54 protein-coding genes (1 of these 54 only partly in view) are annotated in these 57,671 nt (G+C 40.8%); 18 read left to right on the forward strand and 36 right to left on the reverse strand.

The window, feature by feature from the left end; genetic code table 11:
- Both NE848_RS16120 and NE848_RS16125 read left to right on the forward strand, forming a co-directional pair.
- Window positions 1-378 carry the 3' portion of a M16 family metallopeptidase gene (locus tag NE848_RS16120; RefSeq protein ID WP_252115628.1) on the forward strand. The gene continues 948 nt to the left of window position 1, outside the view, so 378 of the gene's 1,326 nt are visible here — the last part of the coding sequence; its start codon lies beyond the left edge, outside the window; the stop codon is at window positions 376-378.
- 19 nt (window positions 379-397) lie between these two features.
- Window positions 398-2,467 (forward strand): M16 family metallopeptidase, encoded by a 2,070-nt coding sequence (locus NE848_RS16125; protein ID WP_252115629.1) that lies wholly within the window; start codon window positions 398-400, stop codon window positions 2,465-2,467.
- Window positions 2,468-2,517: 50 nt separating this feature from the next.
- On the opposite strand, the gene NE848_RS16130 is transcribed toward NE848_RS16125, so the two are convergent.
- The 5 genes from NE848_RS16130 to mutY all read right to left on the reverse strand — a co-directional run bounded on the left by NE848_RS16130 (window position 2,518) and on the right by mutY (window position 7,015).
- A complete protein-coding gene (locus NE848_RS16130) occupies window positions 2,518-3,423 on the reverse strand; it encodes a DMT family transporter (RefSeq protein WP_252115630.1) in 906 nt (301 codons plus the stop codon).
- A gap of 54 nt (window positions 3,424-3,477) precedes the next feature.
- Entirely contained in the window at window positions 3,478-4,053 is a 576-nt protein-coding gene (gene gldD, locus NE848_RS16135; RefSeq protein ID WP_252115631.1) for a gliding motility lipoprotein GldD, read from the reverse strand.
- Window positions 4,050-5,372, reverse strand: a complete 1,323-nt coding sequence (locus NE848_RS16140) for a gliding motility-associated protein GldE (protein WP_252115632.1) — start codon at window positions 5,370-5,372, stop codon at window positions 4,050-4,052. The genes gldD and NE848_RS16140 overlap by 4 nt, the downstream gene beginning before the upstream one ends.
- Window positions 5,373-5,393: 21 nt before the next feature.
- Window positions 5,394-5,864: a single-stranded DNA-binding protein gene (locus NE848_RS16145; protein ID WP_252115633.1), complete on the reverse strand. Its 471-nt coding sequence runs from the start codon at window positions 5,862-5,864 to the stop codon at window positions 5,394-5,396.
- A gap of 98 nt (window positions 5,865-5,962) precedes the next feature.
- On the reverse strand, window positions 5,963-7,015 hold the full coding sequence (gene mutY / locus NE848_RS16150; protein WP_252115634.1) for an A/G-specific adenine glycosylase: 1,053 nt from the start codon (window positions 7,013-7,015) through the stop codon (window positions 5,963-5,965).
- 142 nt (window positions 7,016-7,157) lie between these two features.
- Here mutY and NE848_RS16155 point away from each other — a divergent pair, with 142 nt between their 5' ends.
- From NE848_RS16155 to NE848_RS16165, 3 genes are all read left to right on the forward strand, one after another.
- Window positions 7,158-7,448 (forward strand): HU family DNA-binding protein, encoded by a 291-nt coding sequence (locus NE848_RS16155; RefSeq protein ID WP_131393714.1) that lies wholly within the window; start codon window positions 7,158-7,160, stop codon window positions 7,446-7,448.
- Window positions 7,449-7,774: 326 nt separating this feature from the next.
- Complete coding sequence (locus NE848_RS16160) at window positions 7,775-9,316, forward strand: Rne/Rng family ribonuclease (protein ID WP_252115635.1); 1,542 nt, start codon at window positions 7,775-7,777, stop codon at window positions 9,314-9,316.
- A 298-nt stretch (window positions 9,317-9,614) separates the two neighbouring features.
- Window positions 9,615-10,091: a regulatory protein RecX gene (locus NE848_RS16165; RefSeq protein WP_252115636.1), complete on the forward strand. Its 477-nt coding sequence runs from the start codon at window positions 9,615-9,617 to the stop codon at window positions 10,089-10,091.
- On the opposite strand, the gene NE848_RS16170 is transcribed toward NE848_RS16165, so the two are convergent.
- From NE848_RS16170 to NE848_RS16205, 8 genes are all read right to left on the reverse strand, one after another.
- The gene (locus tag NE848_RS16170; RefSeq protein ID WP_252115637.1) at window positions 10,081-10,962 is read right to left on the reverse strand and encodes a cupin-like domain-containing protein; all 882 of its coding nucleotides are present in this window, start codon (window positions 10,960-10,962) and stop codon (window positions 10,081-10,083) included. The two genes, NE848_RS16165 and NE848_RS16170, sit on opposite strands and share 11 nt — an antisense overlap.
- Window positions 10,959-11,831, reverse strand: coding sequence for a cupin-like domain-containing protein (locus tag NE848_RS16175; protein WP_252115638.1), 873 nt, complete (start codon window positions 11,829-11,831; stop codon window positions 10,959-10,961). Before NE848_RS16175 ends, NE848_RS16170 begins: the two co-directional genes overlap by 4 nt.
- 17 nt (window positions 11,832-11,848) lie before the next feature.
- The gene (gene bioB, locus NE848_RS16180; protein ID WP_252115639.1) at window positions 11,849-12,940 is read right to left on the reverse strand and encodes a biotin synthase BioB; all 1,092 of its coding nucleotides are present in this window, start codon (window positions 12,938-12,940) and stop codon (window positions 11,849-11,851) included.
- 78 nt (window positions 12,941-13,018) lie between these two features.
- Window positions 13,019-14,173, reverse strand: coding sequence for a beta-ketoacyl synthase N-terminal-like domain-containing protein (locus NE848_RS16185; RefSeq protein ID WP_252115640.1), 1,155 nt, complete (start codon window positions 14,171-14,173; stop codon window positions 13,019-13,021).
- A 58-nt stretch (window positions 14,174-14,231) separates the two neighbouring features.
- Window positions 14,232-14,831, reverse strand: coding sequence for an SET domain-containing protein (locus NE848_RS16190; RefSeq protein WP_252115642.1), 600 nt, complete (start codon window positions 14,829-14,831; stop codon window positions 14,232-14,234).
- 76 nt (window positions 14,832-14,907) lie between these two features.
- A complete protein-coding gene (gene bioA / locus NE848_RS16195) occupies window positions 14,908-16,197 on the reverse strand; it encodes an adenosylmethionine--8-amino-7-oxononanoate transaminase (RefSeq protein ID WP_252115644.1) in 1,290 nt (429 codons plus the stop codon).
- Complete coding sequence (gene bioD, locus NE848_RS16200) at window positions 16,185-16,808, reverse strand: dethiobiotin synthase (RefSeq protein ID WP_252115646.1); 624 nt, start codon at window positions 16,806-16,808, stop codon at window positions 16,185-16,187. Before bioD ends, bioA begins: the two co-directional genes overlap by 13 nt.
- A 2-nt stretch (window positions 16,809-16,810) precedes the next feature.
- Window positions 16,811-17,962, reverse strand: a complete 1,152-nt coding sequence (locus NE848_RS16205; protein WP_252115648.1) for an aminotransferase class I/II-fold pyridoxal phosphate-dependent enzyme — start codon at window positions 17,960-17,962, stop codon at window positions 16,811-16,813.
- Window positions 17,963-17,994: 32 nt separating this feature from the next.
- On the opposite strand from NE848_RS16205, the gene NE848_RS16210 reads away from it, so the two are divergent.
- Window positions 17,995-18,435, forward strand: a complete 441-nt coding sequence (locus tag NE848_RS16210; RefSeq protein WP_252115649.1) for an MgtC/SapB family protein — start codon at window positions 17,995-17,997, stop codon at window positions 18,433-18,435.
- Here the strand turns inward: NE848_RS16210 and mnhG are convergent.
- From mnhG to NE848_RS16245, 7 genes are read right to left on the reverse strand one after another with little or no spacing between them, the layout of a single operon-like run.
- Window positions 18,432-18,854, reverse strand: coding sequence for a monovalent cation/H(+) antiporter subunit G (gene mnhG / locus NE848_RS16215; RefSeq protein ID WP_279344234.1), 423 nt, complete (start codon window positions 18,852-18,854; stop codon window positions 18,432-18,434). The two genes, NE848_RS16210 and mnhG, sit on opposite strands and share 4 nt — an antisense overlap.
- Window positions 18,851-19,123: a cation:proton antiporter gene (locus NE848_RS16220; protein ID WP_252115650.1), complete on the reverse strand. Its 273-nt coding sequence runs from the start codon at window positions 19,121-19,123 to the stop codon at window positions 18,851-18,853. Before NE848_RS16220 ends, mnhG begins: the two co-directional genes overlap by 4 nt.
- Window positions 19,120-19,596 carry a Na+/H+ antiporter subunit E gene (locus NE848_RS16225; RefSeq protein WP_252115651.1) on the reverse strand — a complete coding sequence of 159 codons (477 nt, stop codon included), beginning with the start codon at window positions 19,594-19,596 and terminating at the stop codon, window positions 19,120-19,122. Before NE848_RS16225 ends, NE848_RS16220 begins: the two co-directional genes overlap by 4 nt.
- 6 nt (window positions 19,597-19,602) lie before the next feature.
- Complete coding sequence (locus NE848_RS16230; RefSeq protein WP_252115652.1) at window positions 19,603-21,117, reverse strand: proton-conducting transporter transmembrane domain-containing protein; 1,515 nt, start codon at window positions 21,115-21,117, stop codon at window positions 19,603-19,605.
- Entirely contained in the window at window positions 21,114-21,467 is a 354-nt protein-coding gene (locus tag NE848_RS16235; RefSeq protein ID WP_252115653.1) for a Na+/H+ antiporter subunit C, read from the reverse strand. The genes NE848_RS16230 and NE848_RS16235 overlap by 4 nt, the downstream gene beginning before the upstream one ends.
- Before the next feature lies 1 nt (window position 21,468).
- Window positions 21,469-21,885 (reverse strand): Na+/H+ antiporter subunit B, encoded by a 417-nt coding sequence (locus NE848_RS16240; protein WP_252115654.1) that lies wholly within the window; start codon window positions 21,883-21,885, stop codon window positions 21,469-21,471.
- Between the two features lie 15 nt (window positions 21,886-21,900).
- Window positions 21,901-24,222 (reverse strand): putative monovalent cation/H+ antiporter subunit A, encoded by a 2,322-nt coding sequence (locus NE848_RS16245; protein WP_252115655.1) that lies wholly within the window; start codon window positions 24,220-24,222, stop codon window positions 21,901-21,903.
- Window positions 24,223-24,515: 293 nt separating this feature from the next.
- Between NE848_RS16245 and NE848_RS16250 the strand changes: the two genes are divergently transcribed.
- The 3 genes from NE848_RS16250 to NE848_RS16260 all read left to right on the forward strand — a co-directional run bounded on the left by NE848_RS16250 (window position 24,516) and on the right by NE848_RS16260 (window position 27,076).
- On the forward strand, window positions 24,516-25,031 hold the full coding sequence (locus NE848_RS16250; protein WP_252115656.1) for a DUF2975 domain-containing protein: 516 nt from the start codon (window positions 24,516-24,518) through the stop codon (window positions 25,029-25,031).
- A gap of 7 nt (window positions 25,032-25,038) precedes the next feature.
- On the forward strand, window positions 25,039-25,242 hold the full coding sequence (locus tag NE848_RS16255) for a helix-turn-helix domain-containing protein (protein WP_252115657.1): 204 nt from the start codon (window positions 25,039-25,041) through the stop codon (window positions 25,240-25,242).
- Window positions 25,243-25,303: 61 nt separating this feature from the next.
- Complete coding sequence (locus NE848_RS16260) at window positions 25,304-27,076, forward strand: M61 family metallopeptidase (protein WP_252115658.1); 1,773 nt, start codon at window positions 25,304-25,306, stop codon at window positions 27,074-27,076.
- A gap of 98 nt (window positions 27,077-27,174) precedes the next feature.
- Here the strand turns inward: NE848_RS16260 and NE848_RS16265 are convergent, their stop codons facing one another.
- The 5 genes from NE848_RS16265 to NE848_RS16285 all read right to left on the reverse strand — a co-directional run bounded on the left by NE848_RS16265 (window position 27,175) and on the right by NE848_RS16285 (window position 33,478).
- On the reverse strand, window positions 27,175-27,465 hold the full coding sequence (locus tag NE848_RS16265; RefSeq protein ID WP_252115659.1) for a F0F1 ATP synthase subunit delta/epsilon: 291 nt from the start codon (window positions 27,463-27,465) through the stop codon (window positions 27,175-27,177).
- Window positions 27,466-27,475: 10 nt separating this feature from the next.
- Window positions 27,476-28,987, reverse strand: a complete 1,512-nt coding sequence (atpD, locus tag NE848_RS16270) for a F0F1 ATP synthase subunit beta (protein ID WP_252115660.1) — start codon at window positions 28,985-28,987, stop codon at window positions 27,476-27,478.
- Between the two features lie 266 nt (window positions 28,988-29,253).
- The gene (gene glmS, locus NE848_RS16275; protein ID WP_252115661.1) at window positions 29,254-31,101 is read right to left on the reverse strand and encodes a glutamine--fructose-6-phosphate transaminase (isomerizing); all 1,848 of its coding nucleotides are present in this window, start codon (window positions 31,099-31,101) and stop codon (window positions 29,254-29,256) included.
- Window positions 31,102-31,113: 12 nt separating this feature from the next.
- Window positions 31,114-32,649, reverse strand: coding sequence for a BamH family beta-barrel-assembly machinery protein (gene bamH / locus NE848_RS16280; RefSeq protein ID WP_252115662.1), 1,536 nt, complete (start codon window positions 32,647-32,649; stop codon window positions 31,114-31,116).
- A 16-nt stretch (window positions 32,650-32,665) separates the two neighbouring features.
- The gene (locus tag NE848_RS16285; RefSeq protein ID WP_252115663.1) at window positions 32,666-33,478 is read right to left on the reverse strand and encodes a glycogen/starch synthase; all 813 of its coding nucleotides are present in this window, start codon (window positions 33,476-33,478) and stop codon (window positions 32,666-32,668) included.
- Between the two features lie 110 nt (window positions 33,479-33,588).
- Between NE848_RS16285 and panC the strand changes: the two genes are divergently transcribed.
- Genes panC through NE848_RS16315 form a run of 6 tightly spaced genes read left to right on the forward strand, consistent with a single transcriptional unit; the run spans window position 33,589 to window position 39,518 of the window.
- The gene (panC, locus tag NE848_RS16290; RefSeq protein ID WP_252115664.1) at window positions 33,589-34,440 is read left to right on the forward strand and encodes a pantoate--beta-alanine ligase; all 852 of its coding nucleotides are present in this window, start codon (window positions 33,589-33,591) and stop codon (window positions 34,438-34,440) included.
- A gap of 8 nt (window positions 34,441-34,448) precedes the next feature.
- Window positions 34,449-34,799 (forward strand): aspartate 1-decarboxylase, encoded by a 351-nt coding sequence (gene panD, locus NE848_RS16295; protein ID WP_252115665.1) that lies wholly within the window; start codon window positions 34,449-34,451, stop codon window positions 34,797-34,799.
- 9 nt (window positions 34,800-34,808) lie between these two features.
- Window positions 34,809-35,774, forward strand: a complete 966-nt coding sequence (locus tag NE848_RS16300; RefSeq protein WP_252115666.1) for a lysylphosphatidylglycerol synthase transmembrane domain-containing protein — start codon at window positions 34,809-34,811, stop codon at window positions 35,772-35,774.
- Between the two features lie 34 nt (window positions 35,775-35,808).
- Window positions 35,809-36,954 carry an alpha/beta hydrolase gene (locus NE848_RS16305; protein WP_252115667.1) on the forward strand — a complete coding sequence of 382 codons (1,146 nt, stop codon included), beginning with the start codon at window positions 35,809-35,811 and terminating at the stop codon, window positions 36,952-36,954.
- 20 nt (window positions 36,955-36,974) lie between these two features.
- Complete coding sequence (radA, locus tag NE848_RS16310; RefSeq protein WP_252115668.1) at window positions 36,975-38,339, forward strand: DNA repair protein RadA; 1,365 nt, start codon at window positions 36,975-36,977, stop codon at window positions 38,337-38,339.
- A gap of 45 nt (window positions 38,340-38,384) precedes the next feature.
- A complete protein-coding gene (locus NE848_RS16315) occupies window positions 38,385-39,518 on the forward strand; it encodes a M23 family metallopeptidase (RefSeq protein ID WP_252115669.1) in 1,134 nt (377 codons plus the stop codon).
- Here NE848_RS16315 and NE848_RS16320 read toward each other — a convergent pair.
- The 6 genes from NE848_RS16320 to NE848_RS16345 form a co-directional block, all read right to left on the reverse strand.
- The gene (locus NE848_RS16320; RefSeq protein ID WP_252115670.1) at window positions 39,515-40,549 is read right to left on the reverse strand and encodes an NADP(H)-dependent aldo-keto reductase; all 1,035 of its coding nucleotides are present in this window, start codon (window positions 40,547-40,549) and stop codon (window positions 39,515-39,517) included. The two genes, NE848_RS16315 and NE848_RS16320, sit on opposite strands and share 4 nt — an antisense overlap.
- Before the next feature lie 3 nt (window positions 40,550-40,552).
- Window positions 40,553-41,515, reverse strand: coding sequence for an OmpA/MotB family protein (locus tag NE848_RS16325; RefSeq protein ID WP_252115671.1), 963 nt, complete (start codon window positions 41,513-41,515; stop codon window positions 40,553-40,555).
- A gap of 8 nt (window positions 41,516-41,523) precedes the next feature.
- The gene (locus tag NE848_RS16330) at window positions 41,524-42,285 is read right to left on the reverse strand and encodes an exodeoxyribonuclease III (RefSeq protein ID WP_252115672.1); all 762 of its coding nucleotides are present in this window, start codon (window positions 42,283-42,285) and stop codon (window positions 41,524-41,526) included.
- Between the two features lie 99 nt (window positions 42,286-42,384).
- Window positions 42,385-45,348: a GEVED domain-containing protein gene (locus NE848_RS16335; RefSeq protein ID WP_252115673.1), complete on the reverse strand. Its 2,964-nt coding sequence runs from the start codon at window positions 45,346-45,348 to the stop codon at window positions 42,385-42,387.
- Window positions 45,349-45,473: 125 nt separating this feature from the next.
- Window positions 45,474-47,021 carry a glycine--tRNA ligase gene (locus NE848_RS16340; RefSeq protein WP_252115674.1) on the reverse strand — a complete coding sequence of 516 codons (1,548 nt, stop codon included), beginning with the start codon at window positions 47,019-47,021 and terminating at the stop codon, window positions 45,474-45,476.
- Between the two features lie 64 nt (window positions 47,022-47,085).
- On the reverse strand, window positions 47,086-47,970 hold the full coding sequence (locus NE848_RS16345) for a hypothetical protein (RefSeq protein ID WP_252115675.1): 885 nt from the start codon (window positions 47,968-47,970) through the stop codon (window positions 47,086-47,088).
- Between the two features lie 69 nt (window positions 47,971-48,039).
- On the opposite strand from NE848_RS16345, the gene NE848_RS16350 reads away from it, so the two are divergent.
- Window positions 48,040-48,720 (forward strand): ComF family protein, encoded by a 681-nt coding sequence (locus NE848_RS16350; RefSeq protein WP_252115676.1) that lies wholly within the window; start codon window positions 48,040-48,042, stop codon window positions 48,718-48,720.
- Window positions 48,721-48,778: 58 nt separating this feature from the next.
- Window positions 48,779-50,383 (forward strand): Ig-like domain-containing domain, encoded by a 1,605-nt coding sequence (locus tag NE848_RS16355; RefSeq protein WP_252115677.1) that lies wholly within the window; start codon window positions 48,779-48,781, stop codon window positions 50,381-50,383.
- On the opposite strand, the gene NE848_RS16360 is transcribed toward NE848_RS16355, so the two are convergent.
- Window positions 50,367-51,149 carry an amidohydrolase gene (locus tag NE848_RS16360; RefSeq protein ID WP_252115678.1) on the reverse strand — a complete coding sequence of 261 codons (783 nt, stop codon included), beginning with the start codon at window positions 51,147-51,149 and terminating at the stop codon, window positions 50,367-50,369. The two genes, NE848_RS16355 and NE848_RS16360, sit on opposite strands and share 17 nt — an antisense overlap.
- A gap of 91 nt (window positions 51,150-51,240) precedes the next feature.
- Between NE848_RS16360 and NE848_RS16365 the strand changes: the two genes are divergently transcribed.
- Entirely contained in the window at window positions 51,241-51,756 is a 516-nt protein-coding gene (locus tag NE848_RS16365) for a DUF1440 domain-containing protein (protein ID WP_341482793.1), read from the forward strand.
- Between the two features lie 3 nt (window positions 51,757-51,759).
- On the opposite strand, the gene NE848_RS16370 is transcribed toward NE848_RS16365, so the two are convergent.
- The 4 genes from NE848_RS16370 to NE848_RS16385 all read right to left on the reverse strand — a co-directional run bounded on the left by NE848_RS16370 (window position 51,760) and on the right by NE848_RS16385 (window position 57,598).
- A complete protein-coding gene (locus tag NE848_RS16370; RefSeq protein WP_252115679.1) occupies window positions 51,760-54,228 on the reverse strand; it encodes a ligase-associated DNA damage response DEXH box helicase in 2,469 nt (822 codons plus the stop codon).
- Window positions 54,229-54,312: 84 nt separating this feature from the next.
- Window positions 54,313-54,834: a hypothetical protein gene (locus NE848_RS16375; protein WP_252115680.1), complete on the reverse strand. Its 522-nt coding sequence runs from the start codon at window positions 54,832-54,834 to the stop codon at window positions 54,313-54,315.
- 152 nt (window positions 54,835-54,986) lie between these two features.
- Window positions 54,987-56,579: an ATP-dependent DNA ligase gene (locus tag NE848_RS16380; RefSeq protein WP_252115681.1), complete on the reverse strand. Its 1,593-nt coding sequence runs from the start codon at window positions 56,577-56,579 to the stop codon at window positions 54,987-54,989.
- Entirely contained in the window at window positions 56,576-57,598 is a 1,023-nt protein-coding gene (locus tag NE848_RS16385) for a ligase-associated DNA damage response exonuclease (RefSeq protein WP_252115682.1), read from the reverse strand. Before NE848_RS16385 ends, NE848_RS16380 begins: the two co-directional genes overlap by 4 nt.
- Between the last annotated feature and the right edge of the window lie 73 nt (window positions 57,599-57,671).

Genomic DNA, 57,671 nt, shown 5'->3' on the forward strand with positions numbered 1-57,671 from the left:
TTTCCAAGAACCATGGAAGATTATGGCCTCTATCTAATGGGTGCCCTTGCAATGGGAGATACTCCTTTAGATACACTTGCTTCTTCGATGGATGAGGAGATAAAAAAGCTCCAGAATGAACTCATCTCAGAAGAAGAATTTCAAAAACTACAGAACAAATTTGAGAATAGGTTTGTGAACTCTAATAGCAGTGTTCAGGGAATAGCTTCTTCTCTTGCCACTTATTATATGCTTTATGGCGATACCGACCTTATAAACGAAGAGATAGATATCTATAGAGATATCACCAGAGAAGAAATAAAGGAAGTAGCGAATAAATATCTTAAAGAAAACCAGAGACTGGAACTGGAATACTTACCTCAAACAGACACTCAATAATCCAATAAAATACTAAGAAATGAAAATCAAATTTATTTCAATATTCATATTATTCCTGGTTTGCATTAGTACGCAAGCCCAGATAGATAGATCCAAACAACCAGAACCGGGTCCCGCACCAACTATAAACCTGGGAAAACCAGATTCGTTCACGCTTGACAATGGCTTAAAGGTAATGGTGGTTGAGAACCACAAGCTGCCCCGTGTTAGGGCTAGTCTTTTAATAGACAACGAACCGCATGCGCAGGGAACCAAACAAGGTGTAAAAGCCCTTTACAGTGCAATGATGGGTACCGGCACAAAGTCTATGAGCAAAGATGAGTTCAACAAAAGAGTTGACTTTCTAGGTGCCAATGTAGGTTTTGGATCGGAGAGTGCCTATGCGAGTTCTCTTTCCAAATTCTTTCCTGAAGTAATGCAGTTAATGGCAGACGGGTTCCTAAACCCGAAATTTGAAGAGCAGGAGTTCAAGGACCAGAAAGACAAACTTCTTGAGAGCCTGAAATTCGGTGAAAAAAGTGCCAGCTATATCGCCAGCAATATAAGCAGCGCTCTTGCTTACGGAAAAGATCATCCTTACGGAGAATTTGAAACTGAAGAATCGGTGAATAGCGTGAGCCTGGAAGACATACGGAATTACTATAACACCTACATCTCTCCCGCTAATGCATATCTTGTAGTAGTAGGGGATGTAACCGCATCTGAAGTAAAGAAACTCGCGAAAGAACATTTTGGAGACTGGAAAAAACCCGCTCCCAAGGCTTCCAATCTTCCCGAAGTAAAGAATGTGGCAACTACCGAGATCAACTTTATCGATGTTCCAAACGCGGTGCAAAGCGAACTTAGGGTTCAGAATACGATCGATCTGAAGATCTCAGATGATGACTACTTCCCTGTCGTGGTGGCCAATCAGATCCTTGGAGGTAGTTTTGGAAGCTACCTCAACATGAATCTTCGTGAAGAGCATGGCTACACTTATGGAGCAAGATCTTCTACCGGAGCCGATAAATATGCAAGCCGTTTTGTTGCCAGTACCAGTGTAAGAAATGCTGTTACCGATAGCGCGGTAGTTGAAATATTAAAGGAGATCAACAGGATAAAAACCGAAAAAGTTTCTCAGGAAGACCTGGAAAAGGCCAAAGCAAAATTTGCCGGGAATTTTGTGCTTAACCTGGAAGATCCTTCCACAATTGCAGATTACGCCCTGAATATTGAGACAAATGACCTGCCGCAAGATTTCTACGAGAATTATCTTAAAAGGATCAATGCTGTAACTCCGGAAGATATTCAAAGGGTTGCCAATAAATACTATAAGACCGATAAGCTTAGAATAGTGATTGCTGGTAAAGGCAGCGAGGTTCTTGAAGGAGTGGAGAACATCACATATAAAGGCCAGAAATTACCGGTAAAATATTATGATAAATATGGTAATAAGGTAGATAAACCCGAATTCAACAAGGAGGTTGATCCCTCGGTAACGGTAGAAAAAGTTTTTGGCGATTATATCAAAGCCATTGGCGGCAAGGAAGCAGTAAAAGATATTGAAAGCGTTTTGATAAAGGCTAACGCCACCATCCAGGGCATGAATTTAGAGCTTGAAATAAAACGTACCAGTGAAGGTAAGCTTGCGCAATCAGTTGCCATGAACGGAAATGTAATGAGCAAACAGGTATTTAATGGGGAATCAGGCTATGCTATGGTCCAGGGACAGAAAATGCCCTATACTGAAGAACAGATCAAAATGGCCCAGGCCGATGCCCAGGCTTTTCCAGAATTGAATACTGAAGGCTCCAAAGTTGAAGGAGTGGAGCAGGTTAATGGAAAGGATACATATGTAGTTTCGATGAACGAAAATACGAAAGCTTACTACGACATGGAAAGCGGACTAAAAGTACAGTCGGTTAAGACCATGTCCCAGGCCGGACAAACAATGACTATCCCTACCATGTACAGTGATTATAGAGAAGTAGAAGGAGTAAAATTCCCATTTATGATCGCCCAGTCCATGGGACCACAAACCTTTGAATTTGAAGTTTCGGAGGTTCTGGTAAACGAAGGAGTTTCTGAAGAGGATTTCGTTGTGGAATAGTTTTCCAGCAAAATTTTATAAGAAGCCCGGAAGTGATGTTCCGGGCTTTTTTATGTGGCCTGCTTTCTGAATCGGGAAATGATATCCTTTGAACGATTAACAATAAAGACTCCTACCAAAATTACGAGAGCCGAGATAAGTTGCCAGAAACTGAACACTTCGCCATCAAGAATACCCCAGCCCAAAGCCACTACCGGAATAGTATAGGTTACAGATGTGGTAAATACAGGATCTGAAATCTGTACCAGTTTATTAAAGATGATCATGGCTATTCCGGTTCCTATTATTCCCAAAATAGCTACAAAAAATACCGACCATTCTATTTCTGAAGAGTATTCCGAAAGCTCAAAAAATCCGGTGAAATAAAGAATTATTAATGCCGGGATTAGCAAAGCTGAAAAGTTCCCGACGGCAATTCCCAAAGGGGAAATATCACTCATTCTGGTCTTGAGTATATTCACGTTCATTGCATAGCAGCCTGCGGCCATTACTACAAGCAGCGAATAAAGGTAATTCTGATCGGGATTGATTGTGGCGCCGCTTAAAATAAGCCCGGCTGTGCCCAGCAAGCCTATCACCACTCCTAAGATTTTATTCTGATTAAAGACCGAATTGAAAAATATGGCACCAAAAATAAGAGTGAGCAAGGGCGTGGTTGCATTGAGGATCGAAGCAACGGCACTGTCTATTTCAGTCTCAGCAAAAGAAAAAAGATAGACTGGAAAGAAAGAACCCAGAAATCCGGAAATAACGATCCACTTCCATTGCCTTTTGGTTAGACGCCTAATACTTTTAAAACCTACCAGAACAAGAAAAACTGCTGCAAATATGATGCGAAATGAACCCACCTGCAAAGCTGTTAGACCTACCAGGGCTTTTTTAATAAGGATAAATGAACTCCCCCATACCAGGGAAAGAATAATAAGATAGATCCACTTAAGGTTACCAGATACCATATTCCACTATTGAGATGTCAAAAGTCGGCATTCTCAACAGAAGAAAAAGAAAATTCAATTCCTATTTTGCCATTTTAAGCTTTCCATCAGATGTCTGATATCTTTTTTCAGATAATCTGCAGCAGGAACAATAGAATCAAAATTTGGGAGCGAGTTAAAGTAGACCGAACCCGTAAGAAAATGATCGGTACTATCAGTAAGGTAGAACTGCGCCTGAGAAGCCGCGTTTCCATCTACCTCGTAGAACATGCCATAGGTATCATTAAACTCATTGGTATAAATATCTCCTTCTATTACATCAGCTTTTATGGTATGCTGTAAAGGAAGCTTTTGTGCATCTCGCAGCAAAGAATCGAGATTATTATTAACCGGTTGATAAGTAATAAAAATGGTGCCGTTCATAGACTTATATTCCAGATCTATCCAGCAGGGAATCCGGTTCCTGGAAGGGACTATTTCGGCCAGATCATTCTTCTCAAAAGTATAGGGACAACCAATATCAACTCTTCTATATTTAGCTTCAGGATACTCAAGAGCTAAAAAACCTTTTGGTTTGGGTTTGGGATCTTCTTTACAGGCTGAAAGCACCAGAATTAAAGTTCCCAAAAATGCCAGAATCAGTCGTCTCATACCGGAGCTATACTAAGTTTAATTTGTTTGATACGTTTATCGTCTATCACCTCGATTGTGAAAGCATAATTAAGAAAGGTAATCACATCGTTCTTTTTTGGAAAACCTCCTGAAATCTCAAGAAGAAAACCGGCGAGTGTGTCGGCCTCACCCTTCTGATCTTCAAAAACAGATGGGTCTTCAATTTTCACAATCTTATAAAAATCCTTTAAAGGCGTTTTACCTTCAAAAACAAAGTTATTCTCATCCAGTTTTGAATAAATAAGATCTTCATCATCAAATTCATCACTAATATCGCCAACTATTTCTTCAATTATATCCTCCAGGGAGATAAGCCCGCTGGTGCCTCCATACTCATCTACAACGATGGCAAGGTGATTTTTCTTATTCTTAAATTCATTCAGCAGATCATCCAGTTTCTTGTTCTCAGGAACAAAATATGGCTCCCTAATCAAACTGGTCCAGTCAAAATTCTTCTTATTCAGATATGGCAACAGGTCTTTGATGTAAAGAATACCTATCACATTATCTATATTCTCGCGGTAAACAGGAATCCGTGAATAGCCATTCTCTATGATTTCGGGGATGATATCACTAAAAGAACTTTCCTCGTTAAGGGCAAAAATATCCATTCTTGGTCTCATCACCTGCTTGGTGTCAGTATTTCCAAAGCTCACGATACCCTGAAGTATCTTTTGCTCTTCCCTTGTAGTATCCTCTTCACTGGTAAGTTCCAGCGCCTGGGAAAGATGATCTATACTTATAAAAGAGCGTTGTTTCCCCAGTTTTTCGTGAAAATATAGAGTTACAGCCCTCATTGGGGTACTTAGAGGAGAAAAAAAGCTGTCCAGAAAATTAATAGGATAAGCCATAAAATTAGAGAATTGCACTTTATTCCTGCTCGCGTAAACCTTAGGTAGAATCTCCCCGAAAAGGAGAATAAGAAAGGTAACAAGACCAACTTCAAAAAGAAAACGCAAATCTATCCCATAAACTTCGGTATTTACCCCCGCAAAAAGATCGTCAGCCAGATTATCAAAAAGAAGAACGATTGCGATATTAATAAAATTATTAGCCACTAGAATGGTAGCCAGCAACTTCTTTGGCTTTTCAAGCAGATTGATAACTATATTCTGGGTTTTTGTCCTTTTCCCGTCTTCGGTTATAAAGTTGGCCGGCGTTAAGGAAAAGAATGCTACCTCAGCTCCTGATATCAAAGCAGAACATAGCAATAGCACGAATAAAAATATCAAGCTGATAAGCTGGGTGAATCCCATTGTGGCCCAAAACAAAAGCAAACTGGGAGGTTCCGAATCCAAAGGCAAAAATTTTAATTAAACTTAGAATGGCAAATCGTCTTCCTCTTCATCCTGGGAATATGCCTCATTACGATTAGAATAGTTTTCGTTCTTAGGCTTAGCCGCTCTATCCCCTGAAGCCTGGGAATTTCCAGATGGCTCGGCGCCCGATTCATTCTTAGGCGTCAAAAAGGTAAATTCGGTACAATGGATTTCTGTCTGATACCTCTCATTTCCCTGGTCATCCTGCCATTTACGGGTTTTAATACGCCCTTCTACATAGACTTTATCCCCCTTTTTCAGATATTTTTCACATATCTCGGCAGCCTTGTTACGTACTACTACGTTGTGCCATTCTGTACTGGTCACACGTTCTCCTGTAGTCCTATTGGTGTAACTCTCATTTGTAGCCAGAGGGAACCTCCCAATGGAGCCACCGCCTTCAAAATAATGCATTTTCACATCATCGCCTGTGTGTCCTATTAACATTACTTTGTTCAATGTACCTGTCATTTCTCGATTTTTTGATTAGCGTTAAAAGCTTATTAGAACTAAAATACTAAAAAATTCTACCTAAATCTGCAAAAACAGCCAAAGATATAAACAAGGATTTATTTATACTCTTCTGGAAGATATTCATTTAAAAAATTTTCAATAAGTACCGGTACGGGATAATCGAGCACCTCTTCCAACTTAATCGCTTCTTTTGAAATGCCTGAAGAATTAACCAGCCAGAAACATGTATATAAATGCTGATGTGACAATTTATGCACCACCGGTTCTCTATTGAAAAGCTCAACAGAAAAGTCCTCCTTTCCCAACTCTTTTTTGAATGCATCCAATGACCTTAGCTCATCTTCTCCTATAGGTCTTTCCGATTCAACTAATGGAAACTGGTATAAACCATTCCAGATGCCTTTTCCCTTACGCTGTTCAAGAACAGTTTTGTTATTCTCAAGATCGAAGACCAGGTAATTGAAATATCTTTTTTTCACTTTTGCCTTTTTAAGCTTAACAGGCAATTCTTTCACCTTATGCTCTTTCAAAGCAATGCACTTATCATTAAATGGACATACCTCACATGCAGGGTTTTGAGGTTTACAGTGTAAGGCTCCAAACTCCATTAAGGCCTGATTAAAAGTTGCGGGATCTTCCCTGTCAAGCAATTCCATTGCCAGAGCTTTAAACTCCTTAATCCCTTTAGTACTATTAATAGGAGTATCAATTCCAAAAATTCTTGAAAGAACACGATAAACATTTCCGTCAACAACAGCCACAGGCTCATTGTAACATATAGATGCAATTGCACTGGCCGTATAATCCCCCACTCCTTTCAATTTTATAAGGCCTTTATAACTTTCGGGAAACTTACCATCTAACTCATTGGCAACATATTTGGCCGTTTCATGCAGATTCCTGGCCCGGGAATAGTACCCAAGGCCCTGCCAGAGCTTAAGCACTTCATCGGTAGAAGCATCGGCGAGATCAAAAACCCTTGGAAAGGCTTCGGTAAATTTATAATAATAAGGAAGGCCCTGTTCGATTCGCGTTTGCTGAAGCATTATTTCGCTGAGCCAAATATGGTACGGTTCGTGAGTATTTCTCCATGGGAGATCACGTTTATTTTGCAAGTACCAATGCGTCAGTCTCTTGGAAAAATCCATAGTTAAAAGTGAATATTCGCAATAATAAGAGTTTATTGCGTTATTATTAGTGAATTAGGTTTGAAATATTGTAGATTTAATTCTTATATTTGCCCCCTTGAAAAATAGAAACCCCAATTTATAAAATTTAAATAGTACGAAAATGACTAAAGCAGATATCGTAGCAAACATTTCGGAGAAATTAGGAATGGAAAAAGGAGACGTTCAGGCTACTATTGAATCTTTCATGGACGAAGTTAAAAATTCACTTGAAAGTGGAGATAACGTGTACCTTCGCGGTTTCGGAAGCTTTGTTGTAAAGACAAGAGCCGAAAAAACCGGTAGAAACATTTCTAAGAACACTACCATCAAAATTCCTGCTCACAACATTCCAGCATTCAAACCTGCAAAGATCTTTGTTGAAGGAGTAAAATCGAATGTTGAAGTAAAATAATTGAATCCTCCCCGCTTTGCGGGGTGGCTTCTGATGAAATATTTATTAATTTAAACGACATTACACTATGCCAAGTGGTAAGAAAAGAAAAAGACATAAGGTGGCCACGCACAAGCGTAAGAAAAGAAGAAGAGCTAATCGCCACAAGAAAAAGTAGTGTGACAACTACTTTTTTTATTTAATTTAAATCGTTCTTTGAAATCGAAGCCCCCGACAGGAATTCATATGTCGACGAGGTTTCTTCAGGATTCAAAAACCTGTGAAAAAATAATGTTTAATCCATCTATGTCTGTTTCCATACAGATATGGATATAAAATCTGGAAGTGTGGACAAAGAATTAATTATCAGGTCCGAACCTTCTGCTGTAGATTTTGCCTTATTAAAAGATGGAAAACTTATTGAACTCAACAAGGAAGAAGACAGCAACAAATTCAATGTTGGTGATATTTATATCGCCAAGATTCGAAAAGCTGTTCCCGGGTTAAATGCCGCATTCGTAAATGTAGGCTATGAGAAAGATGGTTTTTTACACTATCATGATCTGGGCCCCCAGGTTTCTTCTTTATTAAAGTTCATAAAACGTGTAAGCACAGGTAAACTCAAAGATTATTCTTTAAAGAATTTTCCTTTTGAAAAGGATATAGACAAAAACGGCGCTATTGCCGATGTCTTAAAATCAAACCAGTCGCTACTGGTTCAAATCGTTAAAGAACCAATCTCTACAAAAGGCCCCAGGATAAGCTCCGAGCTTTCCCTACCTGGCCGTTATATTGTACTGGTTCCTTTTTCCAACCGGATTTCGGTTTCTCAAAAAATCGAGAGCAAAGATGAAAAGGAACGCCTAAAGAGACTGGTAAAAAGCATTAAACCCAAAGGTTTTGGTGTTATTGTAAGAACCGTAGCACAAGGCAAAAAAGTAGCAGAACTGGACAGAGATCTTCAAAATTTGATGGATCGCTGGACAGCCATGTGTAAAAAACTGTATAAACCGCATCATCCTTCTAAAGTTCTGGGAGAATTGAACAGGGCTTCTTCCCTGTTGAGAGACATTTTTAATGACTCCTTTACTTCTATAATCGTAGATGATGAAACGCTTTATACTCAAATCAAAGATTATTTGAGCGAAATTGCTCCAGAAAAAGAATCAATCGTAAAACTGCATCAATCCAACCAGCCCATTTTTGAAAAATTTGGTATCGAAAGACAAATTAAAACTTCCTTTGGGCGCACCGTATCCATGAGTAAAGGCGCCTACCTGGTGATAGAGCACACAGAAGCCATGCACGTTATAGACGTGAATAGCGGAAACCGCTCCAACAAATCTAAGAACCAGGAAGATACCGCACTGGAGGTGAATCTTATAAGTGCTACCGAAATAGCCCGACAGTTACGACTTCGTGACATGGGTGGTATTATTGTGGTAGACTTTATAGATATGAATAGAGCGGAAAACCGAAAGGCGCTTTATGATCACCTTAGAAAAGAAATGAGTGATGACAGGGCAAAACATAAGATTTTGCCACCAAGTAAATTCGGATTGGTTCAAATAACGAGACAGCGCGTAAGGCCAGAAATGAATATCAAAACCCGTGAGGAAGATCCTAACGGAAATGGTGAAATTGAAGCACCTATAAGTTTGGTAAACAAAATTAAAGTGGACCTTGAAAAACTGATCAAGAAAAAAGAACATAAAAAGATCACGCTGAGCGCTCATCCATTTATTGCCGCCTTTTTAACCAAAGGCTTTCCATCTCCCCGATCTAAGTGGTTTGTAGACCACAAACGTTGGGTGAAAATTTTACCTCGAGATGCTTACACGTATTTAGAGTACCACTTTCACGATAAAGACGGGAAAGTGATCAAATAAACAAAAACGCCTTCAAGCAATTGTAAGGCGTTTTTTTATGCTCTAAATCGAAATGGTCTTCTGTTATTTCCACTCCCTATTATTCATCATTAGTTTATATTTGAACAATGAGAAAATATTCTATCCTGATTAGCATAATTACTTTGATAGTAGGTTTTAGCTTTTATGGAGAATACCTAACCATAAGCATCCACGACACCTATTATTTAATTGCTGCAGAAGTTGTTTGCTTTAGTATATGGGCACTCTTAATGTTAAGCATTCTTTTAATTAACCTGAGAAAATACTTTTCGGAAAAATGAAAAATGATCGCACATCGCATACAGTAGATGAAGCACTACAAAAACTCATGCATTTTTGCGCCTACCGCGACAGGTCTCAGAAGGAAGTAGAGGATAAATTAAATCAAATGCGAATGATCCCCGAGGCTCAGGAAAAGATCATCATCTCCCTAATGCAGGATGGCTTTTTAAATGAAGAACGCTTCGCACGTAGTTTTGTGAGAGGCAAATTCCGAATGAAAAAATGGGGTAGAATAAAGATCACCCAGGAACTTAAAAAGCGTGATATTTCTTCCCCTATAATAAAGCTTGGATTATCTGAAATTAAGGAATCAGACTATCTAAAAACCCTTTATGAGCTTGCAGAAAAGAAAGAGGAAAAAACAAAGGAACCTAATTCCTTCAAAAAGAAAAAGAAGCTTGCTGATCATTTATTGCGCAAAGGCTATGAAAGTCAGCTTGTCTTTGACTGCATCAATGAACTTATAGACTAATATCATGCTTTTTATGTGTTCGTTTTAAAGCCTGTTCATTCTTATAATCTATCCACTTCTGGCCGCGAAGCTTTCTCATATAATTATCGAAATGCCGCATGAAAATCAGATTATAAACCGCCTTTGAAAAGTTAGTAAGAGTGCGGGGAGTGGCTCGAAGACTCATTGAGAATCCCGCTGTTAAGTAAGTCATTTGATGCCAGTAACCTTCCGGCATATATAAGGTCTCACCGTGTTTAAGCTCGGTTATGTAACCCTTGGCCTTCTTTAATACTGGAAATTTAGTGTAATCGGGATCATTGAAATCTATATCCTCCCTTGAAATAAGAGCATGCGGCACCTTATAAAGATGCTTACTTTCAGAAGGAGGAAAAAGAATACACTGTTTCTTTCCGTGGAAATGAAAATGAAGGATATTAGCATAGTCTATGTCATAATGCATGAATACCTTTGAATTCTCTCCTCCAAAAAAAAGCATGGGTAACTGCTTTAAAAACCTTAAACCTATATCAGGAAATTTAAAATCCCGCTGAAGGCTTGGAACCTCCTTCATCAAATGATAAAGAAATATACGGTAGTTCGTGGGCCGGGATTTTAAAAGATCAATATATTCGCTCATTTTCATCTCTGTATGAGGCTCATTGAACTTATATTGTGAAGAAATTGGCCTGTCGTCATAAAGAGGCACAATCTTATCCCCGGCAATTTGTTTTATATAATCCAGATTCCATTTCTCATATGCGGGCCAGTCTTCTATAAGCCTCTCTATTACCACAGGCTTTTGCTTCTGCACATACTCCCTGTAAAAGTCTTCTTTAGATATTGTCCTTACCCTGGGTATTGGCTTCAGTTTCATCTTATCTCGCTTCATTCTTCTATACCTGCATTTCTATGGGTTCTCTTTATTGCAACCCGGTTCTTATAGTCTATCCATTTCTGACCACCTATCTTCCGCATTAAATTATCATAATTGCGAATAAACAGAAGATTTTTAAGTACTTCCGCGATCTTTTTAGGCGATTTAGGCAGTGATCTTAAAGTTAAGGATAAACTGGGAGTCTCATATTTTATAAAATGCCACCACGAAGTCGGGATATATAATGCCTCTCCATGCTTTAATCTGGTCTCAAAACCTTTCGCCTGGGCAAGAGCCGGATACTTCTCAAAATCGGGATCGTCCATATCTATGATCTCCATACTTACGATGGAATACGGAACCTTATAAAGCAGGCCTGTTTGATCTGGAGGGTAAAGAATTATTCTCTTTTCACCAACAAAATTGAAATGAAAATTATTGGCAAGGTCCATATCGTAATGCATCACCACCTTGGCACCCTGCCCTCCCACAAAAAGCACAGGCAATTTCTTAAAGAATTTCACTCCAAGATCGGGATACTTAAAATCATCTACCAGTTCTGGACAGTTCTGAAGAAGATTAAAAAAGAACATTCTAAGGTCTGTCGGCCCTTTTTCCAGTATATCTATATACTCTTTCAAAGGTACTTTCATAGCAGGACCATGAGAGTTCTCTCTGCCTTTGGCCGGTTTCCCGTCATAAAGTGGAACCACGATCTCCCCGGCCTTTTCCCTGAAATAGTCAAAATTCCATTTCTGATACGCCGGCCAGTTTTCAGTAAGATCTTCGATCACTACCGGCTTTTTGGGAATAAAATATTCCTTCAGAAAATCTTCTTTTGAAAGATCTCTGCGCCTGGGAATATTTTGAAGATCCAGTTTCAATTTTTAAAAGTTAAAAACTAAGCCTTTGTCTTAGCCTTCTCCTGCGCCTGAAGGTTGCGATCTATAGAATGACCAGGTCTTGTCCATCTAGGCTTCTCTCCTTTGCTTTGGTATTGTGATTTATCGGCATCCACGCTTTCAGGCTGGGCTTTCTTTTCAAAAGCTTTCTGAGGATTAAGCCCTAACATTTTAAACATTTCCATGTCTTCATTCACATCGGGATTCGGGGTTGTAAGCAACTTATCCCCTGCAAAAATGGAATTCGCACCTGCAAAGAAACACATTGCCTGTCCTTCCCTGCTCATTTGCGTTCTTCCCGCTGAAAGTCTCACCTGAGTTTCAGGCATCACTATTCTTGTTGTAGCAACCATTCTTACCATATCCCATATCGGCACGGGTTCCTGCTCTTCCATAGGAGTTCCTTCTACCGGAACCAAAGCATTGATTGGTACAGACTCGGGCTGCGGATTCAAGGTAGCAAGAGCAACCAGCATTCCGGCACGATCCTCTTCACTTTCACCCATTCCTATAATTCCACCACTACAAACTGTAACATTGGTTTTTCTCACATTGTCGATAGTCTTCAACCTGTCTTCATAACCGCGGGTTGAGATTACTTCCTTATAATATTCTTCTGAAGTATCCAGGTTATGATTATAAGCATATAACCCGGCTTCCGCCAATCTTTGTGCCTGGTTTTCGGTAAGCATACCCAGGGTGCAGCATACTTCCATATCCAATTTATTAATTGTTCTTACCATTTCAAGAACATTGTCAAACTCCTCTCCGTCCTTTACATTTCTCCATGCAGCTCCCATACAAACGCGGGAGCTACCTGCCTCCTTTGCTCTCAATGCCTGGGCCTTTACCTGGTTAACGCTCATAAGATCATTACCTTCAAGATCGGTATGATATCTTGCTGCCTGCGGGCAGTAACCGCAGTCTTCAGGGCAGCCTCCGGTCTTTATTGAAAGAAGGGTTGAAACCTGAACGGTATTAGGATCGTGATGTTGACGGTGAACGGTAGCTGCTTCATAGAGCAACTCCATAAAAGGTTTATTATATATTTCGAGTATCTCTTCTTTGGTCCAGTCGTGTCTTAGTGCCATAAAATCAATTTGTATTCAAAAATAACGAAAACTAAGGTTTATTAAGGATAGCTTTCTGAAGATTTATAAACGGTAAAGCTAACAATATTTTCCCACCATGATAGAAACGGCATTTCCGCCAAATCCTACCGAATTCACAAGGATATTTTCAAGCTTCTCTGGTCGCTGCTGAAATCCTGAAAATGGAACATTTAAAAACTCCTGATGTTCAAGCATCATCACTGCCATTTCCAGGCTGAATATCCCCGATGCCGCAAAACTGTGGCCGGTTTTCCATTTATTGCTGGTCATGGCCGGAAGTGTTTTGCCAAATACTTCTTTTAATGCATTCACCTCGGCCAAGTCCCCACCTATGGTACCCGGGGCATGCATTACCACCGCGTCCACCTCTTCCGGTTTCATATCACCCAGTGCCATTTTCATGGATTTCTGTAGGCATTTCCCTTTTTTCGATAAAGAAGCCCCGTGTTTAAGTTTTTCATTCGCAAATCCAATCCCTTTGATAAAAGTCACTGAATCGTCTTCTATGCCATTCTTCAGGGAAATAACACCCGCACCCTCACCAAGTATCATCGAATTTTTGGTTTTATCCATATCCAGAGAGCGGCAGGGGTAATCGTGATTCTCCATTGCAAAGATCTTCATCGCCTTCATCTGGGCCAGTGTAAAACCTGTGAGTGGAGCTTCACTACCACCGGCGATAAAACTATCTGCCATCCCGCTTCTTATCCACGCAATTGCATTCAGAATAGAATGCATACCAGTTGAGCAGGTAACACTATGCGAAAACTCCGGACCATTTATCTGAAGATCCTGAGCTACCCAGGAAGAAATATTACCCAACGTAGTAGATGGCGAGGTATAGGTGGAAGTCTTCCCTGTATTTATATATTCTGAATGATATTTCTCAAAGAGCTCGGTAGCTCCACGGCTACTTCCTATATTAATTCCGGCGCTTTCCGAAATACCGGAATTTTTAACCGCTTTTCTTGCCGCCAGGATTGCATATAAAACAGACCTGTCCAGATACCTGTACCTGGTATTTTCACCTCTTAATTTTTCTACCTCTTCCTGGAGATATTCAGGCAAAAAAGCTCCCAGGCCGGGACTTCCGTCAAAGTTGGCCTCCTTAAAGAAATGCTTATCTGATCTGTAATTATTCCACACCTCGGAAGGAGAACTTCCTAAAGGAGAAATAGTACCTATTGAAGTTATGGAAACAGGATTTTTCAAAAGCTTCAGTTTTTCCGCTAAAATACGGCTCAAATACCTACTGACTAAATTTGAGCTATTAAATTCTGCTTTTTTCAGGTTTACAATAAAGGTTTTTCGTTGAAAGCATTCTCTTCCTACCACTAACCACAGCCTTAATTTCTTGCTTTACTTCATCAGAAAGCAATTCAAACAAGGGTTGAACCCGGTCTTCTATAAGCGGAAAGAGGTCTTCCAGAACCTTATCCCAGTCCTTATAGCATTTCAGAATATCATCGGGGTGAACAACCTTACGCTCCACCCCTTCATCTCGAGGTGTAAAAGATTCTGACAGGTTTAGATAACCATAATCATCGGTGAGTTCTTCACCAGCCTTGATATCCCTTATGGCAACTTCAAAATTATATGCAGTGGAAAGACAGTTCGATCTGAAGCTATGATTCACATATTTCGCGATATCCCAGCAAAGAATATGCTCTCCCTTTTGATTGCGAAAACTGTATTTTTCAAGGAGTTCCCGGGTAAGAGGTTTTAATTCCTCCGGCTTATCTGGTGGAAACACAAGATCAAGTTCATCCTGCACCCATGTAATAGTTCCTTTCGGGAGCAATTTGGTAGCAACGACCCCAAACCCCTTCTCCTCATCTATCCATTCTAACCGCGTATCAGGATGCATCATAATTTTCAGATTAACCTATCTAAATTAGATAAAAATCGAATCCGAAAATTAAAAATATTAACTTATCAGCAAGTTTTTAAAATGCTAACAATGAACCCTCTATCACCGAATAAACTTTTTTAAGCTCTGCTTCTGAAATGGTATATGGTGGCACTATGTAAATAGTACTCCCAAGAGGCCGAAGGAATACGCCGTTATCCATAAAGAATTTAAAGATCTCGTTCCTTAGATTACCATATCTTTCCATCTTCACATCCAGCTCAAATGCCATGATCACGCCCTTTGATCGTGCGTTTTTAACCTTCGCTTTAGAGCTAAGCTTTTTTGCAAATTCCTTATTGGCATTGGATATCCGGTGAATATTTTCCTGAATTTCATCAGAAACAAGTAATTCTACCGCGGCAAGTGCAGCTGAACAAGCGAGCGGATTGGCGGTATACGTATGGCCATGAAAAAGCCCTTTCGCTATATCATCAGAATAAAAGGCATCATAGATCTTCTGGCTGCACGAAGTAAGTCCCATAGGAAGCAGGCCTGCTGTAAGTGCCTTCGACATGCAGATCACATCGGGCTTTTGTTCAATATAATCTGACGCAAAATATTTTCCAGTCTTTCCAAATCCCGTCATCACCTCATCTGCCACCAGGATGATATCATTACGCCTGCAGACCTTCAGGATCTCATTCAAACCTCCGGCATCATGAAATTTCATGGCTGCCGCTCCCTGGACAAGAGGTTCATAAATAAATCCGGCAATATTATGTTTTGAAATAAGGTCTTTTAGTATCGAAATAACTTCGTCATTATTCTTACCATTTGGAACCGGAAGCCTTTCAACCCTTGTAAAATGATCTTCAAAGGCTCCATTATAGACAGATAAACCTGAAACCGACATCGCTCCAAAGGTATCGCCATGAAAACCTTCCTCAAATGCCAGCATTACCTGGCGGTCATTGCCTGAATTATGATGGTACTGCAGGGCCATTTTAATCCCGATCTCTGTAGCTGTAGATCCGTTATCATTGAAGAAAAGCTTTTGCTGTCCTTCTGGCAATATTTTTATTAAGGCCTCAGAAAGCTCTATGGCAGGCTTATGAGTAAAGCCACTAAAGACCACCTGATCCAGATTCTGCATCTGCTTTGCAACCCTATCGGTAATATAGCTGTTGCAATGACCGTAAACCGCGGTGTACCATGAAGAGATCGCATCGATGTATTCCTTACCCTCCTCATCAATCAGTATACTCCCCTTAGCGCTTTTGATTGGCAGCATATGGGGAGAAATCTTATGCTGTGTTAATGGATGCCAAAGATGTTTTTTATCTCTGTCTGCTAGGTTTTCCCCCACCGTTCTTATATCTCGCATAATTTCTTTCTGAATTTTTCGGCGTATTCACTCACCACCATTTCATCAAAATAAGGTTCTTCGTCGATCCTTCCAATAACTTCAACCTTACCAATTTTTCTGATCACATCTTCTGTTGAAGGATTCTCTTCGCCACTAAAAATGATTCCTATTTTATCAATTCCCCGGCTTTTAAGAGCTTCAATGCTCAGCAGGGTATGATTTATACTCCCAAGGTAATGTCTTGAAACCAGGACCACAACATGATCCTTAGCAATGAGATCTATTATGGTCTCCTTTTCATTCAGTGGTACCAGCAAGCCGCCGGCACCTTCGACCACCAGGTCTCTTTTCGTTTCCGGCGGTTTTATATCCTTCACCTTTATTTTCACCCCATCAATCTCGGCCGCCGCATGTGGACTCATGGGAGTATTCAGGGCATAGGCATTATCATGAAAAACGGTCTCACTGTTCTTCACCAGTCGGCGAAGCTTGTGAGTATCGGAATTATCCAGATCACCCGCCTGCACCGGCTTCCAGTAATCTGCCTTTAAAGCTTCGGTCACGATTGCCGAAACTATGGTTTTTCCAACTTCAGTCCCAATTCCCGTGATAAAATATTTTCTCGCCATTTTCAGGATTTTGCCACAAAATTAGCCAGGAGTTTTAAGACCTCCGAAATTTCCTGGGTAGAATTGTAGCTATGAATACAAAATCTCAGTCTTTCCTTACCCTGAGGAACGGTAGGCGACAATATCGCTTTTACATTAAAGCCCTTTCCATGCAATCCGGCAGCTATCTCTTTCACTTCAGAATTCCCAGGAATTATGCAACTCTGAATAGCTGATTCGCTTTCAACGAATGAGTCTTCAAGTGCATTCTTTTTGATCTCTGATCTGAAATACTGAATATTCTCCCTGAGAATATTTAGTTCAGACCGGTCATTTTCTAAAAAACGATAAGTAGCAAATATTGAAGCAATTGAATGTGGAGATAAAGCTGTAGTATAGATAAAGCTCCTGGAAAAATTTATAAGATAATCCATCAGCTGCCTGCTTCCTAGAATCACCGCTCCATGACAGCCCATAGCCTTTCCAAAAGTATGTATCCGTGCAAATATCTCACGCTCCAAACCTAATTCCTGAAGCAGGCCTTCTCCTTTTTTACCAAGTACACCCGTAGCATGAGCTTCGTCCACGATCAGATTAAAATTAAATTCATCTGCCATTCCCACAAGTGCTTCAAGGTCTGGTGAATCTCCATCCATGGAGAATACCGATTCGGTCACAACATAAATTTCTGAATCCTCCTCTTTTGAAAACTTCTGAAGCTTTTTCCGGAGACCTTCCAGATCATTATGCCCGAATTTCACGTTTCGAGCCAGGCTCATTTTTAGTCCGTCACGGATGGATGCATGTGAAAATTCATCATAGAAAATTATATCGTTCTTTTGAGGAACCGCAGAAAAGAATCCAACATTAGCATCATAACCGGAATTAAAAATCAGTGCAGACTGAGAATTATGAAAACTGGCAAGCATATTTTCTGCCTTTTTAAATAGTGGATGATTTCCTGAAAGCAACCTGGATCCTGTGGAGCCATTAAGAAGCTTGGAAGCATCCAATATTCTCACGGTATTCTCAAATATTTTTTCTGATCTGGCAAAGCCTAAATAGTCATTAGAGAAAAGATCCACTCCAAAAGTTTCGGAAGATAGTTGGCGAAAAGAGTTTTCATCTTTCCTTTTCTGGAGTCTTTTCTCTAATTTTAAAGGAAGCTTTTTCATTACACAAAAATAAACAATCAGCAAGACAATCTATGGACTGGACAATATTTGCCCTGAGAGTAGGGCTCGCTGCCGCGGCCGGACTTATAATAGGACTAGAACGAGAAACACAGGGTAAACAGGCCGGTTTAAAAACCAATGCACTGGTGGCCCTGGGAGCCTGTGTCTTCATTTTAATGTCCCTGAATTTTGAAGGAGATAAATATGTTGATATTACTCGTGTACTCGGCCAGGTTGTAGTGGGTATAGGCTTTATAGGAGCCGGTACTATTCTACAAAAAGGAAAACAGGTAAAAGGCCTAACAACTGCAGCAACCGTTTGGTGTAGCGCAGCTTCCGGATGCCTGGCAGGATACGGACTTTATAAAGAACTCGCGATCGTATGTGGAGTAATCCTGATCATTAACCTGGTCTTCGGTTATGTAGAACATAAAATGATCAAGAAAAAGAAAAAAGAAGGCAAAATAGATTAATGGAAATCTTCTTCATTAGTCTCATTTCTCGTGTGATCGATATTATCTTCGGGAGTATCGTCCACGATACTTTTAAGAACATGAGTATTCTTCTGATATTTCCCACGCAGATCATCCATCACAGATTTATCCCATAGTTTTATTCCTATAAAATAAGAAGCTCTTCCAATTAAATGGGCACTTACAGGGGCGGTCAGAAAAATGAATAAAATGATCACAAAAGCCTGTGAGGTCACATCGGCATTACTAAAATAAACAGTAGTAGCCATCAACACCAGTCCAACCCCAAGGGTAGCGGCCTTAGTGGTAACCGAGATCCTTAGATAGGTATCTGGCATTCTTATAAGCCCTATCGCAGCAAAGAGCACGAAAAGGGCTCCAAATGTGGCCAAAGCTCCTATTATAATATCTATGATCATTTTCTTCTTCTTTTTTCCAGGTAATATGAAAGTGCCACCGTACTCAGAAACGCGATAAGCGCAAGGATAAGGGCCGTATCCATTAATGTGGAATGATTGTATATAATGCTATATACGGCAATTATACCTATCCCTGTAGTAATTAGTAGATCCAATGCGATAACCTTATCAGCAATACTTGGACCTTTGATAAAACGCCAAAAGATAAGTACCGCCGCAATTACCAGTACTGGCAGAATAACATAATGTAAATAGTCAAATAACGTCATGAAAATACCTCCAAAATTCTGCGTTCAAAACCTTCTTTAATGCCCCTGATGAATTTCTCCCTGTCTTTTATGTACATGGCATGTACGAACAGTACCTTTTTATCATTGGAAACATCTATACTTAAGGTCCCCGGCGTAAGTGAGATCATATTTGCCAGGACCGTAATTGCAATATCCGATTTTACGTCCAGAGGAACCATAATTATCCCAGGAGTCATATTCAACCTGGGAGTGATAACCTCATAGGCCACCTGCAGATTAGCTTTTATAAGTTCATATAAAAAGAACAATAAAAGCAAAATGATCTTTGGAACGATAAGGAAATACTTACTGCGTCCCCTACCAACAGTAATCAGCCAGAGAATATGAAAATTCAGGAAGAATCCGAACAGGTAATTTTCGAATGAAAAATCTCCCGTTAGAGCCACCCAAACAAAGGTTAGTAATATGTTTGAAAGAAACTTATTCTTCATTCCTTCTTATTTCTTCATATTTAAAACGGTATCTATATACCCCTGATTATTCACAAGTTCATCAGCTATCCTTGCAGAAAGTTCCTGAATATGCTCGGCACCAAACCCAATATACAAAGATACTATACTAAGAAGGGTCACAGGCACAATAAATTGCAACCTCTTGTAGTTCTTCATTTTACTGAAATATCCGAAATTGCTTCTAAATGGTAGTTCCTTCCCTTCTTTCCAGAATACCTCCGACCATAATCTTGCGATAATCACCAATGTAATAAAACTTGCAAAGATAATGGCTGCTACAGTTATATAAGAACCTCCGCTAAATCCTGCCTTGATCAAATTGATCTTGGGCCAGAAGCCTGAAAGCGGCGGGATCCCCACAAGGGAGAACAATGGAATAAATAAAAGTAAACTGATCTTTGGCCACTTTGCATATATCCCTCCAAGATCTCTCATACTGTTAGTTCCCTTTATACGGTATATCACCCCGCTCAACATAAACAGGTTTGTCTTTACAATTATATCGTGTATAAGGTAAAAGATAGCTCCTGCAATGGCTATTTCGGTAAACATCCCCAATCCGGCTATCATGTATCCAATATGACATATAATAAGATAAGAGAAAACCTTTCTCATATTATTCTGAACCAATGCACCTATACCACCACTCACTAATGTAAGGATAGCTATAACCATCAAAATGTTATCTAGCAATGCATCACCGGTAAAAATCAGTGTAAACACTCTTAAGAGCGCATATACACCCACTTTGGTAAGCAGACCTCCAAAGATGGCTGAAACAGCAAAAGGCGGTGTATGATACGAAGCAGGTAACCAGAAATAAAGCGGGAACACACCTGCTTTAATTCCAAAGCCGATAAGAAAGAGGATGCCTGTGATCTGTACCAGGCCACGATTTTCAATAGCCGCTATCTTTCCAGCCAGATCGGCCATATTCAGGCTTCCTGTAAGACCATATAATACAGCAATTGCTGTAAGGAAGATCATTGAGGCGAGAATATTGAGTGTAAAATATTTTACCGCACCTTCAAGTTGTGCTTTTTCTCCCCCGATGGTTATCAATACGAAGGAGCTAATTATAATAATCTCAAACCAAACATAGAGGTTGAAAATGTCACCCGTTAGAAAGGCTCCATTTAATCCAAGTAAAAGAAAATGGAAAATAGGAAAATACCCGAACCTTAACCTGTCTCTAAGCACCGAACCTGCAGAAAATATAGAAACCGCGAGCCCGGCAATAGCTGTTAAAAGCACAAGAGTAGCAGAAAGTGTATCTGCTACGAAAGTAATTCCAAAAGGCGCAGGCCAGTCTCCAGCCTGAACAGTTTGGGTACCAAAGTTCCAGATATAATAGAACAACCATCCCGCCAGTATAACACTCAGGATACTGCCAAAGATGCTAAATACTTTCTGAAACCTAATCCTGGACCAGGCAAACAGTAAAATGATACCAATGGCTATCTGTAGAAAAAGGGGATATAGAATTAGTTGTTGTGTCATGAATCTTCGTCGGTTGCGTTCATTTCATCAAGGTCATCGGTCCTTACCACTGTATGTGCTCTTTTTACCAGAACAATGGCGAAAGACTGCAGACCAAAACTTATTACAATTGCCGTTAAAATAAGCGCCTGCGGAACAGGATCAGCAAAGGCCTCAGAGAATACCTTCCCGTCTGCCGGAATAATAGGTGGAGCTCCTTTAGTAATCCTCCCAAGAAAAAATATGAGAAGATTCGCTCCGTTACCAAGTAATATGATCCCGATAATGAGCTTTACCAAACTACGACGCAGCATCATATATATGCCTGAAGCATACAAAACACCAATCATTATTGCTAAAAGTATCTCCATATCAGGCCGATTCTGAGATTGTAAAAATTATTGTCAATGTGACTCCCACTACCACCAGATATACCCCAATATCGAAAAAGAGGGCAGAACCAATACTTCCGAGTATGGCAACCGGTTCATGCGACCATAGCCCCGTTAGAAAAGGTAGATCAAATAATGCAACCGGAGCCAGTCCACTTGAAAATGAGATGGCAAGCCCTAGTGGAATTAGATATCCCGGGTGCATAATTAATAGTTCTTTTGTCCTTTTTAACCCATTAGCGAAAGAATGGAGTATAAAGGCGATAGAGGCTATCAAACCACCCACAAAACCTCCTCCCGGAAGATAATGCCCGCGAAGCAGAATAAATATGGAAAACAGCAACAATACCGGCAAAAGGTAGTTCGAAGCTGTCTTTAATATTATAGTTGTCCGCATAATTTCTTTTTATTTCTATCTATCCTGATATCTTTTTCTATCGGCCATTTTCAATCTTAACTTCATAAGCCCGAAAACACCAACGGCCGCAATAGAAAGAACCGAAATCTCGATAAGTGTATCAGCTCCCCTGAAATCCACAAGGATCACGTTTACCACATTCTTACCATGTGCTTCAAGGTAGGCATTCTGCGCATAAAAGTTTCCTATATCCTTATTCACCGGCTCGGCTATCACCTGTAAGGCCAGTGTGGCTATAAGCAGGCCAAAGATTGCCGATAATATACCATCCCTTAATCTGGTCTTATAATCAGATAGCCTTAAATATTTTGGCAATTTATATAGCACAAGTACAAAAAGGATCACCGTCAAGGTATCTATAGAGAACTGGGTCATCGCCAAATCTGGAGCACTATAGAATACAAATATCAAACAGATAGCCAGACCAACCACACCCATGGCCACTACCGCTGCCAGTCTGGACTGAGTAAATACCGTGTAAAATATCCCTGCAATCAAGACAAGAGTAGCTGTGATCTCATAAATGGTGATCTTGGACAAGGAATGGTAATCTATTACAAAACTTGTGTTTCCTACCATGATATAGCCCACCAATACCACCAGGAAAAGGATGATAATCGATATATAATTCCGCAAGTAACCGTTTTGAAAAAAGTCTGTCCAGAAATTAGAAATCCCGATAAAGATCCTGTTGAATTTTATCAAGATGGATTCCGGGGATATAGATTCAAATTTTTCAGCAACCGCTACAAGTTTATTTGAAGGTTTTACGAAAAAATACAGTGCCGTACCCACTCCAATAGTGATGAGACTTAAAATAAACACCATATTGAAACCATGCCACAGCGCGAGATGCACTTCACTGGCATCGGCACCCATAGCTTCTACTACTGGTTTTATTATTGGAGAGTCTATAATAAATGGCGCTATCCCAAATACGAGCCCAAGAATGGCCAATAATAAAGGTGGTCCCCATAAAACAAATCCCGGCATTTTCACGTTGGAATGCTCTTCAGGTAATTTACCTGTAAAAGGCTTGATACCCGCCACAAAACCGGCATATAGAAGAAAAATCTTGGTCAGCACAATGGCGATCATCAGTAAGACAACCAAGGTTTCCGAATGGAATGATGCTTCATAGGTAAGTTCCTTTCCAACAAAACCAATGGTGGGAGGAATACCTGCACTGGAAATGGCCGCCAAAATACCGGCAACACCTACAGGCAACATAATTTTATTAAGCCCGGCCAGCTTAGTGACATCCCTGGTGTGTGCCTGGTGATCTATAATTCCCGTAACAAGGAACAAAGTAGCTTTATAGAGCGCATGCACTATTATAAAGACCGCTGCAGCAAGAAATGCCTCCTGGGTACCAAGACCGGTTAAGAAAACGAGTATCCCAAGGGCAGAAATAGTAGAATAGGCCAGGATACCCTTAAGATCGGTTCTGAATATGGTATGAATGGCCGAATACAACATTGTTATTCCACCAACTATGATCAGTGTAGTATTCCAGAAATTCTCCCCTCCCAAAACTGGGGTGAATCTCATCAGCAAATAAACACCGGCCTTTACCATAGTTGCAGAATGCAGATATGTAGAAACCGGGGTAGGAGCTTTCATCGCTCCAGGTAACCAGAAATGAAACGGAAATTGTGCCGATTTAGTAAAAGCAGCCCCAAAAATAAGCAGGACGGCTATTATGTAAAATTCATTTGACCTGATAGCTTCGCTCATCGTGAGCATTTCAGAGATGCTATAGGTCCCAGTAATATTATTAAGCAGAAGTGCTCCCGCCAGTAGTAACAAACCTCCAATCCCAGTAATTCCCAGGGCAGTTAATGCCGACTTCCGCGAAGCCTCACTAGTATTGTTAAACCCGATGAGAAAGAATGAAGTTATACTCGTTAACTCCCAGAACACGAATAATGTTATCATGTTATCTGAAAGTACAAGCCCGAGCATTGCACCCATGAAAGACGCCAGATACCCATAAAACCTGTCCAGATATTCATGCCCTTTTAAATAGGAAGAGGTATAGAAAAACACCAGAAATCCTATTCCAGTAATCAGAAGGGAAAATAATAAAGAAAGGCCATCCAGCTTAAATCCCAGGTCTACTCCAAACGAAGGAATCCACTCATATGATCGCATTATGATCTCACCGTTTGAAACCGGAATAATGAACTGAAAAAAGTAAATAAAAAGGCCTAACGGAACTAAAGAAGCCAGAATTGACAGCTTACCTTTAAATAATCTTCCCACGAAAACGAGAAGAATAGAAAACAAAAAACCTGTAAGAATTGCGGTAAGCATACTTATTAAAATCTGTTTCCCGCAAATATAATAGTTATTATTGAAGATTTCGGATTAGAAAAACACTTCGTCATTCATAGCTCTTATTTCTCTAACTCAAAAATTTCAGGAATATAAGCAGACATTTTTTGCATAAACATATAACTGAAGAAATTCCTTCCATTTAAAAAATACATAAATTATCGTTTTTCAATAATTTGATTATATTTGTTATTGATAAACGATAATAAAAGCCACAAATGAATAAAAATTCGCTTTTGAAAATTGCCAATCTGTGTTGTAATTTTTTTAAAATGATAATTGCCATTTCAATAATTGCAATCACATTATTCTTTTTTCATTTTCAATTAGACAGAAGCTCTTATAAAGAATGGAATATAGAAAAACCCGGCAATGATTCTACCGTTCGTTTTGAAAGAGAATCCACTGTAGGAAAAAAACCGGTAGATTTCGATAAATTGAAAATTACAAATTGGAAAATTGGATCACTCTATTATTCTTATTTTAAGTTTACGGCCATCCTGATTCTAATCTATCTTTCACTAAATCAATTCGGAAAAGTGCTTAAATCGGTAAAAGAACTAGAAACCTTTCATCAAACCAATGTACATGCCTTTCGAAGAATTGGCTATTACTGTTTATTCATTGCAGGATTATCACTTTTTAGTTACTGGGAATTTGGGGACTATACAAAAAGTTCTGTTTCTGTTTCAATGAATGTATTATTTACGGCATTACTCGCTTTTATACTCGCCGAAGTTTTCAAGGAAGGAAACAATCTTATGGAAGAAAATCAACTTACTATATAGTAATAGTATGGCGATAATCATAAATCTTGACAGAATTCTTGAAGAAAGAAATATGAAAAGCAACGAACTTGCTGAAATTATTGGCATTACGACTGCTAACCTTTCCATTCTAAAAACCGGAAAAGCCAAGGCTATTCGATTTTCCACGCTGGAAGCAATATGTAAAGCCCTTGATTGCCAGCCCGGAGATATACTGGAATATAAAGCCTGAGCAAGATCTCACATCCAATCAGATAAAATTTTAACTTTAGAAAAAATCTCAAATCAATAATATGCGAACTATTTTTCTGGCTTTACTTCTTCTTAGCTTGATGGGAAATGCCCAAACCAACACCTACAAAATATCATTTGAAAATGCTGCTCATCACGAAGCTAAGGTCAGTATTAGCTTCCCCGATATAAAACCAAATTCCATAATCGTTAGGATGAGTCGTACATCTCCCGGCCGTTATGCCTTACACGAATTCGCGAAGAACGTCTATGGTTTTAAAGCTACCAACAGCAAGGGAGAGCCAATTAAAGTTGAAAGGCCAGATCCTTATTCATGGAAGCTTAGCGATCATGACGGGACGGTAAATATTGAATATATTCTTTTTGCCAATCGCGGTGACGGCACCTATTCCCAAATTGATGAAACCCATGCGCACCTCAATATCCCCGCAACCTTTATGTATGCCGAAAATTTTGAGCATCGGCCGATCTCTGTGAATTTTGATGTAAGGGAAGATCTAAACTGGAAAGTAGCCACCCAACTAAAGGAAGAATCGGGTACTACATATTCGGCACCCGATCTCTATTATTTTATGGATAGCCCTACCGAGATTAGCGATTTTGATATGAAAGAATTTGACCTGGATGATCAAAAGATCAGGTTTGTTCTTCACCACACCGGCACAGAAGAAGAATTCGCTGAGTATTTCGATAAGGTACAACGCATCGTTAAACAGGAAAAAAAAGTGTACGGTGAGCTCCCGGAGTTTGATTACGGGAAATACACCTTTCTTGCCTGTTATATACCCAACGCATCTGGTGACGGGATGGAGCATAGAAACAGCACGATCTTAACCAGCTCGCGATCTCTAAGTGAAGGTGGAATGGAAGGAAATATCGGAACGGTGGCCCATGAGTTCTTCCATGCCTGGAATGTAGAAAGGATACGCCCTGATGAACTGGAACCTTTTAATTTTGCAGAAGCCAACATGACCGGTTCTCTATGGTTTGCTGAAGGCTTCACCAGCTATTATACCGGGCTTATTCTTTGCAGGGCCAATGTAAGAAGCGAAGAGGAGTATATTAATGGGCTTTCCGGAACCTTTAATTATGTGTGGAACTCGCCGGCCCTTGAGTATTTCAACCCGATCGAAATGAGCTACCAGGCGCCTTTTGTAGATGCCGCCACTTCGGTTGACCCGGTTAACCGCGAAAACACTTTTATTTCATATTATTCCTACGGAAGTGTTCTGGGACTTGCACTTGATCTTTCGCTTAGACAGAAGGACCTGAATCTGGATTATTTCATGAAACTTATGTGGAAGAAATATGGGAAGACCGAAGTCGCCTATAAAGTAGAAAATATCGAGAAAACACTAAAAGAATATGCAGGAGACCAATTCGCTTCTGAATTCTTTGACAAGCATATCTACAGTAGCGAAAGACCCGATTATAAAAAATTATTTGAGGCTGTGGGAATAAAGCTGGAGCAAGCCACCAAAAAAGATTATTTCGGAGCATATCTTAGAGCTTCGGAAGATGGTCTTGTGATAGCAGGAAATCCGGTTAAATCAGGTCCAGCCTATAAAGCAGGGCTGGATTCCGGAGATATAATTATAAATGTTGACGGAAATGAGGTGTCCACAGCGGAAGATTTTAATTCTGTTCTTTCAAGCAATGAAGATGGAAATATCAAGGTAGTATTCAGAAGATTTGGAAGTGAGAAAGAAACCGAAGTTAGCCTGGAAACCGATCCTGCTTATTCAATAAGTCTGGATGAGAATGCTTCAAAAAAAGCTCTCAAAAACAGGAAAAACTGGCTGGAAGCAAAATAACCTAAAGACCTCACAGGTTATGGAAACCTGTGGGGTTTGATAAAAAACAAAAGGCCTTTCAATTGAAAGGCCTTTTAATTTTATAATTATTCCTGAAGTTAATCAGCTAAGATAATAGCTTTATTATCCTTCATTTCAAGAACTCCTCCTTTTATAGTGTAGTAAAGAACGTTAGGTTCAGAACCAGATTTAAACGGACTTTCCTTGAATTTCACCTCATTCTGACTTCCGGATGCAAGATCGATCTTAACATCACCTTCTGTTAAGGTAGAAACGATGGGAGCGTGATTGTTCAGCATCTGGAATTCACCATCGTGACCAGGTACTTTTACCGCGTCCACTTCCGCTCTAAATACTACTGCTTCAGGAGTTACTATCTCTAAATACATCTAAATTATTTTAAGATTCAGCAAGCATTTTTTCTCCGGCTTCGATAGCTTCCTCAATAGTACCTTTAAGGTTGAAGGCAGCTTCTGGCAGGTGATCTAATTCACCGTCCATGATCATATTGAAACCTTTGATAGTATCCTTAATATCTACAAGCACTCCTTTAAGACCAGTAAACTGCTCTGCTACGTGGAAAGGCTGAGAAAGGAAACGCTGAACACGTCTTGCACGCGATACCGCAAGTTTATCTTCTTCAGAAAGTTCTTCCATACCAAGGATGGCAATAATATCCTGAAGTTCCTTATATCTTTGAAGTAACTCTTTTACTCTTTGAGCACAATCGTAATGTTCTTTTCCTAAGATATCCGGGGTAAGAATCCTTGAAGTTGAATCAAGAGGATCTACCGCTGGATAGATACCTAGCTCGGCGATCTTACGTGAAAGTACGGTTGTCGCATCAAGGTGAGCGAAAGTTGTTGCAGGCGCAGGGTCGGTCAAGTCATCCGCAGGTACGTAAACCGCCTGTACAGATGTAATAGACCCATTCTTTGTAGAAGTAATACGCTCCTGCATCGCCCCCATTTCGGTTGCAAGTGTTGGCTGATAACCTACCGCAGAAGGCATACGTCCAAGAAGTGCCGACACCTCAGAACCTGCCTGGGTAAAACGGAAAATGTTATCTACGAAGAAAAGAACGTCTTTCCCCTGCCCTTCTCCAGCACCATCACGGAAGAATTCCGCAATTGTAAGACCAGAAAGAGCCACACGAGCACGTGCTCCTGGAGGTTCGTTCATCTGTCCGAATACGAAGGTAGCTTTGGACTCCTTCATAGCCGATTTATCAACTTTCTTAAGATCCCATCCACCTTCTTCCATAGAGTGCATGAAATCATCACCATATTTTATAATTCCAGATTCCAACATCTCTCTAAGAAGGTCATTCCCCTCACGAGTACGTTCACCAACTCCTGCAAATACAGAAAGTCCACCGTGACCTTTCGCGATGTTGTTAATCAATTCCTGGATAAGTACTGTTTTACCAACTCCGGCACCTCCGAAAAGACCAATCTTACCTCCTTTTGCATAAGGCTCAATAAGGTCAATTACTTTAATACCTGTAAAAAGTACTTCTGTAGACACAGATAGATCCTCAAATTTTGGTGCTTCACGGTGAATTGGAAGTCCATCTTCTCCTGCTTTAGGAAGATTTCCTAATCCATCGATCGCATCCCCCACTACATTGAATAATCGCCCGTAAATATCTTTACCAATTGGCATTTGAATAGGGTTTCCGGTAGCAAGAACCTCAACTCCACGGCTAAGACCGTCAGTAGAATCCATCGAAATTGTTCTTACAACATCCTCACCAATGTGCGACTGCACTTCAAGGACTAAAGTAGAACCATCTTTTCTGGCAATTTCCAAAGAATCGTAGATCTTTGGCAGTTCAGCGTTTTCTGAGTCGAACACAACATCAACTACAGGACCAATAATCTGGGCAACTTTACCTGTGACTTTAGACATTTATCTAATTCTTTAATTTTTAATAAAACTCAAAAACCTATTTCCCTGATTTAAAATTTCCTAAAAAAGAAACAGGTCATTTTCAGGCTGCAAAGATAAATTTTTCTGGCAAAAAACATATTGAAATTTTGAGAAGTTTTGATTGTTTCGCAATTCAGCTAAAAACCTGATTTAAAAGCATCAAAATTTAGAAAGGGGAACAATAAAAAATAAAAAAGCCTTCCTGCAAATTTCAGGAAGGCTTTCCAAATTGGTTTATATAATTTCTATTCTACAGTTACTGATTTGGCCAGGTTTCTTGGCTGATCTACATTCTTACCAAGCATAACAGCTATATGGTAAGAAAGCAACTGAAGCGGAATTGTAGTCAATAGCGGAGTAAGAGATTCTATAGTTTCAGGAACCTCGATAACATAATCTGCAAGTTCCCTAACCTCTTCGTCTCCTTTAGTAACAACCGCGATGATCTTTCCTTTTCTAGACTTGATCTCCTGGATGTTACTCACTACTTTTTCGTAATGTCCTTTTTTTGTTGCGATAACCACAACCGGCATCTGCTCATCAATCAAGGCGATAGGACCATGCTTCATCTCTGCTGCCGGATAACCTTCAGCATGAATATATGAGATCTCTTTTAACTTTAGTGCTCCTTCCAGAGCGACAGGGAAATTATAACCCCTTCCTAAATAAAGACAGTTTGGAGCGTCTTTATATTTGAATGCAACCTCCTGGATAAGCTTATCAGACTTCAGCGCTTCTTTCACCTTTTCCGGAATTCTTTCCATTTCCTGTAGATGGAACTGGAAATCACTTTGAGAAATGGTTCCCTTGAATTTACCAAGTTTCAAAGCCATAAGTGTTAAAACAGTGATCTGAGTAGTAAAGGCTTTTGTCGAAGCCACTCCAATCTCTGGCCCAGCGTGGGTATATGCTCCTGCATGAGTTTCCCTTGAAATGGAAGAACCTACTACGTTACAAACACCAAAGGCAAACGCCCCTTTCTCCTTGGCCAGTTTTATGGCAGCCATAGTATCGGCAGTCTCACCACTTTGAGAAATGGCGATCACCACATCATTCTCGGTGATAACAGGATTTCTGTATCTGAATTCTGAGGCATATTCAACCTCCACAGGAATTCTGGCAATATCTTCAAATATATACTCAGCTACGAGTCCGGCATGCCATGAGGTACCGCAAGCGACAATAATGATACGTTTCGCATTGGCTATTCGTTCCATATTATCATCTACTCCGGCCATCCTGATGATACCTTTATCTGCAAGCATCCTCCCGCGATAGGTGTCGCTAATCGCATTTGGCTGCTCATGTATCTCTTTAAGCATAAAATGCTCGTAACCTCCTTTTTCGATCTGTTCAAGATTCAGCTGAAGCTCTTGCATATATGGATCTACCAGTGAATCATCCTTGATTTTTCTAACTCTTACGTTCTTATGTCTCCTAACCACAGCCATTTCTCCATCTTCAAGATAAATAGCATTGTTAGTAAACTCTATAAATGGAGATGCATCTGAAGCCACGAAGAATTCATCTTCACCAACACCAATAGCCAGTGGACTTCCTAAACGAGCCACTACAATTTCATCCGGTTTCGTTTTATTGAAAACAGCGATGGCATAAGCACCTACAGTTTGGTTAAGTGCAATCTGAACAGCTTTTCCCAGCTTCACACCTTCTTTCTTGATCACATCTTCAATAAGATTCACAAGAACTTCTGTATCTGTATCACTTTTGAAAGTATAGCCTCTTTTTTTCAACTCTTTTTTAAGAGCATCATAATTCTCAATAATACCATTATGTATTATCACAAGGTCTCCCGAATTTGAGTAATGAGGGTGAGAATTTACATCATTAGGCTCCCCGTGAGTCGCCCATCTTGTATGGCCAATCCCAACAGTACCATCGGTAGAAATTTCACTTTCCAGGCGGGCCTTTAGATCGGCCACCTTTCCCTTGGTTTTACTCATTTTAAGATCTGTACCATCAAACAAAGCTATTCCGGCACTATCATAACCTCTGTACTCCAGTCTCTGCAGACCTTTCAGGACAATGGGATACGCTTCCCTGTGTCCTATATATCCAACAATTCCACACATATTTCCTTCTTATTAATAGTCGGTGTAATAAATTCTTAATTTAAGTCTTTTTTCATCATTTGATGCCTCATCCCCATACAAAACCGTGCCATAAGGCGTTAACATGCTGGAGCCGGGCACTCTTTCAACATCTTCAACATCTCTAACCGCAGACAAGTTTGAATTGTTGATATTTCCCGTAATTATAAGTCCCAGTTTTACATTTTCTGTGTCCTCACTTAAGATACGACCAAGATGTTGTGTAATTCTTATCTTATAAAAAATCCCATTTTCATCTTCATCTCTTTCCAATCTTGAAGAAAAAACTGTCCTGGAGCTAAGAGGATCATTCTCACTCAAAGTGGGATCAGCCTGATAATCCACAAGAATAGTATTATTCTCCAGATCGTACAGGAATAATCTTTCTGGCTCGGCCGCTCCATTCATTTTCTCCTGATTCACATAGAAAGTCAGGTTAGCTTCATTGATCAACCAGTTATTCTGCTTTAATTCCTCAAGAACAGATTCGTCCGGAAAAAGATCTATCACAGCCATGCTTCCTTCCTGAGATTTCAAATATAAATTCTCAGATCCCACAGAAGATTGCTCTTCTATAGCCGTTAATATGCTCTCAGGAAATTCACCCGTATATGTACTAAACTTATTTCCTCCTGTAAAATTCAGATCATAACTGGCTCTTTTCCTTACAGTCTCATCATCTTCCTCGACATCACGAGTATAATACAGCGTGATTTGGGCATTCTCATCAGAAAGATTAAACATAATCTGAGCCCCTTCAGTACTGTTAGGTTCAGCTTTGATGAAAAGACTCCTCAGATAATTTTTAAAATTGTTATTATTGAGAAGTTCATCAGAACCCTCCTTATCAATAATTTTCTGCTTGAAGTAATCTACCGGAAGTTTTACATACAGGGCTGGAGTATTGGTAATCGTATCATTCTCACCAGACGCATTTACTTCGTAAGTAACAAACGAATCAGCAGATGGTTTAAAATTTTCATTTATATATAGAGGTTCTCCTACAATATTCTCTTCTACTTCTGACTGCTGATCTGAATAATATTTCTGTCTTTCTTCAAAACCCGCGTTCGGATCAAGATCATTCAGGAAATATGAGGTTTCATAAACAGAAAGCTTGAAAGAGCCTTCCCCATAAACCGAATCCAATACATATTCGATATTATCTTCATCACTTGAAGTCTCATCTTCAGAAGCATAATATGGTAACTTAAGCACAACACTATCCAGTTCAACGTTTTCTCCAAAATCTGGATCGGAATTCCCAAGAATTAACTGAGTAACTATACTCGCCGTACTTTCACCATACACGGGATTTTTATTCACTCCCAGAAAATAATTAGTGAGGTTATTGGTTTGAATGGAATTGATCTTTCTGGAATAGGCATTTATATCTACCTCTCTGAGTTCAACATCGGTTGGATTATTTATGATCTCACCTCCAATATCTGTGTAATCTTCATCACATCCTACAAAAGCGAAAACAACAACCAGGAAGGTTGTTATCTGGAACAATCTTTTTAATTTCATTTAATGCTTTTACTTACTATTCAGACAATACTTTAGTTGTATAAAAATCCTGATAAGCCTGGGAGAAATTTTCCGGTTCGGTAAACGGAAGGACTGGTTTATTTAATTTATCTATATATTTCTTCAAATCTTCAGGCACATTATCCCCGCCAATCACCACAGCATCAGAGTTATCCACAGCTGTTTTTAACAGGTTGACAAAAGTAGGGCTTTTTAAATGTTTTACATTGGAATTTTCCAGCCCGTCAAACAAAACTTTTTTATGCATCGTATTATCTAACGTCCCTTCAAAACTTTGATTGTAAACTGAGGTAACTATTTTAGAATCCTTAAATAAAGGCTCGTTCCCGTAGTAGTTTCTCAAATACAATGGCAAAAGAGAAGATAACCAGCCATGCACATGAATGATATCTGGCGACCAGTTAAGCTTCTTAACCGTTTCAATTACCCCTTTAGCAAAGAATATTGCGCGTTCATCATTATCCGGAAAGAGGTTCCCATCTTCATCGGTCAAGGTTGCTTTTCTCTTAAAATAATCTTCGTTATCTATAAAATAAACCTGCATTCTTTCCTTTGGAATAGACGCCACCTTTATAATAAGCGGCATATCCAGATCATTGATTACAAGGTTCATCCCTGAAAGTCTTATTACTTCATGAAGCTGATGCCTTCTTTCATTAATGTTACCAAACCTTGGCATGAAAATCCTTATTTGGCCTCCAAGGTTGTTAACCATTTTAGCAGCTTCAAAAGAGGTTGATGAGATGTCGGTTTCAGGTAAGTAGGGTATAACTTCAGATGAGACGTATAATACTCTCTTATCTTTCATAAATTCTTTGCTTTAGTTGCGTTTCCGAATAAAAAACACGCAAAATTACAAAATTTTATGCAGATTGCCAGAGATATATTAAGTTTGCACGCTGTTAATTTTATAATAAAATGCAGGTTTTTAGGGAGAAAGAGGCAATTAAAAAAGCTATTCAGAATGCTAAATCTGAAGGTAAGAGCATTGGTTTAGTCCCAACCATGGGAGCTCTTCACGAAGGCCATCTTTCTCTGGTTGAAAATGCCGTTAAAGAAACCGACCAGGTCGTGGTAAGTATTTTTGTAAATCCTACCCAGTTTAATAATCCTGATGATCTGGAAAAATACCCTCGTACTCCCCAAAAGGACCTTCAGCTTCTGGAAGGCCAATTTGAGAATCTGTGGGTTTTTATTCCTGGGGCAAATGAACTTTACGGCGATAACATCCTTTCTGAAAATTTTGATTTCGACGGATTGGAATCGGTAATGGAAGGAAAGTATAGAAACGGACATTTTGACGGGGTGGGTACCGTGGTAAAACGCCTGTTCGAAATAATCAAACCCGATAAAGCTTTTTTTGGTGAAAAAGATTTTCAGCAATTACAGATTATCAGGAAGCTAATCGAAAAGACTGGTTTGCCTGTTGATATTGTAGGCTGCCCTATCTTAAGGGAAGAATCGGGGCTTGCAAGGTCTTCGAGAAATGAACGTCTAAGTAGCCAAAACCGTGAAAAAGCGGCTTTTATATATGAAACCCTTAAGGATGTAAAAGCCTTATTTGGCACAAAAAGTGCACAATATATAACGAATTGGGTTGAGGAGAGATTTGAAAAACATCCGTTTTTAAAACTGGAATATTTTGAAATCGCAGATTCCCGAACTTTGAAAAAGATAAACGAAAAAAGAAAAGGAAGTCAATACAGGGCTTTTATCGCTGCTTATGCAGAGGATATCAGACTAATTGACAATATTGCCCTAGATAACTAAATTAAAACATGCAGGTTCACGTAGTAAAATCAAAAATTCACCGGGTAAAAGTAACAGGTGCCGATTTAAACTATATTGGAAGCGTCACCATAGATGAAGACCTTATGGAAGCGGCCAACATTATTGAAGGAGAAAAGGTTCAGATCGTAAACAACAACAACGGAGAAAGGCTGGAGACCTACGTTATTCCAGGCCCAAGGAATTCTGGCGAAATAACTCTCAATGGCGCTGCAGCCAGAAAAGTTGCCAAAGGAGATATACTTATTATCATCGCCTACGGAATCATGGAAATAGAAGAAGCCAAAAGCTTTAAACCGGCACTGGTATTTCCAGACGAAGAAACAAATTTGCTGAAGTAAAATTCATTCGTGAATAAAAAACTAACCAGGATATTAAAGATCAGTATTCCCCTGTTATTGGGGATTTTTTTGATCTGGTATTCTCTGGAAAGTTCAACTCCTCAGGAACGCGAAAATCTTTGGCAAAGCATACGAGAGGCGAATAAATTCTGGATCCTGGTTTCCTTCCTGCTGGGCACACTCTCTCACATATCAAGGGCTTACCGCTGGAAATACATGCTGGAACCAATGGGATATTCTTCATCCCTTTCCAATCGGTTTATGGCTGTGATGGCAGCATACCTGGCAAATTTTGGTATCCCCAGATCTGGTGAGGTCCTTAGGGCGGTTACCCTTACAACCTATGAAGACGTCCCATTCGAGAAAGGTTTTGGGACTATTATATCCGAAAGGGTTGCAGATCTTCTAATACTAATGCTTATTATAGGGCTAGCTCTTATCTTCCAAACCAACGACCTTCTTGCCTATCTTCATAATCAAAATATCAATCCGCTTTTTACATTTTTTATATTCCTTGGACTGGTAGGCATTGCGATACTTGGTCTTAACCTAATTAGAAGATCCAACTGGCTACCATTCAAAAAGATCAAAGAACTTGCTAAAGGCCTGCTGGATGGTATGAAAAGCATCCTGAAGATGAGACAGAAATGGGCCTTTATCCTCCACACAATTTTTATCTGGACAGCCTATTTGATAATGTTCTTCGTTATAAAACTAAGTATTCCAGAGACCACAGATACTCCCATTGGTATCATAATGGCCGCTTTTGTAGTGGGTTCATTCGCCGTTTCAGCTACAAATGGCGGAATTGGTGTTTATCCACTGGCCGTTGGCGGTGTATTGATGTTTTTCGGGGTCGAAAAGCATGGGGCCGAAGCCTTCGGATGGATCTCCTGGGCCACACAAACCGCTGTAGTCCTGCTATTTGGAGGTTTATCCTTTATTTTTCTTCCTCTTTTAAACAATAGGAAATAATTATATATTGTAGGTCCGAATCAATACTACACCTATGAAACGATTATTAACTCTAATGGCAATTTTATTGCCTTTATTGACCTACGCACAGATCAAATACGAAAGTATTTCTTCAGAAAAACTGGGAGAGACCAGGCAACTAAAAATTCAGTTACCTAGAAATTATGACGAGAACGCCGAAAAGAGATACCCGGTTGTGGTAGTTCTTGATGGTGATTACCTTTTTGAACCCGTTGCCGGGCTTATAGACTATTATTCTTACTGGGAAGATACCCCCGAAATGATCGTGGTTGGAATAAACCAGGATGGAATAAGGATAGACGATACGGCTTATGCCGAGAACGATTTTCTACCTGTCGAAAAAGGAGCGAAATTCTTTGAATTTATCGGGATGGAACTTCTTGCTCAATTAGATCAGAAATACCGTACCGCGAATTTCAGGATCATTGTGGGACACGATTTCACTTCGAATTTTATCAATTACTATTTACTGAAGGAAAATCCCGTTTTCCAGGGCTATATAAATCTGAGTCCAGATCTGGCACCCGAGATGGCAAACAGAATAACAAATGCTCTTAGCACTTGTGAGGCCAAAACATGGTTCTATCTTGCCACGGCAACCGATGATATCCCTGCATTGAAAGAAGGTATTATGGGACTGGACAATCAATTGAAAAATATAGATAACCAGAACCTTAATTATAAATTCGATGATTTTCAGGATGCTACTCACTATTCTTTAGTGGGAAAAGCAATCCCGTCGGCAATAGAAAGCATGTTCAAAATCTATCGCCCTATTTCCCGAAAGGATTATAACGAGATTCTGCTTCAGACCTCTGTATCTCCTTCTGAATATCTTGCCGAAAAATACAATTCGATAGAAGAGCTGTACGGGTTGGAAAGACAGATCAGCGTGAACGATTTTATGGCCATATATAATGCCATTGAAAAGACGCGAAACTGGGAGGAATATAAATCTCTTTATAAAATGGCAAATGAGCACTATCCCGGAACCATGCTGGGAACCTTCTTCGAGGCACGCTATGAAGAGGAGACCGGCAACCCTAAGCGAGCCATGAGAATCTATCAGAATGCATACGGACAAAAGAAAATTGCCTTTCTGGATACCGATTATATGCTGGAAAAAGCCGAAGCCATTAAAAAAGATTTCGGTTATTAGCATAAAATTGTTCATCTAATATGGCCAAGGTCAAGACCACTTTTTATTGTCAGAAATGCGGAGCACAATATTCCAAATGGCAGGGAAAATGCAATTCCTGCGGTGACTGGAATACGATTGTTGAAGAACTGGTTGAAAAGCCCGATCCTAAAGACTGGAAGACTTCAGCAAAAAAAGAAGCTAAAAAGGCTTCCAAACCGCTACTAATCGCTGAAATAGAAAATACACCTCAAAACAGGATGAACACCGGGAATAATGAGCTGGACCGGGTACTGGGCGGTGGCCTTGTTCCCGGCTCCTTAACATTACTGGGAGGCGAACCTGGAATAGGAAAAAGTACCCTTTTACTTCAGATATCACTGGGATTAAGATACCGAGTGTTATATGTTTCGGGAGAAGAAAGCCAGCAGCAGATAAAGATGAGAGCCGAAAGGATCAATCCTGATCCTGCCAATTGCTTTATCCTTACCGAAACCAAGACCCAGAATATTTTCCGCCAGGTGGAAGAAGTAGACCCTGAAGTGGTGATCATAGATTCCATCCAGACACTTCACAGTGATTATATTGAAAGCTCCCCGGGAAGTATTTCCCAGATCAGGGAATGTACCGCCGAACTCATAAAATTTGCTAAGGAGAGTAATACTCCGGTACTCCTGATTGGTCATATCACCAAAGAAGGGAGTATCGCGGGACCTAAAGTGCTTGAGCATATGGTGGATACTGTGCTTCAGTTTGAAGGAGATCGCAATCATGTTTACCGGATTCTTAGAGCCCATAAGAACAGGTTTGGATCTACTCACGAGTTAGGGATCTACGAAATGCAGGGAAGCGGACTAAGGGAAGTGACCAATCCTTCTGAAATACTCATCTCCAAGAACGAGGAAGACCTGAGCGGAACTGCCATAGCCTCAACTTTAGAAGGGATGCGCCCACTTATGATAGAAATCCAGGCTTTGGTGAGTACAGCGGTATATGGAACACCTCAGCGATCTACCACAGGCTATAACGCAAAAAGACTGAATATGCTTCTTGCGGTCCTGGAAAAAAGAGCCGGTTTCAGGCTTGGAGCCAAAGATGTCTTTTTGAATGTGACCGGAGGAATTACCGTTGATGATCCTGCGATAGATCTTGCGGTGATCGCCGCAATTCTATCTTCTAACGAGGATATTTCCCTGGAAAAGGACACCTGTTTTGCAGCTGAAGTTGGCCTTGCAGGTGAGATACGACCCGTGACCCGCGTGGAACAGCGTATTCTGGAAGCCGAAAAATTAGGCTTCGCCTCTATCATGGTCTCAAAACAAAGTAAAATCCCTAAGACCAGTTTTCAAATCAGAATAATAAGAGTAGCCAAAATCGAAGATGTGGTTAGCCATCTTTTTGGTTAGAAATGGCATAATTGCTGCGTATATTTATCTCAATTTGAGGTTAATATGCAAAGATTAAAACTCTTCTTTTTCTTTTTCGCTTTTCTCATCCTTTCCTGCTCCCAGTTGGAAAAGGCCGAAGATCTTATTACCGGACTTTCAGAAAAGGAACGCTATAAAAAGGAAGAAGATATTTCTGATGAGATATTTGAAATATGGGAAAGCAGAGTTGAAAAAGCCTTACGCGACAGCATAGAAATAGAATTACCCTATTCTGAAAGCGGAGAGTTAAAACCCAGGAATTTTGCTATATATTCTTACGAAATATACCTGATGCCGGGCGAGGTTCTGGATGCCCAAATAGAAACGGACACAAACTCTACCCTGATTTTTTCATCATTATACAGGAAATTTTCAGAAGAAAATGAAGGTTTTGAAGAAATAGCTGTCGGAAAGCCGGAACAAAGATCCTTAAAATTCGAAATACAGGAGAAGGGTTTATATAAACTGGTACTTCAACCCGAAATCGAAGCCAACACAGCATTCACTATAAAAATCCAGAAGAATCCCGCCTATCTGTTTCCTGTTTTGAATGGTAAAAATTCAGATATAGGCAGTTACTGGGGTGATATGCGTGAAGGAGGAAAAAGAGATCATAAGGGTATTGATATTTTTGCTGAGAGAGGGACCCCTGTTATAGCTGCGACTGCCGGCCGGGTTGGTTTCACGGGAGAAAAAGGCCTGGGAGGCAAACAAATATGGCTAAGGGACAGTAAGCGCAAACTTTCACTATACTATGCTCACTTGGACAGTATAAAACCGGGACTTAAAAGAGTACAACAAGGTGATACACTTGGTTTTGTAGGTAACACGGGCAACGCAAGATCTACTCCGCCCCATCTGCATTTCGGGATCTATAAAAGAAGGTACGGTGCTCTTGATCCCTTGGGGTTTGTTTACCAGACCGAAGAGCTTGAAGAGCCCAAAAGCGAAGATGAAATCGTTTCCAGATTAAAGGTGATCTCACAGAAAGCCAATTTCCGGAATAAACCGGCCTCCAATAATTCAGAAATACTAAAGACCGGAAATTACGGTGAACTTTTATTTGTACAGGGAAAAACTGCCGACTGGTTTCACGTAAGAGACAGTCTGGACCGTTCTATGTTCATCCACGAAAGTCTTGTACAATCGGCTTACTAAGGAGCCGGGTTCGGGATAGCTTTATGGATCTCATCTATTTCTTTCAGAATTTCTTCCGAAAGCTCAACATCGATACTATCAATATTTTCTTTTAACTGATCCATACTGGTAGCTCCTATGATATTACTGGTCACGAAAGGCTGCTGATTTACAAACGCCAGTGCAAGATGGGTAAGGCTTAATCCATGTTTATCTGCCAGGTCTTTATAACTCCTGGTGGCTTCTACCGCCTCATCGTTTGAATATCTTTTGTATTGGGGAAAAAGATCCAACCGGCTGTTCTTCTGAATTCCATTAAGATGTTTTCCTGTAAGCGTTCCCATACCCAAGGGTGAGTATGGCAGAAGTCCCACCTTTTCCCTGAGACAAATCTCCGTTAGACCGATTTCATCTTTACGGTTCAACAGGTTATAGGGGTTTTGAACACTTACAACTCGAGGAAGGTCATTTTTGCTCTCTTCCAGGAAACGCATCAACCCGAAAGGTGTTTCGTTGGAAAGCCCGATATATCTGATCTTTCCCTGAAGAATAAAATGTTTCAGGTTTTCAAGGATCTCCCTGAAATTATCCTCCCACTCTTCATCATGATCGTGGTCATAACCCAGTTGCCCGAAATAATTCGTATTTCTTTCGGGCCAGTGCAGCTGATAAAGGTCTATATGATCTGTCTGTAATCTTTTAAGGCTGTTATGTATAGCATCCTCAATTGCCTTTTTATGAAAGCCAAGATCAGGCCGAATATGCGATACCATATCTGCTGGACCGGCTACTTTAGAAGCGATCACAACATCGCCTCTCCTACCTGTCTTTTTTAGCCAGGTTCCTATAATCTCTTCGGTACTGCCCTGAGTTTCGGGTTTCGCAGGCACGCTGTACATCTCGGCGGTATCTATAAAATTCACACCACGATCCAGCGCATAATCAATTTGTTCGTGTCCCTCTGCTTCGGTATTCTGTTGTCCCCAGGTCATGGAACCCAGGCATATCTTACTTACTTTTAAATCGGTGTTCGGCAGTTTGCTATACTTCATGTATTAATCAATTTCATTCAGAACTCTGGTGATCTCATCCAGCTTTGGCGTTAGGATCACCTCAATTCTTCTGTTTTTTGCTCTCCCTATTTCAGAATCATTTGGGGCCACAGGAGCATATTCACCTCGCCCGGCGGCTGTTAGATTCTGCGGATCTATATTTGGATTTTCTCTTAATATCTGTACAATGGAAGTGGCCCTTTTGGTAGAAAGATCCCAGTTATCTTTTAACTGTCCGCTTCCTCCGTAAGGGACATTATCTGTATGTCCCTCGATCAAAACCGCGATATCCGGATTTTCGGCAAGTACAGATCCAAGTTGTTTCACCGCTTTTCTTCCTTCAGCATTCACAGCCCAGCTACCCGAATCGAATAAAAGTTTGTTCTCCATTGAAACATACACTTTTCCACCTCTTTGTTCCACGCTAAGGCCTTTGCCTTCAAAATTGGTGAGCGCATTGGAAACGGCTTCCTTAAGTGCATTCATTTTAGCATCCTTGGCAGCGATAACACTTTCCAGCTCATCGATTCTCTGAGATCTTATAGCCAGATCTTTTTCAAGTTTCTCGAGCCTGTTCTTTTCCTGTATCAAAGCTGCTTCTTTCTCATCCAACTGAGCGAGCAATTCCCTGTTCTGCCTTGAATTTTCAGCTATAGCCGCGGAACTGTTCTGCTCTAATGCATCATATGATTTCTCCAGGCTTTCGTAATTCTTTCTCAGCGTATTCAGCTTTTGCATAAGATCATTGCGCTCTGTGGTGATGGTCTCATAATCTGTACGAAGATTTGATAGCTCCTGTTTAAGTTGTTCGTCTGAACGCCTAAAATCTTCAAGTTCTCCGCTCATCTCACGATTCTCGCGCTGAAGAGCTGCAGTTCTGCTTTCAAGTTCATCATATTTCTTGGCTGAAACACAGGAGTTCAATAAGATCAAACCTGCTAAAAAAACGATTGCTTTGATTTTCATAATTAAGTTTATTCTATTTCTACAAGAACGGGACAATGATCGCTATGGTATGCTTCAGGCAAAATTACGGCTCTTTTCATGCGATCCTTTAGCGATTCTGCCACCAGATTATAATCTATCCTCCACCCCTTATTATTATTCCTGGCATTGGCTCGGTAGCTCCACCAGGAATACTGATGTGGTTCATCATTGAAATGCCTGAAAGAATCTATAAAGCCGCTTTTCATGAAGCTGTCTATCCAGGCTCTCTCTTCAGGAAGGAATCCCGAAACATTCTTAAGCCTTACCGGATCATGAATATCAATGGCCTCGTGACAGATATTATAATCGCCACAGATGATCAGATTAGGAATATCCTGTTTTAGCTCGTCAATATATTCCTGAAAATCGTCCATGAACCTGAACTTATGTTCCAGGCGCTGAATATTGGTTCCTGAAGGCAGGTAAAGACTCATTACCGAAAAATCCTCAAAATCGGCACGGATATTACGGCCTTCATGATCCATATGGTCTATGCCGGTTCCATATTCAACATTCTTAGGTTCTGTTTTACTGAGAATTGCGACTCCTGAATAGCCTTTCTTTTGGGCGGGATGCCAGTAATGATAGGGGTAACCAGCTTTTTCGAATTCTTCAAGATCCAGCTGCTCGGGATGAGCTTTGATCTCCTGTATACAAACTATATCCGGATTGGCCTGCTGCAGCCACTCTAAAAAGCCCTTACGTATAGCGGCGCGAATACCGTTTACGTTATAAGAAATGATGGTCATAAAACTTCAAATTTTCCCAAAAATAAAGCTATCTGAACTAAATACAAGTCCACGATCCAGTTTATAAGCAGAAAAAAACGAAATTAAAAGTACCGATGTTTACTTCACGATAAAGCGCACCACTTTACCTACTTTCCTGGTTCCAACCCTTACCAGATAGACACCCCGTGCAGCATACGACATATCCAGCTCATACACATATCCTTCGCCTTCGTTGAAAAGCTGATTTTCAAGCATTTTCTGGCCCAGCACATTATGAACGGTAATCCTTAGAGGCTCGTCAAAACTTGTTTCCATGATTACCCGGTATTGGCCACTTCCTACAGTCACCACGGCAAGTTCTGCCTCGTTAAGGATAAAGTCCTCAATGTCGATGGTACTATCGGTCACGTTCACCGAATAATCATGTGTGGTGCCATATTGCATCACCGAGCAGGGATCGTTCAGATCACCATCATAGCGGGTATCCCCGGCACGTATTCTCAGCAAATGCTGACCCAGTGGCGCATCTGCGGGAAGGCTGAAATCAAAAGACAACCAGGTATTCTTCCTGTTGATCACTTCAGAGGTGATGAGCCTTTCCTCATCATCAAACACACCATTATCATCAAGGTCTATCCACATCGAGAATTGTTCGGCATCATCCTCAGCAAAATAAGACTGTACCCTAAGCGTAAAATCTCCCTGCGATCTATCAAGATCTGTGGACTCACCAATAAAGTCTATATATCCGTCACCGCAGGGAATACGCTCATTCAAAATATCCCCTAGTTCAAAATACGAGATCCCATCTCCAAAGGAGCAGTCTGAACCTTCGGGTATACAGTTTAGATTAGCCACCGATTTGGTTTCAGAATCATTAGAAGGGTCAAAATCATCTTCCAGTCTGGTGCGGGCAGTTATTCGGTATCTCCCGAAAGGTTCCAGACTTGCGGTTTGATTGAAGGTAAAAACGGCTTCTTCCCCTACGGGAAGGCTTTGATTGAACACCTCTCTTACTGGAGCGTTATTTCCTATCTGGTAGGTGACCGGGAATCCCTGCTGAGGCTCACCCCCAAAGTTCTCAAGGGTTACGGTCACTTCTTCAGTACCTCCAAGACTCTGACCTGTTGATGGAGCATCAATAGAGGTCACCCCAACATCACGTGGTGGCAGGTTCTTAACTTGCTCTTCAATGGTGTCATTTTCAGGATTCGAGTCATTTTCCAGGTTTGTGGAAACAGTTATAGTGTATATTTCGCCAATTTCAGAAAGATCGGCAGTTTGCTCAAAGGTGAATTCGGCAAAGCTGGAAGCAGCAATCGATCCTTCAAAAGTTTCGGTTACCTCAGGCCCTCCATTTATGCTGTAGCTCACTTCAAAATCAGATTGCGCATTAGTCCCAAAGTTTCTTATACGAACACTTATCACTTCAGAAGAAGTTAATGTGGCATCCTGCGGAGTAAGCAATGATGTAACACCAATATCATTAGGCTCGTCTGCGGCAATTCTAAAAACCCCGACTTTGTTCACTCGCTGATTTCCTCTAAATACTTCACCGTTATGCCAGAAAGTAACACCATCGGAAGGATCTATACTCAAATGAGCATAATCACCATATCGGGAATTAGGATCGGGACTTTCACCTTCCACAATTGATTGTTCCTCGAGTGTCATTAACCCCAGTTGATCGTTCACAAAGCGCCCAGTATATCGTAAAGAAGGAGCAACGGGATCGGCGGGACTATCATCAAGCACGGTATATGCAAGACCAATATTCCCCCGTGCATCGATACCTATACTTCCACTAAACCTGTCCCTCTTATCGGGAGCGTAGGTTCCTTCCTGGTAAACACTCCACAACCCACCGTCACTCTGCTGCCTTAACTCATACCATCTGATCCCTGCATGTTCAGCAGCGGTAGGATCCACATCAACCACAAAATTCATCACTACCGAATTATAGCCGGCAAATCTTCTGTACTGGGTCATATACATCATGGTGGCCTGCAAAGCATCCAAATCGGGAGCATCAAAAGGTTGTGCCAGATTGGAAAAAGAGCCCCCATCAAATGTGGCAATGAATGGTGATACCCCATCGGCAGCTGACAATTCCTGGCTTTCAGATATCACAGAAGAGCCAGGGTTGTTCCAGTCAACATTTATAAGCCAGATCTTTAAATGATCTTCATTAACTCCTGCCCAGGAATCATCCTGAAGGAAAATAATAGGTGAATTTCCAGGTGGAGGAAGGTCGGGACCAATCGTCTGAAAGCCTGCAGGACTGTAAAAACCATTTGTCTCTATTCCCGGCAACGGAAAGGATACAATCTGGGCAGTTTCTCCCTGAAGCATTTTATCTCTTTCAACCACATACACCACCGGACTTTCATCGGCCGTCCTGGAATTCTTATTGGTGGTTATATAATATCCATCACCCCACACCGACATTTTGGGATAATCGGGCAAAACTGCATTGGTAGTAAATCTGTAGGTATACCAACCATCATTTACAGGGTCAGGACCCTGGGAAACAGCAATAAGAAAACTTTCTGGAGTATCGCTAAACTGGCTAATAATATATCTGTTTGCTGCCTCATCATAAACAACGATAGGATCACCAAGGATCTCTCCTTCAAACTCTCCTCCAATACTGGCAAGGGAAGCAGGCGGCACGACCTGGTTTCCGCTTTTATCCCAAATTGAGAATGCCGAATTCCAGGCATTCACATAATGATCGGGTCCAGCAACACCAGTAGGATCGGTAGGAGTAGACTGGGAAATAGCCGCGTCAAACGTAATGATCGGCGTTCTGGCCTTTATCTCACCCATCTTGTTTTGCAGAGCAGGATCTTCCGTCTTTGGCAGTCCTTTCCCCGGCACCACCTGGTTGATACCCCTGTTCCGGGGATTATATATTTTAAATTCAGTAGAGGGTGGTACCAGCTTTGACTTAGATAGTGAGCCTGACAAAACCGCTTTTGCGGAATCTATATACACAGGGCCTGCTTTTTCCTGTTTCTGCCCGAAACAGGTAAGATGAAAAACTATGCTGAAAGTAAAAAGGAAAAGTAATTTTTTCATCATGTAGGGATGTGCTTCAATAATTCATTAAAAATAGGCAATCTTGGAATAAACCGAATAAAAAAAGGCAATGAATAAATCGATTGCCCTTCTTAAATTACTCATAAAAAGCTGAATTCGTTTTCTTATTCAGCAAAATCTTTCATCCAGGTCTTGAAATCTGTCTCTTTCCTGATAAGTGCATCAAGCTCTGTTACCAGAACTCTTTTTTGCTCCATAGTATCCCGGAACCTCACGGTAACAGAATTGTCCTCCAGTGATTCATGATCTACAGTGATACATAAAGGAGTTCCCGCAGCATCCTGGCGACGGTATCTTCTACCTATAGCGTCTTTTTCATCATACTGCACATTGAAATCCCATTTAAGATCATCAACTATTTTCTGTGCCATTTCAGGCAATCCATCCTTTTTCACCAATGGAAGTATCGCAGCCTTCGTTGGAGCCAGCACCGCTGGTAATTTAAGTACCGTCCTAGTATTTCCGTCTTCAAGCTCTTCTTCTTTGAGGGAAGCAGAAAGTACGGCAAGGAACATCCTGTCCAGACCTATAGAGGTCTCAATTACATAAGGAACATAGTTCTCCTTGAGTTCAGGATCATAAAACCTTAATTTTTTTCCTGAATACTCTTCATGAGCCTTCAGGTCGAAATCAGTCCTGGAATGTATCCCTTCCAACTCCTTAAATCCGAATGGAAAATCGAATTCTATATCGGCCGCTGCATTGGCGTAATGTGCAAGTTTCTCATGGTCATGAAAACGGTAATTCTCTTCGCCAAGGCCCAGTGATTTATGCCACTTGAGTCGAGTTTCTTTCCATTTCTCATACCACTCCAATTCTTCTCCGGGACGCACAAAGAATTGCATCTCCATCTGTTCGAATTCACGCATCCTGAAAATGAACTGTCGCGCAACGATCTCATTTCTAAAAGCCTTTCCTATCTGTGCGATTCCGAATGGTATCTTCATCCTCCCGGTTTTCTGAACATTCAGAAAATTCACGAAGATTCCCTGTGCGGTTTCGGGACGAAGGTATAATTGAGTAGCCGAATCGGCCGAAGCTCCCAGCTTGGTACCAAACATAAGGTTGAACTGCCTTACTTCTGTCCAGTTCTTTGATCCTGTCTCGGGATCGGCGATCCCCAGTTCTTCGATCAGGGCTTTTACATCGGCAAGATCTTCATTAGTAAGCGAACGTGCCAACCGCTCAAGGATCTCTTTTCGATCTCCAAGATATCTCTGTACTCTGGGATTCGTCTCCTTATACATTTCCTCATCAAAGTCATCACCAAATCTTTTCTTTGCTTTGGCAATTTCCTTTTCGGCTTTCTGAAGCAGTTTTTCAGCATGATCTTCTACAAGAACATCAGCTCTGTAACGCTTTTTTGAATCCTTGTTATCAATTAATGGATCATTAAAAGCATCTACGTGACCCGAAGCCTTCCAGGTGGTTGGATGCATAAGGATCGCTGCGTCGATACCAACGATGTTCTGATGCAACTGGGTCATGCTTCTCCACCAGTATTCTTTGATGTTTTTCTTTAATTCTGCTCCGTTCTGCCCATAATCATAAACGGCGCTTAGTCCGTCATAGATTTCACTCGAGGCGAAAATATACCCATACTCTTTAGCATGGGAGATTACATTCTTAAAAAGATCTTCTTGTTTTGCCATGGCGCAAAAATAAAAAAACCGCCCTGAATTATCTCAAGGCGGCCTTCAAATTATAAATTTAAGTTTAATCCAGACTAAAACTTGCCGTTCCAAGCAGTAAGGCGTCATTATAAACATATACCTTATAATTACCTTCCAGTAATCTATCTTCTATCGTATTGGCGAGGATACAAACATCAAGTTCTTCATTCTCATAATAAACTTTTGATGCCGCACTGTAAACCATGGTTCCTCCCTCGTGCTGAACTACGATCTCGTCTCCAACCAGTTCATTTTCGGGGTTATAGACCTGAACATACATGTTCTTTTCACCTGGCTCTGCCAGGTCATTAGCCGTAAGGGTAAAACAGGTTCTTATCTGGTCTACTCTTCTGTTATTATCATTTTCAACAAGTTTACCACTATTCCTTACGATTACCCCGCCTCCGGAAAGACTGGTGACTTTCAATCTCGAAGCCTTATCAACCTTGGTCGAAAGACTCTGATTGGTGGTTTTTAATGAATCGGACAGTTTAGTACGCTCTTCAAGCGCTACACTGGTACTGTCAAGAGAACTGGTGAGTTGCTGGTTCTGGGCACTTAAACTGTCAACCACTCTGAAAAGACGGTCTTTTTCAGCTTTAAGATTCCCTATCTCCCTCCTGTATCGGGAAATAAGCACAAGATTTGCCTCATTATCCTTAACCGAATCAAGCAATCTGGAGATACGGTCCCTGGCATTTACCAGGTCCTGATCCATGATCTCATTTTCCTCAATAGCTTCATCGTATTTCACGATAAGCTCGTTGAGTTCATCTTCGATCACCGCTTTTTCCTTTTGTAGAATCTCTTTATTTTCTTTTTCCTCATTATAGAATTTAATGGTATAAATACTAAGCGCAACCAGGGCTACAGCAAGAATACCGGTTAAAACCTTCAATGCGGTATTGTTTTTCTTTTCTGTCATCATAAGTATAATTAAGTATATTTAGTTTGTAAATTTATATGTTTAGAAAGCTAAGATACAAGCCCTTAACAAATGTTTCACGATTTTGTCGATCTTCTTTATCCTCCGGTGTGTCACATTTGTGAAGCTAGTTTATTAAAAAATGAACATATCATCTGTACTTCCTGCCTGCATGATCTTCCCATAACGAAGTACCACCTTGATAACGAGAACCCTGTAAAAAAAGTATTTTATGGTCGTGTAAAGATAAAGAACGCTACCGCTTTGATGCACTTCCGAAAAAAAGCCGGAGTACAGCATCTTATCCATGACCTCAAGTACAGAGGGCATCGCGAGATTGGAAGCTATCTTGGGAAATGGCTGGGAGAAGAACTTTCTAGCATCCCGGAATATCAGGATATAGATATCGTAATTCCCGTACCTCTTCATAAAACCAAACTGAAACAGAGAGGTTTTAACCAGGTGGAGGACTTTGGAAAGGAAATAGCGAAAGCAATCAATGCAGAATATTACGATGACATCCTGTTAAAGATCAGTAAAACTCAGTCCCAGACTTTTAAGGACAGGTTATCGCGATGGGGTAAACTGGAGGAAACACTGGATATTCAGAATACGGAGAAGGCTTTCAATAAGCATATTTTAATAGTTGACGACCTGGTCACCACAGGAGCCACCCTGGAAGCCTGCGCTCATAAGCTTTTGGAAATCCCAGGAGTGGAACTAAGTCTTGCCACCATGGCAATTACAGATTAAGCTTTGCGTTGTAATTCAAAATAATTGTTTCTTTGCTAAAAGTTTTCATTTTTCCTCTATGAAAAAAAAGGTACCCGGTTTTACAATTGTCATCTTAATGCTTTTCACTCTGGTGCAGTGTGCTAAGAAAGGAATGCCCGAAGGTGGCCCTATAGATGAAGAACCACCTAAATTCATAAGGGCGAATCCTGAGAATTATACTACCAATTTCGATGCAGAGGAAATAAGGATCTTTTTTGACGAATATATCAAGCTGGATAAGCCGCAGCAACAAATTATAGTTTCTCCTCCCATGGATCCCAAGCCCAATATCATGCCTTTGGGAACTGCCAGGAAGGATGTGAAAATCGAGATCTTTGATACCCTGGAAGAGAACACCACCTATACCATAAACTTTGGAAAGAGCATAGTGGACAATAACGAAGGAAATCCCTTTGATTATTTCAAATATGTATTCTCTACAGGAGATTATATCGATTCTCTCCAGATTTCAGGAACAGTGAAAGACGCCAGCCTAAAAGCTCCAAAAGAGCCTGTAACAGTAATGTTATATGAAGTGGATACCTCTTATACCGATTCTATCGTTTTCAAAGAAACTCCTAGATATGTGACCTATTCCCAGGATAGCACCTTTACTTTTTCGCTTGAAAACCTGAAGGAAGGTACTTACCGCATGGTGGGAATCATGGATAAGAATTCCAATTATCTCTATAACCCTAAAAGTGAAAAAATAGGATTTATACCACAGAATATCACAATTCCTACTGACAGCACCTATGAATTAACCGTTTTCAAGGAAGAACTTGAGTTCGACCCAAAGCGACCCGCCTATTTTAAGGGAAATCAGATCCTCTTTGGATATGAAGGCAGCCCAGACCTGGACAGCCTATCCATAGATTTAATCAACCAGAAGCCAGAAGGATATAAATCAAGGGTCATAAAAGATCCTAAAACTGACACCCTCTATTACTGGTACAATATAAAACCTGAATCTGATAGCCTTTCTTTTGAAGTGACAAGCCCGAAAACCAGGGATACACTGCTTGCCAGACTAAGTACACTGGACAGAGATTCGCTTAAAGTATCTACCGAAGGTGGCGGAATGAATGAGGATTTCAAATTCAAGGCAAATACTCCTATTATTGATTATAGTGAAGATCTTGTAAAGATCCTTGACCAGGATTCTATGGAAGTTCCTTTCAGCACTTCGTTCAATCCACTTAGGAATGAGATCCTTGTGAAATTTGATAAAACCCCTGCAAACAGATATCAGATCACCGCGTTCCCAGGCGCCATTACAGATCTTTTTGAAGAGACTAATGATACCATTCAGCAGAATGTACGGACTAAAGCACTTTCAGATTACGGGACGATTATCCTTAATTTTCAGAATATAGAGTCTTTCCCAGTAATAGTACAACTTACCGATACCAAGGGAGAAGTGCTGGCAGAGCAGTATTCTGAAAACTCCCGCAACTTCAGTTTTCAGTTCCTTAAACCCGGAAATTATCTTGTTCGCGTGATCTTTGATACTAATGAGAACAGAAAATGGGATACGGGAAGTTATCTTAAAAAGATACAACCGGAGCAAATAAAGTATTTTTCAGATACACTGGAAGTGCGTGCCAATTGGGATATTAACGAGGCTATAATTCTAGATTAAATTTATCCCTGTCCTGGAGGAATTTCAGTTTCTTCCTTGTTTCATAAAGGCTTTCTTTATCCAGGCTTATCTCTGCGGTGAATTCATCTTCCCTGTTTAGCTCGGTAAGTTCATCACCCAGTACATCATAGGCCGCGGAATGCCCATTATAAATATAACCATCACCATCTTCACCTGTCCTGTTCAAGCCAATGCAATAGCACATATTCTCTATTGCCCTTGCCTTTAAGAGAGCATCCCAGGCTTTCACCCTTTTTTCTGGCCAGTTGGCTACATATATCAAAAGATCATAATCTACAGTATTCCTGGCCCAAACCGGGAAGCGAAGGTCATAACAGACCAACGGACAGATCTTCCAGTCCTTATATTCTACGATAAGCCGTTCTTTTCCCGCTGTGTAAGTCTCATCTTCCTTAGCGAGGGTAAACGTATGTCGCTTATCATAAAGTTTATAAGAACCGTCAGGAAAAACAAAGAACAAGCGGTTATAATAATTTCCATTTTCGGTAATGATCACGCTGCCGGTGATAGCGGCATCCTTTGATTTAGCCTTTTCCTTCAGCCATTTCAGGGTTTCGGCCTCTGTAGGTTCAGCTAGCTTTTCAGCATTCATACTAAAACCTGTGGTGAACATTTCAGGCAGGACAATAAGATCTACACTATCAGATAACTTATTTATCTCTTCTGAAAAAAGACTTCTGTTGGCTTCAGGATCTTCCCAATGAAGATTGGCCTGAATAAAGGCGGTATTTAATTTCTGGCTCATATTCAAAAATATCGATTTTGAATGAGCAATGCCAAATACTTGTTAAATGATTGGAGAAAACATGCTGAATAAATAGTTTTATTAGGCTAAAATGAAACAGATCATGAGTATGAACAGCCTTCTGAAAAGTGACTCCTATATTTCAAAAACCGGCCGCAGCCTTATCTCCGGTTTTGTAGGCGGTCTTGCCGGTACAGCAGTAAAAAATCTTATCGAACAATTTCTTCCGGTTAGAAAAGTGGAGCAAAGATCGGCCCAGATCAAGGTAATGGATGATCTTTCCACAAAGATCACCGGTACACCCATTAGCACTCAAAATGAAGCTTTGGCCGAACAACTGGTTAGCCTCCCTGTTGGAGGATCCCTTGGAGCGGCTTATGGTTATGGTAAAAAAGACAGAAAAGGCTTAAGACCCATGGACGGAGTGATTTTTGGAGCCACAACATGGGCGTCAACCCATGAAACTTCTTTACCAATAATGGGACTTGAACCCAAACCTACTGACGTGCCTGTTAGAATGCAGATGAATGAGCTGTTCGCACATATCGCCTTTGGAGTGACAACCGAACTGGTGAGACATTATCTCAACAAGCAGTTAAGGGACTAATAGTTATTTTTCCAACTGTTGTAGCATTCTCCTTATCCTGTCTTCCAGTTTTTCGGATGAAAGCTTTTCACGTAGTCTGTCAGTAATTATTGGAAATGAGAAAGGAGTTGGTTTTTCACATTCCTTCCAGACTGTTTTCTGGTTAGCGATTCTTTCCAAAGCAAGTCTTAGACGACCTTCTTCCAGCTGATGTTCAAAAGTTTCCCTGAATGCCTGGCGATAAAGCAGGTTATCATCCTCATAATCTCTAAAAACACTGAAGAGTAATTGCGAATTAGACTGAAGGTGTTTGCTTTTTACAAGTTTATTGGGATAACCGGCAAAGACAAGTCCGGCAATCACTGCAATATCCCTGAACTTCCTCCGGGCCATTTCGGTTGCGTTGAGACTTTTGTATAGGTCGTCCATCAGATATTCGGCACTGAAAAGGTCATTATCTATCACCTGCTGCATATCGATAGGCTGGTCTGATAAAAGTTCAAATCCATAGTCATTAAAAGCAATGGAAAAACTTATGGGTGACAAAAGACTAATCCTGTATGCCAGTAAACTTCCCAGGGCTTCATGTACAAACCTCCCTTCAAATGGATAAAATACTGCATGATAGCCTTCCCTAGTTTTAAAAGTTTCGATGAGAAACTCATCATTTTTGGGAATTACCGACTCCTTTTTCTGCCTTTTAAATATCGGAGCAAGAGCTGAAAGTTCCCTGGTTCTCTTTTTTCCTTTTTTAAGGGTCGCAGCCGTATACATTTCCTCCCGAAGCAGTTCACTCATCTGAGCTGAAAAGGTCATTCTCCCCCCCATCCAGCTGGGCACTTTAGAGGTTTTCTTTGAAGATTTCCTCACCAGCACCTGCATGTTTTTGATCCTCACCAGCTCAAGGTTTCGACCGGCAAAAGTGAAAACATCGCCGGGATTAAGTTTCGAGATAAACCATTCTTCAATAGTCCCGATATAACCACCTTTCATGTACTTTACACCAAGCATGGCATCACTTACTATGGTTCCGATCTGAAGTCGGTGGCGCATCGCGACCCCGCGATTGTTTATTTTGAATCTTCCGTCTTCCTCGATCTCTACTTTTTTATATTCGTCATAAGCCTGGAGGCTCTGACTTCCCTTGGTGATAAAATTCAGGATCCATCTCCACTCTTCTTCAGTAATTCCCTGAAAGCAGAAAGTGGAAGCGATCTCAGGGAAGATCTCCCTTGGATAGAATCCATCTGAAACCGCCAGGGTATTTAAATACTGGACCAGCACATCAAAACTCATCAGGTAAGGCACCCTGTCTTCCACAGCCTTTTTCTCCACCGCTTTTTGCAGGGCTGAAGCTTCGATAAGTTCAATGGCATGTGTAGGCAGAAAATAAATAAGGCTTACCTTTCCAGGCTGATGCCCACTCCTGCCAGCACGCTGAAGGAATCTCGCCACTCCTTTTGGACCGCCTATCTGCACAATTGTCTCAACCGGAGCAAAATCAACTCCCAGGTCCAGGCTGGAAGTACAAACCACGGCCTTTAGGCTTTCATTCCTTATCGCCTGCTCAACCCAAAGCCGCGTCTCCTTATTGATACTTCCGTGGTGCATCGCCACTTCCCCCGCAAATTCAGGATATTTATGCATAAGCTTCTGAAACCAGATTTCGCACTGCGACCGGGTATTGGTAAATAAGAGCGTAGTCCTGGATTCTTTGATGATAGGAACCACCTCATCAATAAGATGCAATCCCAGATGCCCCCTCCACGGGAACTTCTCCATCTTCTCCGGAATGATAGACATGACATCTATTTTCTTCTTCAGGTTCGCTTTTATCATTACAGAATTCTTAAGAGCCTCTGACTCCGGACCCAGTAGAACCTCTCTTGCCTGCTGAAGATTTCCAATAGTTGCCGAAATTCCCCAGATCCTGAGATCTTTTGCAATGGTCTTAAGTCTTGACAGCCCCAGTTCCACCTGTACTCCTCTTTTGGTTCCTAGAAGTTCATGCCATTCGTCTATCACAATAGCCTGAAGGTTTTTGAAAGTCTTTTGATAATTCTTTGAAGAGAGCAAAAGGTGCAAACTTTCGGGAGTGGTAATAAGCAGGTCGGGCATAGCTTTCTTCTGCGCAGCCCTTTCCTTTTGGGAAGTATCTCCAGTTCTTATTCCAACTGTGAGGTGAGTCCCAAGCTCCTCGGCAAACCTGCTCGCCGCCTGTTCTATTTCTACTGAAAGTGCTCTGAGCGGAGTGATCCAGATCGCCTTAAGCCCTTTTTTATGCTTTGTCCTGAAATCTGGATTCTTCCTTATATGATCCAGTACTATGGGAACCCAGAGAGCATAGGTCTTTCCGCTCCCTGTTGGCGCATTAAGCAAGCCGTTTTTCTTTTGAAGATAAGCTTCCCAGGTATCTCTCTGAAATTTAAAGGGTTTCCATTGCTGATCGGCAAACCATTCTTCTGCAAGTCCAATAAGTTCGTTTTTGTTCATTCCTTTTTTTGCCAATCAGTCCAGATTAAAAAATAACCTTCAAAATTTAAATTTTGAAGGTTGCCTGCTTTTGATTAAACTTTTTTAAATCGTTCCATTTTGAGTTCCCTCTTCCCTCGGGATGAGTTTTTGTTGGTTTTCCTTATATAACTGCGGATAATGTTGTTTTAAAAATTCATTTCTCATCGAATCCATCTGCCTTATCTGTTCCTGAAAATGTCTGGACATCATCCGGTTGCTGAAAAAGTCATCTTCAAAGAAATTAGGTTCCCCATACAGGCTGTCATTTAAAAAAGAATTCATCAAACCCGAATGGCCGCTCATTTGTTGGTTATGAAAGAATTGTCTGAAATTTTTAAAAATTTCATCAACATCCTCATTATAAATGCTGTCTCCTTCCACCGTACTATATGAATAGATATAAGTGGAATCGTAACTGATCAAATTGCCATTTTCATCAAATTCCTTATCAACTTTCCAGCTGCCCTTCGGGATGGCAGATTTGTCAGTTTCAGCTTTTAGATCATCATTCTTTTTCTCCTTGTCCTGAGCGTTGCATGCTGCAAAGCTCAATATAAGCATCAGTAATAGAATCCTGGTTCTCATAACAATACCTATTTAAATTTCACAGAAAAATTAAAAACTAACACAAAAATTTTTACAACTTAAATACCAAACCGAAACCCGGTTTTATTAATTTTTTTCTAAAATTTAGAACTTAGACCTCACAGGTTTCAAAAACCTGTGAGGTCTATGGTTCACGGAATAAGAGCCCTTAATTCCTCAAGAGTATTGGCCTCCTCTATCTTCTTATCGGTTCTCCATCTCAATATTCTGGGAAACCTGGTTGCCACCCCGCTCTTATGCCTTTTTGACTCGGCAATTCCTTCGAAGGCGATCTCAAAGACATGATGCGGTGTGACGCTTCTAACCGGACCAAATCGTTCCAGCGTATTTCTCTTTATCCATGCATCCAGTTGACGGAATTCCTTATCTGTAAGCCCGGAATATGCCTTGGCAAAGGTCACCAGCTCCTCCTTTTCTTCATCCCAGAGTCCGAAAGTATAATCGGTAAAAAGATTGCTCCTCCTTCCATGACCTCTCATGGCATAAGTAAGGACGGCATCTATAGTCAGCGGTTCTACTTTCCATTTCCACCAGTCGCCTTTTTTTCTTCCAACCAGGTAAGGTGAATCAAGACGTTTCAGCATCAGGCCTTCAGACATTACCTCCCTGGCATTTTCCCTTTCTGCGGCCGCTTCCTGCCAGTTCTTAAAACTAATGGTCTCAGAAAGGTGCAGCGGAAATTCTTCTGAAGACACCTCAGCATAAAGTCGTTCCAGGATGTCCCGGCGTTTTTCAAAGGCCAGCTCCCTGATATCATCTCCATCCCACTCCAGGATATCATAGACTTTAAGAATAACAGGAGTCTTTTCCAGCAACTTTTTAGTGATATTCTTTCGGCCGATCCGGGTTTGAAGGTCCTTGAAAGTGCCTATCTTCCCTTTTGGAAATGGCAGGATCTCTCCATCAAGTACCGTCCCGTTGGGAATTGGACCTACAAAATCTTCAAATTCGGGATACTTATCTGTGACAAGTTCTTCTCCCCGGCTCCACACAAAAAGCTCGTCATTTCTGATTATGACCTGTGCCCTGATACCATCCCATTTATGTTCGGCACTCCACTCTGCCACATCCCCCAGGGAATGCGGCTCATCTTCTATCGCATAAGCCAGGTAAAAAGGATAGGGCTTTGAAAGAAAATCTTCTTCATGCTCCTCAAGAATAAGTTTATTGAAGGATATCTTTGAAGGCTCCCAGTTACCCATCATTTTATAGGCAAGTATATCCTCATCAATATCTGTTGCACGGGAAAGCGCCCTGGTCATAAGTTTCTGGCTAACCCCTATCCTGAAACTCCCGGTGATGAGCTTTGTAAAGACGAAGCGCTCATAATAATTAAGATTGAGCCAGTTCTCAAACAGGTATTCTTTCTTTTCTTCATCGGGCTTCTTTTTGAGATCGATGATTTCCTGAAGAAACTGGTTAAGACTTTTTTCTGTGGACTTTTCAGACCGAGGGATCACCAAAGCGATGGTTTCTGCCAGGTCACCTACGATATGATAGGATTCCTCGAAGAGCCAAAGTGGAATCCCGGCCAGTTCAGAAGCCCATTCTCTCATCAAAGTTGTGTTAACAGGGCGCGGCGGCCTTCGATGGCTTAGAATGGCGATAGTCCACACCTTGTCTTTTGGCTGGGCCTTCCTGAAATATTCGGTCAGCGCCTCTACCTTTAAGGTGGTCTTATTGGTGCTATCCAGGGTTTTTATTAATTCCGCGAATGCCTTCATGCCGATTCCTTTTCATTTTCACTTTCCAACTGACCGGTTTCTCCTTCATACTGGGTATCTTCCGTACGTGCGTCATAACCCTGCTCCCTCAGAAATCTCGAAAAGATATCAGTATATCCATGGGTACAGATCACTTTTTCACAACCTGTTTCTTTAATAGCTTCAAGCAATCCCTGCCAGTCACAGTGATCGCTCAGCACAAAGCCTTTATCGATAGCCCTTCTCCTTCTGGCTCCTCTGAAGGTCATCCAGCCACTGGCAGAAGCTGTTACATATGGAACCATTTTTCTTATCCAGGTAGATCCATGAGCGCTGGGCGGCGCAAGCACGATATTACCTTTAATTTCTTCTTTTTTTGTTTCCTTCGTGATGCGGGTGGTTTCCGGAAAATCAACCTGTGGCCTTAAAACTTCTGTCATATTCTCTATAGCCCCATGAGTATATATACTTCCGATTGAAGTATCCAGGTGTTTAAGCAAACGCTGGGCTTTCCCTAAAGAATAACCGAATAAAACTGAGGTCTTTCCATCATCCTTATTCTGCTGCCACCAGGTATTAATATCCCGCATTACATGTTCCTGCGGGGTCCATTTAAAGGCCGGCAACCCAAAGGTACATTCGGTGATAAAAGTGTGACATTTCACAGGCTCGTAGGGCACGGCCACTCCATCATCTTCGGTTTTATAATCCCCTGTAAAGACCCAAACCTCTCCTTTATACTCTACCCTTATCTGCGAGGAACCAATAATATGGCCTGCCGGGTGTAAGGAAAATTTCACCCCGTTGATCGTAAATGTTTCATTCCACTCTTTACCGCTTACCTCTATATCGCCAAGGCGGTGTTTAATAATTGGAACATTGCTGTTATGAGTGATATATTTTTGATGCCCCCAGCGGGCATGATCGGCATGCCCATGGGAGATAATAGCCTTTTTTACCGGCTTCCAGGGATCCAGGTAAACATCGGCCTGTGCGCAATAGATCCCCTTTTCATTAAAAGCAAGCAGCGGTGTTTTCATAACAATCCTGAAGATTCCTGAATTTAGTTAAATGCAGAATCAACCAAAAGAGATTAAGAAAAGATTAGCGAAT

It is taken from the genome of Gramella jeungdoensis (assembly GCF_023805255.1).
Lineage (GTDB): Bacteria > Bacteroidota > Bacteroidia > Flavobacteriales > Flavobacteriaceae > Christiangramia > Christiangramia jeungdoensis.

Bases quoted from the DNA above. Each gene is read 5' to 3' on its own strand.
- NE848_RS16265 (WP_252115659.1), bottom strand. From the start codon at position 27,465: ATGTATTTAGAGATAGTAACTCCTGAAGCAGTAGTATTTAGAGCGGAA.
- NE848_RS16220 (WP_252115650.1), bottom strand. From the start codon at position 19,123: ATGACGTTATTTGACTATTTACATTATGTTATTCTGCCAGTACTGGTA.
- NE848_RS16155 (WP_131393714.1), top strand. From the start codon at position 7,158: ATGACTAAAGCAGATATCGTAGCAAACATTTCGGAGAAATTAGGAATG.
- NE848_RS16245 (WP_252115655.1), bottom strand. From the start codon at position 24,222: ATGCTTACCGCAATTCTTACAGGTTTTTTGTTTTCTATTCTTCTCGTT.
- NE848_RS16365 (WP_341482793.1), top strand. From the start codon at position 51,241: ATGAAACAGATCATGAGTATGAACAGCCTTCTGAAAAGTGACTCCTAT.
- mutY (WP_252115634.1), bottom strand. From the start codon at position 7,015: ATGGATTTTTCCAAGAGACTGACGCATTGGTACTTGCAAAATAAACGT.
- bioA (WP_252115644.1), bottom strand. From the start codon at position 16,197: ATGCGAGATATAAGAACGGTGGGGGAAAACCTAGCAGACAGAGATAAA.
- panC (WP_252115664.1), top strand. From the start codon at position 33,589: ATGCAGGTTTTTAGGGAGAAAGAGGCAATTAAAAAAGCTATTCAGAAT.
- atpD (WP_252115660.1), bottom strand. From the start codon at position 28,987: ATGTCTAAAGTCACAGGTAAAGTTGCCCAGATTATTGGTCCTGTAGTT.
- NE848_RS16380 (WP_252115681.1), bottom strand. From the start codon at position 56,579: ATGAAGGCATTCGCGGAATTAATAAAAACCCTGGATAGCACCAATAAG.
- NE848_RS16230 (WP_252115652.1), bottom strand. From the start codon at position 21,117: ATGACACAACAACTAATTCTATATCCCCTTTTTCTACAGATAGCCATT.
- NE848_RS16325 (WP_252115671.1), bottom strand. From the start codon at position 41,515: ATGAAAATCAAAGCAATCGTTTTTTTAGCAGGTTTGATCTTATTGAAC.
- bioB (WP_252115639.1), bottom strand. From the start codon at position 12,940: ATGGCACTAAGACACGACTGGACCAAAGAAGAGATACTCGAAATATAT.
- NE848_RS16315 (WP_252115669.1), top strand. From the start codon at position 38,385: ATGCAAAGATTAAAACTCTTCTTTTTCTTTTTCGCTTTTCTCATCCTT.
- radA (WP_252115668.1), top strand. From the start codon at position 36,975: ATGGCCAAGGTCAAGACCACTTTTTATTGTCAGAAATGCGGAGCACAA.
- NE848_RS16235 (WP_252115653.1), bottom strand. From the start codon at position 21,467: ATGGAGATACTTTTAGCAATAATGATTGGTGTTTTGTATGCTTCAGGC.
- NE848_RS16125 (WP_252115629.1), top strand. From the start codon at position 398: ATGAAAATCAAATTTATTTCAATATTCATATTATTCCTGGTTTGCATT.
- NE848_RS16340 (WP_252115674.1), bottom strand. From the start codon at position 47,021: ATGGCAAAACAAGAAGATCTTTTTAAGAATGTAATCTCCCATGCTAAA.
- NE848_RS16190 (WP_252115642.1), bottom strand. From the start codon at position 14,831: ATGATGCATCCTGATACGCGGTTAGAATGGATAGATGAGGAGAAGGGG.
- gldD (WP_252115631.1), bottom strand. From the start codon at position 4,053: ATGAGACGACTGATTCTGGCATTTTTGGGAACTTTAATTCTGGTGCTT.
- bamH (WP_252115662.1), bottom strand. From the start codon at position 32,649: ATGAAATTAAAAAGATTGTTCCAGATAACAACCTTCCTGGTTGTTGTT.
- NE848_RS16170 (WP_252115637.1), bottom strand. From the start codon at position 10,962: ATGAAGCGAGATAAGATGAAACTGAAGCCAATACCCAGGGTAAGGACA.
- NE848_RS16335 (WP_252115673.1), bottom strand. From the start codon at position 45,348: ATGAAAAAATTACTTTTCCTTTTTACTTTCAGCATAGTTTTTCATCTT.
- NE848_RS16145 (WP_252115633.1), bottom strand. From the start codon at position 5,864: ATGACAGGTACATTGAACAAAGTAATGTTAATAGGACACACAGGCGAT.
- NE848_RS16360 (WP_252115678.1), bottom strand. From the start codon at position 51,149: ATGAGCCAGAAATTAAATACCGCCTTTATTCAGGCCAATCTTCATTGG.
- NE848_RS16320 (WP_252115670.1), bottom strand. From the start codon at position 40,549: ATGAAGTATAGCAAACTGCCGAACACCGATTTAAAAGTAAGTAAGATA.
- NE848_RS16355 (WP_252115677.1), top strand. From the start codon at position 48,779: ATGAAAAAAAAGGTACCCGGTTTTACAATTGTCATCTTAATGCTTTTC.
- NE848_RS16350 (WP_252115676.1), top strand. From the start codon at position 48,040: ATGTTTCACGATTTTGTCGATCTTCTTTATCCTCCGGTGTGTCACATT.
- NE848_RS16330 (WP_252115672.1), bottom strand. From the start codon at position 42,285: ATGACCATCATTTCTTATAACGTAAACGGTATTCGCGCCGCTATACGT.
- NE848_RS16305 (WP_252115667.1), top strand. From the start codon at position 35,809: ATGAAACGATTATTAACTCTAATGGCAATTTTATTGCCTTTATTGACC.
- NE848_RS16285 (WP_252115663.1), bottom strand. From the start codon at position 33,478: ATGAAAGATAAGAGAGTATTATACGTCTCATCTGAAGTTATACCCTAC.
- NE848_RS16210 (WP_252115649.1), top strand. From the start codon at position 17,995: ATGGACTGGACAATATTTGCCCTGAGAGTAGGGCTCGCTGCCGCGGCC.
- NE848_RS16375 (WP_252115680.1), bottom strand. From the start codon at position 54,834: ATGAGAACCAGGATTCTATTACTGATGCTTATATTGAGCTTTGCAGCA.
- NE848_RS16370 (WP_252115679.1), bottom strand. From the start codon at position 54,228: ATGAACAAAAACGAACTTATTGGACTTGCAGAAGAATGGTTTGCCGAT.
- NE848_RS16225 (WP_252115651.1), bottom strand. From the start codon at position 19,596: ATGAAGAATAAGTTTCTTTCAAACATATTACTAACCTTTGTTTGGGTG.
- bioD (WP_252115646.1), bottom strand. From the start codon at position 16,808: ATGGCGAGAAAATATTTTATCACGGGAATTGGGACTGAAGTTGGAAAA.
- NE848_RS16255 (WP_252115657.1), top strand. From the start codon at position 25,039: ATGGCGATAATCATAAATCTTGACAGAATTCTTGAAGAAAGAAATATG.
- glmS (WP_252115661.1), bottom strand. From the start codon at position 31,101: ATGTGTGGAATTGTTGGATATATAGGACACAGGGAAGCGTATCCCATT.
- NE848_RS16345 (WP_252115675.1), bottom strand. From the start codon at position 47,970: ATGATGACAGAAAAGAAAAACAATACCGCATTGAAGGTTTTAACCGGT.
- NE848_RS16385 (WP_252115682.1), bottom strand. From the start codon at position 57,598: ATGAAAACACCGCTGCTTGCTTTTAATGAAAAGGGGATCTATTGCGCA.
- NE848_RS16260 (WP_252115658.1), top strand. From the start codon at position 25,304: ATGCGAACTATTTTTCTGGCTTTACTTCTTCTTAGCTTGATGGGAAAT.
- NE848_RS16165 (WP_252115636.1), top strand. From the start codon at position 9,615: ATGAAAAATGATCGCACATCGCATACAGTAGATGAAGCACTACAAAAA.
- panD (WP_252115665.1), top strand. From the start codon at position 34,449: ATGCAGGTTCACGTAGTAAAATCAAAAATTCACCGGGTAAAAGTAACA.
- NE848_RS16240 (WP_252115654.1), bottom strand. From the start codon at position 21,885: ATGCGGACAACTATAATATTAAAGACAGCTTCGAACTACCTTTTGCCG.
- NE848_RS16250 (WP_252115656.1), top strand. From the start codon at position 24,516: ATGATAATTGCCATTTCAATAATTGCAATCACATTATTCTTTTTTCAT.
- NE848_RS16130 (WP_252115630.1), bottom strand. From the start codon at position 3,423: ATGGTATCTGGTAACCTTAAGTGGATCTATCTTATTATTCTTTCCCTG.
- mnhG (WP_279344234.1), bottom strand. From the start codon at position 18,854: ATGATCATAGATATTATAATAGGAGCTTTGGCCACATTTGGAGCCCTT.
- NE848_RS16205 (WP_252115648.1), bottom strand. From the start codon at position 17,962: ATGAAAAAGCTTCCTTTAAAATTAGAGAAAAGACTCCAGAAAAGGAAA.